The following is a 57,391-nucleotide window of genomic DNA, read 5'->3' on the forward strand; positions in this document are numbered from 1 at the left end:
GCCGCGCGGGCGGTGATATTTGAACGAGCGGCCCACAAGGTGCACGCCATTGGCCAGCAGAACCGAGGCCAGCGTATCGCCCTGATAACCGGAAAAACGGGTGCCATTGAAGGTGACATGGACCGGCTTGCCATAGTCCACGCGCCCCTTGCCGGAAATGCGGTAGTCATTCATGACTGGGCTTCCTTGAGTTCAGCCTCGCCAGGACGGGGAAGGCCGGCCTCGTAAGTCATTACGAATTTGTCGCTGACGGTATCGCGCACGGCATTGAAGAAGCGCCCGCATCCATTGATGTGACGCCAGCGTTCATAATGAAGACCGCGCGTATTGGTGCGGATGAACAGGTGATCGCGCCATTCATCATCCGAAAGCTTTGAGGGATCTTCCGGGCGCACGATATGCGCTTCGCCCGCATAGGCGAATTCAAGTTCCGGGCGCTCGGCCTTGCAGTAGGGGCAACGGATCAGAAGCATGGCATCGTCCCTCAGTGCGCGACAGCGGCGGCGGCCGCCTCGTCGATCAGCCGGCCGGTCTTGAAGCGCTCAAGCGAGAAGGGGGCGTTGATGGGGTGTGGCTCATCGCGCGCGATGGTGTGCGCGAAGACATGGGCCGAACCGGGCGTGGCCTTGAACCCGCCCGTGCCCCAGCCGCAATTCACATACAGCCCCGGCACCGGCGTCTTGCCGATGATCGGCGAACGGTCCGGCGTCACATCGACGATGCCGCCCCATTTGCGCAGCATCCGCATGCGGGTGAAAATGGGGAACACCTCGCAAATGGCCGAAACCGTATGCTCGATGAGCGGCAGCCCGCCACGCTGGCTGTAGGAGGTATACTGGTCCGTGCCGGAGCCGATGACCAGTTCGCCCTTGTCGGACTGGGAAATATAGGCGTGCACGGTGTTCGACATCACCACGCAGGGAAACACCGGCTTCACCGGCTCAGACACAAGTGCCTGAAGCGGATAGCTTTCCAGCGGCAGGCGCACGCCGGCACTGTCCAGAACCACCGATGTGTTTCCGGCCGCCGAGACAGCCACCTTCCTGGCCTTGATAAAGCCCTTCTGGGTCTCCACGCCCATCACCCGGCCATTCGCATCACGGCGGATGGCGGTGACAGCGCAGTTCTGGATGATATCCACCCCGCGGGAGGATGCCCCGCGCGCATATCCCCATGCCACCGCATCATGCCGGGCAACGCCGCCGCGACGCTGAAGCGCCGCGCCCATGACGGGATAGCGCACATTCTTCTCGATATTCAGCGGCGGACAATAGGCCTTGGCCTCTTCCGGAGTCAGCCACTCATTATCCACGCCATTGAGGCGGTTGGAGTGAATATGCCGCTTGAAGCTCTGCACATCGTGCACATTGTGCGCCAGCATCAGCACGCCGCGCTGGGAGAACATCACATTGTAGTTGAGTTCCTGCGACAGGCCTTCCCAAAGCTTCACGGCATGATCGAAAAGCATTGCGCTTTCATCATACAGGTAGTTCGAGCGGATGATTGTGGTATTTCGGCCTGTATTGCCGCCGCCCAGCCAGCCCTTGTCAATCACGGCAACATTGGTGATGCCGTGCTCCCTGGCAAGATAGTAGGCTGCGCCAAGGCCATGCCCGCCAGCACCGACAATGACGACATCATATTCGGCCTTCGGCTCGGAATCGGGCCACTGGGGTGTCCAGTTCTTGTGGCCTGTCAGGGCGTTGGCCAGCAGAGCAGGAAATGAAAAGCGGGTCATGGCTCGCTCGCAACGATTGTAAGTGCAAGGAGTATTGCGGCAACGCCTCAAACCGGACAGGACGTTTGCGTCAAACCGGACGCAGTCTAACGACATCACTGGAAATGTAATAAGCAGAACGATCGCGGACGAGCCTGTTGCGGGCCTGCCATTGTTCTTTCCGGCCACGAAAGACCCACCGAAACCACCTGAGGCATCTCCCGGAATGCTTGGGGCTCACACAGGCCCGCCACCATCCGGCGCGGGCAGATGTGCGACATGCCGCACGATCATCCTGCCCTGACAGTGCGCCCATCCCGGCCGGAGCGCCGAATCCATGCCCTGCACCTGTCACCATGCGCATCACGCGGAGGGGCTGTCTTCTCTATGCGGGGATGATGTCGCATTTGATACAGAATCAGCGCGCCTAACGTGATATTTCGGTCTCCACTTCGGCAGCTGAATCGCGAGACTGTGCCCAAATGTACATCATACGCCTTAAAAATTGTGCTTTCTTCGCCAATCACGGTGTATTCGAGGAAGAGAACAGGCTCGGCCAGCGCTTCTATATTGACCTTGAACTCGATGTTTCCACCAGCGATGCACTGGAGTCGGACGACGTTTCCAGGACTGTCGACTATGGCGAGGTGTTTGCGGAGATACAGGCCATTGTACAAGGCAGCCGCCGCTTTCTGATCGAGACTCTGGCGCTGGATATCGGGAAAAGGCTTTGCTCGCATTTCGATCCGGTGCAGCGGGCGCGGGTTGTTCTGCGCAAGCCGAATGCACCCATACGCGGGGTGCTGGACCATGTGGAAGTTGAAGTCACATGGACCAAGAACCAGGGCATTCTGTAAGCCCAACCAACTGTTTTTGCTGCATGTTCCAGCTTTTGCATCCACGCGTTTCCGCCTCTGGCGAATGAATCCTCATGCCAAGAAATCTACCCCCGCAGGGTTCATCGCCCGATAATTATGCAATTGCTCAATTTATTGGCGCAATTGCCGGAAACCGCACAACACCGCCAGAACAGGCACAGGCCCGTACGCCATCCCTTTTGATGCGAGCCTGGGCAGGATCTGTAACCGCCACGCATCTTCCCCAGCGGAAATATGGACCGGATGCCCATTTATGCAGCATACAAGACAAACAGAAGAGCGGACGGTCATTTCACTCCAGATGTCGCAAACTTACATATGTTGACCAGTATCCATCCAATTTATCCAGATCTATTCACACCGCATATGGCCACAGACTCCCGGATCAGCACACCACTTCCTCACGGTTTGCGACAATTTGACAGTAAATATGCGCCAACACCCCCTCTCCCATCCAGTTTTATCTTCGGGATGCGGGAGAGCTGAATATATCCTCCGAGACAGAAGTACGGACCCAATAACCAATGCAAGCAAAAAGGTCCGTGCCGATTGCAGGAGGCAACAAGGATGGACACCACAAGAAGCGGAAGAATCAACTTCGGCGTCTTCTGGCCAGCACTCACCGTCGGGCTGGGCTTTGTGATATGGGGGGGCGTGGCGCCGGACAGTCTGAGCATGGTTGCGACGGCTGTACTGGCGTGGATCATCAGGGTCTTTGGCTGGGGCTTTGTTGTTTCAACCGCTTTTTTTCTGGCCTTTTCCGTATTTCTGGCCTTCAGCCGCTTCGGCAAGATCCGCCTCGGCCATGATGACGAGAAGCCGGAATTCACAACGGTTTCATGGATCTGCATGATGTTTGCCGTGGGCATGGGCATTGGCCTCATGTTCTGGGGCATTGCAGAACCTGTCAGCCATTTCGCATCCCCGCCCCATGGCCTGGCAGTGCCCAAGACCCGTGAGGCCGCACTGCTGGCGATGAAGTATTCCTACTTCCACTGGGCGTTCCACCCCTGGGCGATCTATGCGGTGACCGGGCTGGCCATGGCCTATTTCAGCTATCGCCGGAATTTGCCAACCCTGGTTTCAAGCGCCTTCCACCCCTTGCTGGGTGATCGCATCCACGGCCCCATCGGGCGCCTGATCGATGCGCTGGCGGTGATCGCGACCCTGTTCGGCACCGCGACCTCTCTTGGCCTTGGCGCGCAGCAGATCAACAGTGGCATGCACTATCTGTGGGGCACGGGCCAGAGTTCCACCATCGTGGTGGCGATCATCGCCGTGCTGACCGCCCTGTTCATCCTGTCCGCCGTTTCGGGGGTGGGCAAGGGCATCCAGTTTCTCGCAAACATGAATATGGTGATTGCCATCACCCTGCTGCTGTTTCTCGTGGCGCTCGGCCCAACCGTGTTCTTCATGGACACGATGATCGAGGCGCTCGGTTACTATCTCAGCGATATCGTCACCATGTCCTTCCGCACATCCGCCTTCAGCGACAGCACCTGGCTCTCGAAATGGACCATCTTCTACTGGGCGTGGTGGATTTCCTGGGCGCCGTTCGTGGGCGTGTTCATTGCCCGCATCTCGCGCGGGCGCACCATCCGGGAATTCGTGGCCGGCGTGCTGCTCATTCCCAGCGCCGTCACCTTCATCTGGTTCGCCATTCTGGGCGGCAGCGCGCTCTATTCCGAACTGAACGGCCCCGGCGGACTGGTCGAGGCGGTGGCCCAGCATGGTGAAGCCATCTCCCTGTTCATCCTGCTGGAGCAATATCCGCTGGCCACCGTGACCTCGACAGTCGCGATCTTTCTGGTCGCCATCTTCTTTGTCTCCGGTGCGGATGCCGCATCCGTGGTGATGGGCATGCTCTCATCCTACGGGTCACAGAAGCCGCCGGCGGGTCTGGTTGTCATGTGGGGGCTGCTGGCCAGCTGCTCCGCCACCGTGCTGCTCATCATGGGCGGGCTGAACGGATTGCAGACCGCCTCGATCATCGCCGCGGCCCCCTTCCTGCTGGTGATGCTCGGCCTGTGCACCTCGCTCTGGAAGGGACTGATGGATGACATCGAGATCCACGGCCATTTCGAGCTGCTGGATACGGAAACAGGCGATATCAAGCATCATGCGCATTTCGAGCTTGTGGAGGATGAGCCGGAGACCGTGAAACCGGGCTGAGACAAAAGCTTACACAAAAGCTCAGACACGGGCGGGTCGCTGGCAGGGCCGGAACAGCGGCCTGCCCTTCCCGCCCCCGGAAAGGCTGGCCCGCGCGGGTCGGCCTTTCCGGCTGTCTGAGCCAGATGCCCTTGTGGCGACGCGCGATGGTTTCAGCTGTGCAGAACATATGGCCGGAAGTTTGCATTCACGGGATCAGCCCATCATGATCAGCCCTGTCCTTCAGATCGGTCCCCGCCTGTGTTGAGCCTTGAAATTCCCCATGCCGACCCGCTGGCCCTGTGCGCCCTTCTGGCCGATGCGCCATGGCTCGCCTTTCTGGACAGCAGCGCGGCCGGGGATCCGCGTTCACAATGGTCCTATCTGGCGGTCGATCCGTTCCGCATCCTCCTTGCCGAAGGCGATGGCGTGCATGTGGATGGCGTTCCGGTTGCCGGCTCTCCGCTGGATGTGCTCGAACGTGAACTGGCCGCCTGCGCCATGGATCGGCCAGAAGAGCATGCGGTTCCATCGCCCTTCATTGGCGGGGCCATCGGTTTTCTGGGCTATGAGCTTGGCCGGCATCTGGAAAGGCTGCCAGCCCCCCGGCCCACACATGCCCCCGTGCCGGATATGGCCATGGGCCTTTATGATACGGTGATCGCGTTCGATCATCTCCACAAGCGCAGTTTCATCCTGTCAACCGGCGCGCCGGAGAGGGACCCGGCCACCCGCGCCAGACGCGCGGCCGAGCGCGCCTGTGCCCTTCAGGCGCGCCTTGCCGCCCTGCCGCCAGCGCAGCCTGATGCCGACTGGAGCATCCGCGCCAGCTTCCAGCCTGACCAGAGCCGGGCGGAGGTCGAGGCAGGCATTGCGCGGGTCATCGAATATATTCGCGCGGGCGATATCTTTCAGGCCAATCTCACCCAGCAGATGAGCGCCCGCATGCCGGACGGGCTCAGCGATCTTGCGCTCTATCATCGCCTGCGCAGCCTCAGCCCGGCGCCTTTTTCCGCCTTTTTGCGGTGCGGCGCGGATGTGTCGGTGATGAGTGCCTCGCCTGAACGCTTTCTGCGGCTGACCCGCGAGGGGATGGTCGAGACCCGCCCCATCAAGGGCACGCGCCCGCGCGGGCAGAATGGCGAGCAGGATGAGGCCCTGGCCCGTGAACTGCTCGATTCCGCCAAGGACCGCGCCGAAAACCTGATGATCGTGGACCTGATGCGCAATGATCTCAGCCGCGTCTCCCAGCTTGGAAGCGTGCGTGTGCCGGTGCTCAATGGTCTGGAGCGTTTTGCGAGCGTGCATCACCTCGTCTCGGTGGTGGAAAGCCGGCTGAAGGCGGGGCTCGGGCCTGTCGACCTGCTGCGCGCCACGTTTCCGGGCGGCTCCATTACCGGCGCGCCCAAGATCCGCGCGCAGGAAATCATCCATGAGCTGGAGCCCTTTCCGCGCGGGGCCTATTGCGGCTCCATCGCCTGGATCGGCCTTGACGGGGCCATGGATTCCTCCATCATCATCCGCACCATCACCCGCTCCGGGCACACGCTGCTGACCCATGCGGGGGGCGGCATCGTTGCCGATTCCAACCCGGCCGCCGAATTCGAGGAAAGCATGGTGAAGCTTGCCCCCATGCTGCGCGCCCTTTCAGGCATGGCCCCCTGAGGCCTCAGCCCCTGTCTCCGGCCACCGCAATCCACAGCACATCTTCTATGCTGCGCGCACCGCTGGCCAGCATCACCAGCCGGTCCAGCCCCAGAGCGCAGCCACTGGCGGCCGGCATGACGGAAAGAGCGGCGAGGAAGTCCTCATCCAGCGGATAACGCTCTCCATACAGGCGCGCCTTCTCCTCCATATCCAGCTCGAAGCGGCGGCGCTGCTCCACCGGATCTGTCAGTTCGCCGAACGCATTGGCCAGCTCCACGCCACAGGCATAGAGCTCGAACCGTTCGGAAAAGCGCGGATCGGAAGGCTTGGGGCGTGCGAGCGCGGCCTCGCTCACCGGATATTCGCATAAAATCGTGGGCCGCCCCATGCCCAGATGCGGTTCCACATGCGTCACCAGCACCTTTGAAAACAGGTCCGACCAGCCATCATCGTCCGCCACATGCACACCACTCTGCGCCACCGCGGCGGCAAAGGCGGGAACAAGAGAGGCGGCATTCCCGCCCGGCTCCGGCAAGAACCGCTCCAGATCAAGCCCCGCATGGCGGGTGAACGCCTCCTTCAGCGTCAGCCGCTCGGGTTCGGCAAAGGGATCGCAGACATGGCCGCGCCAGCTGAAGGCGGCTTGCCCGCCCACCTGTGCCGCAAGCGCCAGCAGGGCCGCGCAATCCTCCATCAGCCGCTCATAAGGTGCACCCGCGCGATACCACTCCAGCATGGTGAATTCAGGATGATGCGTGCGCCCGCGCTCCCTGTTGCGAAACACCCGCGCGAGTTCGAAAATTTGCGTCTCACCGGCCGCCAGCAGCTTCTTGGCGGAGAATTCCGGCGATGTGCGCAGATAGAGATGATCCACCACCGCGCCATCCGGCCCCAGCAGACAGGTGCCGAAGGCATGCAGATGCGCCTCATTGCCGGGCGAGCGCTGGAGCACGGGTGTCTCCACCTCCATAAACGCCTCCTGCGCAAACCAGTTGCGCACCGCCGCGGTGATGCGCCCGCGCGCCAGCAGAAAGGGCCGGCGATCCGCATGGCGCGCCTTCTCCCACCAGGGGCTGGTGTGCGGGAGCGGGGTGGAAGAAGAGCCAGACACCTTTTTCACGCAGGAAAATCCTTCTACCCGCACCGGAAATGCACAAAGGCACCGCACAAGGCTGGCGCTCGGCGCGAAGATGGTTATGGTGCCGCCCATAATATATGGATAAGGCGGCCCGCCGCCGCATACAGTTCAAGGAAGACGCGACGTGGTCAAGGTTATCGCCAGCTCTCTGCGCAAGGGCAATGTTGTCGAGATTGATGACAAGCTCTATGTGATCATTACCGCCGAAAACATTCATCCCGGCAAGGGCACCCCGGTGACCCAGCTCGACATGCGCCGCATCTCTGATGGCGTGAAGATCTCCGAGCGCTACCGCACCACCGAGCAGGTGGAGCGCGCCTTCGTGGAAGACCGTCCGCACACCTTCCTCTATGAGGATTCCGACGGTTACACCTTCATGAACCCGGAGACCTATGACCAGCTCATCGTCACCAAGGATGTGATGGGTGATCTGGCGGTGTATCTGCAGGAAGGCATGGAGTGCATGCTCTCCGTTCACAACGGCACCCCCATTGCGGTGGAGCTGCCCGCCCGCGTGGTGCTGGAAGTGACCGAGACCGAGCCGACCGTGAAGGGGCAGACCGCCTCCTCCTCCTACAAGCCGGCCATTCTTTCCAATGGCGTGCGCACCAGCGTGCCGCCCCACATCGCCACCGGCACCCGCATCGTGGTGATGACCGAGGACGCCTCCTATGTGGAACGCGCCAAGGACTGATGCCTGATGCGCTGATGCCGGAAGGGCCTGCCTTCCGGTGAAGGCCCCTGTTTCAAACCCCGTGGAGCCCGGCTTCACGGGGTTTTTTCATGTGCCTGAAAAGCGGGACGCGCCACCATCGCCCGGCTGCAGAACTCCGGCAGGCGAACGGATGAAACAGGAGCGACAAGGGGGAAAGCGCCCCGCGGAGGGCCATGACAGGAAAAAGCCCGGCACAAGGGCCGGGCTTCATTCACATATACGGGCTTGACCGGAACGGCCGCCCCTCACTCATTCACGGCAACCTGCGGTTCGGCCTCGGCATTGCTCTCCGAGCCCGCTTCCTCACCCGTATCCAGCCGCGAGCGATAGCGGCGACGACGGCGGCCGGCGCGCGGTTCGCCCGTATCCTCAAGCCCGTCCTCCGCCTCATCGGCAATGGCGGGAGCAGCGGCGGCCTTCGCCGCGCGGGTCTCGCGGGCAACGACAGGCGCCCCCGTGATGAAGGACGGCAGGCCAAGCTGGTCCTCGCCCTCTGCCCGCGGTTCCGCGCGCGGGGTGCGGGGCTGGCGCGGCGCGCGGGTGCGCGCAGGGGCCGGCGCAGCAGCGGCAGGCACCGGCACCGGGGCAATCACCTCGGCCACCTCATCCTCACCGGCCGGTTCATGCACCTGCGGGGCGCTGTCCTCTTCCGTGCGCGGGGCACGGCGCGGCTGGCTCTGGCGGGGCTCGCGCTCCCGATAGTCGCGGTCCCGGTTGTCCCGGTCGCGATTTTCACGGAAATCCCGGTTGCGGCTATTCTCGCGGGGCTCGCGCGGTTCACGTGGCTCGCGGGCCTCGCGAGGTTCACGCGCCTCGCGGCTCTGTTCGCGCATATAGGGCTGGGGCGCATCGAGGCCGGAAACGTCTTCCTGCACCTCTTCCTCGTCGCCTTCCTCATCACGGCCATAAGCGGCCTGCGGGGCGAACTGGCCCTGCAGGGATGCAATCAGGCGCAGATAATGCTCGGCATGCTGGAAGTAGTTTTCCGCCGCGACCGGATCACCGGAAGACTGGGCGTCTCGCGCAAGCTGCTGATACTTTTCGGCGATGTGATGCGCCGTGCCGCGCACCTTCACATCAGGACCGTTGGATTCATACACCCGGGTCAGGGGGTTGGAGCCGCGACGGTTATTGTTGCGACCCCGCATGCGCTTTTGCTGCTGACCATTTCTCATCTGGATCGTTCTCTACTCGCGCGGCGTTCCAACCGCCATTGCGTCCGGTACGCTTCGCCGTGGCCTGAGGGATCACCCGCAAACCGCGACACTGAGAAACCCTCGCCCGACGTCATGCAGGACGTGGCTTCGTTCACGCAGCATCTGCCCTTATCGGGCCGCTGCGCAGGTGACACCATGGGGTGTGTGCCAAAGAATAAGGATCAGTCTGCTCATTGAGCTCTGTGCCGCACCATATCAGTGCAGTTGCCTCTTCGCTCCAGAACCGACATGGACCGGAGCATCATCACCACGATGAAAGATCGGCCAGACAAGGGCTTGCCCGAGCGCTGCGACCTCTTGCGCGCCACCAGACACTGCCACTCCCGGGCTGGAAACACCACTGCCATCCAGCACATGCACAGGCCGCCGACCTGTGATCCGGCTTGATTCCTGTAATGACACTAACCAGTTCGCCGGTTCGATCCAAGCATTTTTTGTGCCTTCCCGCCTATTTAGTCATTGCTGGCGGGCCCTGCCGGGGCCTGTCTGCACGAATGGCCCGCGCAATGCCGGAAAGATCAGCGCGTGCAGGACGGCAGACCTGCAACCCGGCCTGCTCCAGCAGATCCGCGACATCCCCTTCCTGGCCGATGCCCAGCTCCAGCACCGCAACAGCACCCGGCTTCAGAAGGCGCGGCAGATCGGCGGATATGGCGCGATAGGCATCCAGCCCGTCATCCCCGCCATCCAGCGCCAGTTCGGGGTCATATGCGCGCACTTCCCAGGGCAGCACAGGCAGATCCGAGCGCTGGATATAGGGCGGATTGGACACCACCAGATCGAATCCGCCGGTCAGGCACTGCGCCCAGCTGCCCACCACCAGCGCGACGCGATCAGTCACCCCGGCCAGCCCGAGATTGTGGCGCGCCATCCTTGCCGCCCCCTCGGCCAGATCCACGCCAATGCCGGTTGCACGCGGCCGCTCCACCAGCAGCGCCGCCAGAATGGCGCCGGAACCTGTCCCCAGATCAAGGATCCGCAAGGGGGCCTCCCGGTCAGGGAAAGCCTCCAGCGCAAGCTCCACCACCGTTTCCGTATCCGGGCGCGGCACCAGCGTATCAGGCGAGAGGTTGAAATCGAGGCTCCAGAACTCCCTGTGGCCGAGGATCCGCGCCACCGGCTCGCCGGAAATGCGGCGGACCAGAAGGGCCATGGCCTGGCTGAAAACATCCGGCTCCACCGGGCTCTCATCATGCAGGATGATCTCGCCGGGCGCACAGCCCAGCACATGCGCCAGCAGCACGCGGCCATCCAGCTCGGGCGTCTGGATGCCGGAGACCGTCAGCTCCGCCACCATCTGACGACGCAGCGCCCGGATGTCCTGTGCATCCTGCATCATGCCCGCCCCCTGTCCCGACTGGCCCGGATCAGCCATTGTCCTGAGCCGCCAGCAATGCGGCCTGATGTTCTGTCAGCAGCGCGTCGATGATCTCATCCAGCGCGGTGCCGGCCATCACCTCCTCCAGCTTGTAGAGGGTGAGGTTGATGCGGTGGTCACTCACCCGGCCCTGCGGGAAATTATAGGTGCGGATGCGCTCGGAGCGGTCGCCCGAACCCACCTGCCCCTTGCGTTCCGCCGCACGCCCGGCCTCCGCCCTGGAGCGTTCCTCATCCAGCAGGCGGGCGCGCAGAAGATCCATGGCGCGGGCACGGTTGCGGTGCTGGGAGCGGTCATCCTGCACGGCCACCACCGTGCCCGTGGGCAGATGGGTGATGCGCACGGCGCTCTCGGTCTTGTTCACATGCTGCCCGCCGGCGCCCTGCGCGCGGAACACATCGATGCGCAGCTCGCTTTCATTGATCTCGAAATCCACCGCCTCGGCTTCCGGCAGCACCGCCACCGTGGCGGCAGAGGTGTGGATGCGCCCGCCGCTCTCCGTTTCCGGCACGCGCTGCACCCGGTGCACGCCGCTCTCGAACTTCAGCCGTGCATAAGCGCCACGGCCCTTCACGGCCGCGATGATTTCCTTGTAGCCACCCATGGTGCCCTCGCTTTCGGAGAGCACCTCCACGCTCCAGCCATGTTCGGCCGCATAGCGCACATACATGCGGTAGAGATCCCCCGCGAAAAGGGCCGCCTCATCGCCCCCCGTGCCGGCGCGCACTTCCAGAATGACCCCGCGATCATCCATCGCGTCCTTCGGCAGCAGAGCGAGCCGCACGGCATGGGCCTCATGCCCGATCTGCTCCTCAAGCCGCGCCACCTCGGCCCCGGCAAGGGCGCGCATCTCCGGGTCGGATTCGGAATCGGCCAGAAGCTCGCGCGCATCCTCAAGGTCGCGCAAGGCGGTTTTCAGCGCCTGAACCTGCTCCACCAGCGGGGAGAGATCTGAAAACTCGCGGCCCAGCCGCACATATTCATCACCCTCCGCCCCATGGGCGAGCGCGGCCTCGATTTCGGCATGGCGGGCCACGAGCTGGTCGAGCTTGGCAAAAGGCAGGTCCATTGTCATCGCTGTGTTGCCGGGCAGAAGCCGCTCAAAGGGGCAATCCTTCGGCCTGGGCGAAAGATCGCAGGGCGGCACGGATATTCACCTTGCCGCTATTGTCATCCAGCAGCGGCATCAGCACCCTGCGTGCGGCCGCCACATCCAGCTCCAGCAGGGTGGACTTGATCGGCCCGAGCGAGGCCGGCGACACCGAGAGCAGGCGATAGCCCAGAGCCGCCAGCGCGATCGCCTCCAGCGGACGCGAGGCCAGCTCGCCGCACAGGGTGATCGGCTTGTTATGCCGCTCCCCCGCCTCCGCCACCATGCGGAAAGCCCGCAGGGCCGTCGGCAGCAGCGGATCGAACCGGTCCGAAACCCGCACATTCGAGCGGTCCGCGGCGAACAGGAACTGCATCAGGTCATTCGAGCCGACGGAGAGGAAGTCCACCCGTGTCAGGATTTCATCAAGCTGGAACAGCAGCGAGGGCACTTCCAGCATGGCGCCCACGAAAACCCGCTCCGGCAGGGCATGGCCATGCTTGCGCAGATGGGTCAGCTCGCGTTCCAGAATCGCGCGTCCGGCATCGAACTCCGCCGTGGTCGCCACCATGGGGAACATCAGCCGCAGTTCACGCCCCGCACCCGCCCGCAACAGGGCGCGCACCTGGGAGCGCAACAGGCCCGGACGGTCGAGCCCGAGGCGGATGGCGCGCCAGCCCAGGGCCGGGTTCTCTTCCTCCACCGCCCGCATATAGGGCAGCACCTTGTCGCCGCCGATATCGAGCGTGCGGAAGGTCACCGGCCGCTCGCCCGCGGCATCCAGCACGGCGCGATACAGGTTGAGCTGCTCGGAAATGCGCGGAAAGGCCGAGGCGATCATGAACTGCAATTCGGTGCGGAACAGGCCAATGCCCGCAGCCCCGGTCTCATCCATGTGAGGCAGGTCCACCAGCAGGCCGGCATTCAGCAGCAGCTTGATATGGGTACCATCCTTCGTCACCGAGGGACGGGTGCGCAGCGCGGCATATTGCGCCTGCCGGCGGGCCCGGAAGCGCACCTTCTCGGCATAGGCGGCCTCGACATCCCCCGGCGGACGCAGATGCACCTCACCCGCCTGCCCGTCGACGATCACCGGGTCACCGGAATCGGCAAGGCTGGTGGCATTGTCCACCTGCCCCACCGCCGCAAGCCCCAGCGCACGGGCGACAATGGTGACATGGCTGGTGGTGCCGCCCTCTTCCAGCACGAGGCCGCGCACACGGGTGCGGTCATAATCCAGCAGAGCCGCCGGGCTCATGTTGCGGGCAACGATGATGGCGTTCTCGGGCAGCTCCGCCCGCTCCATCACCTTGTCCCGCCCCATCAGAGCGCGCAGCAGGCGGTTGGCGAGATCATCCAGATCGTGCAGGCGCTCACGCAGATAGGGGTCGGAGGCGCGCATCATGCGGGCGCGGGTGTCCGACTGCACACGCTCCACGGCCCCTTCCGCCGTCAGGCCGGAGAGCACCGCCTCGCGCATTTTCTGCAGCCAGCCGCGGTCATGGGCGAACATGCGATAGGCTTCGAGAATCTCGCGGTGCTCGCCGGGCGAGCCGAGCCCATCCTCTTCCAGCAGCATGTCGATGGAGTGGCGCAGCTTGTGGATGGCGGCATCCAGCCGGGCGGTTTCATGCGGCACGTCATCGGCGATGACATTGGTCACCGTCACGCGCGGCTCATGCAGCACCACATGGCCAAGGCCCAGCCCATCGGCCAGCGCGACACCATTGAGATGGAGCGGACGGCGCACCGCCGGTTCCGCGCCGGGCGGGGCAAGGGCGGTCAGCTCACCGGAGGCGATCATCTCGGCCAGAACCATGGAGGTGGTCTGGAGCGCCTCGATTTCCTCATCCGTATAGGTGCGGTGGGCGCGGTTCTGCACCACCAGAACACCGAGCGTATCACCCGCCCGCAGAATCGGCACGCCAAGGAAGGAGTTGTAGATTTCCTCGCCCGTCTCCGGGCGATAGGCAAATTCCGGGTGCCCCTGCGCATCGGAGAGCGCCAGCGGGCGCGCCTCACGCGCGACATAGCCCACAAGGCCCTCGTTCACACGCATCACCGTGCGGTGAACGGCATCGGCCTTCAGGCCCTCGGTGGCATAGAGTTCGAGCACCGCATCAACGCGCAGCACATAGACCGAACAGACTTCCGCCACCATATTGGCAGCGATCAGCACAACGATCTTGTCGAGGCGTTCCTGCGCATGAATCGGCTCGGCCATCACCTCACGGAGACGACGAAGCAGCACACGCGGACCGCCGAGCGTGCCACGCATCGGCCGCATCCTTCATTCAGCAGCGAAGGCCAGACCCGCCGGGCGCCTGTTCCAAACAGGCTTCCGGTCGGGTCATTTCATTCCGGGATGGCCCGGCCCAACCTCAGCTGTCCAGCCCGTATAGCGAATGCAGAGTCCGGACTGCAAGCTCGGTATATTCCGAGTCGATCAGGAAGGAGACCTTGATCTCCGATGTGGTGATCGCGCGGATGTTGATGCCCTTGGCCGCCAGCGCGCCAAATGCCCGCGATGCCACGCCCGCGTGAGAGCGCATGCCGATGCCGATGACCGACACCTTGGTCACCTCGGTATCGCCCTGCAGCTCGCGGAACTTGATGGTCTCGCGCAGCTTTTCGAGCACGGCCTTGGCGCGCTCGAAATCAGCGGTGGGCAGGGTGAAGGTGATGTCCGTGAACCCGTCCGCGGAGGTGGTCTGGACAATCATGTCCACATTGATGTGCGCATCCGCCAGCGGAATGAAGACAGAGGCGGCGATGCCGGGCTTGTCCTCAACGCCGCGGATGGAAATCTGGGCTTCGTCCTTGGCGAAGGCGATGCCGGTCACCACCTGGGATTCCATCTGGCTGGCCATGATCTCTTCCTCATCACAAATCAGCGTACCGGCCTTTTCCACCACATGCGCCTCGGGCGCGTCCGGGTCGATGAGGCTGGAGCGCACGAAGGTGCGCACATTATGCACCATGGCGAGTTCCACCGAGCGCACCTGAAGCACCTTCGCACCCAGCGAGGCCATCTCCAGCATTTCCTCGAAGGCCACCTTCTCCAGACGACGCGCCTTGGACACGACGCGCGGATCGGTGGTGTAGACCCCGTCCACATCGGTATAGATATCGCAGCGCTCGGCCTTCAGGGCCGCCGCCACCGCCACCGCGCTGGTATCCGAGCCACCCCGGCCCAGCGTGGTGATGCGTCCGCTTTCCTCATGGATGCCCTGGAAGCCGGCGAGCACCGCCACCTGCCCGGAATCAAGCGCCGCGCCGAGGCGCGCGCCATCCACATCCAGAATGCGGGCGGCGCCATGGGCGTCATCGGTGCGGATCGGCACCTGCCAGCCCTGCCAGGAGCGGGCGGGAATGCCGATCTCGTTCAGGGCCACGGCCAGAAGGCCGGAGGTCACCTGCTCACCGGAGGCCACAACGGCATCATATTCGGCCGGATCATAGAGCGGCGAGGCTTCCTTGCACCAGCCCACCAGCTCGTTGGTCTTGCCGGACATGGCGGAAACCACCACAGCCACCTGATGGCCGGCCTCCACCTCGCGCTTCACATGGCGCGCCACATTGCGGATACGTTCGATATTGGCGACCGAGGTGCCGCCGAACTTCATCACCAGCCGAGCCATCGCTCGTGCCTTTCCTGAAAGGAGGGGTTTGCGGGCGGATACTGATGGGCGACACCGGGCGCTGAGCTCCGGCGCGCCGCATGAGCGGGCGTCATTTTCGCCGGCGCTGCGCTCCGGGGCGCATCTGCGCGCGCGGCATGAAGCGTTTGGACGTGAAGATGCGGAACATCCCGATGAACCCTTGCACCCCGTTGAACACGCGCGCTGGACTTGCCCTTGCGGGGCACGCCTGCGCGGCATTGAAAAAAGCGCGCGAAATACTGGTGCGCCTGCATAGCGGCAACCGGCCCCCGGGGCAACAGGCTGCCAGGGCGGCAAGGCCATATTTCATGCCTTCCAATCCGGATCCGCACACAAACCGGCCTGCGGCCTTCCGTGCGCATGGCGCGCGGGCGCAGATCGTGCTCTATGCCGCTCATGACGTCGAAACGCTCCACACCTCCCCGTTCGCAGCCGCCGCGAGGCGGCGCTTCCCGCCAGCCGCCGCGACAGGGTGCCCGCCCCCCTGCCGGACTGCCCGCCCGCGCCGCCGCCGTGGAGGCGCTGGATCGCATTCTCCAGCATGGCGCCGGGCTGGATGAGGCCCTTGAGGGCCTGAGCGACCAGCTGGAACCGCGGGACCGCGCGCTCGCCTTCCACATCCTTGCCACGGCGCTGCGCCGAATCGGCACCCTGCGCGCCCTTCTGGGCCGCCTGCTGGAACGTGGCATCCCCAAGGGCAGCCCGCGCCTTGAAGCCGTCCTTCTGGTGGGCGCGACACAGATCCTGTTCATGGATGTGCCGGACCATGCCGCCGTGGGCCTGAGCGTGGATGTGGCCCGGCAGGACCGCTCCACTGCCGGCTTCGCCGGGCTGGTCAACGCCGTGCTGCGCCGCCTGACCCGCGAGAAGGACACCCTGCTGGACGGCATTGATTCCCTCACCAGCGACACACCGGAGTGGCTGCGCGCCCGCTGGACCCGCGCCTGGGGCGAAGATGTCGCCCGCGCCATCAGCGCCATGCACAAGGTGGAGCCGCCGCTCGACATCACGGTGAAGAGCGACCCGGAGAAATGGGCACAGACCCTGTCCGGCACGGTGATGCCCACCGGCACGGTGCGGCTTGTGCATGCCGGCGCCATACGCGCCTTGCCCGGTTTCGCGGAGGGTGAATGGTGGGTGCAGGATGCAGCCGCCGCCTTGCCCGCCCGCCTGCTCGGCGATGTGAAGGGGCTGGATGTGGCAGACCTGTGCGCCGCGCCCGGCGGCAAGACCGCCCAGCTTGTGGCGGCCGGGGCGCGGGTCACGGCGATTGACCGTTCCGCCGCGCGCCTGCGTCGCCTCACCGAGAATCTGAACCGGCTCCATTTGTCGGCCCGTGTGCTGGAGGCCGATGCCGGCAGCTATGTCGGCGGGCCGTTCGATGCAATCTTGCTGGATGCTCCCTGCACCGCTACCGGCACGCTGCGCCGCCATCCCGATATCGCCCTCACCAAGCGGCCCGGCGATATCGCCACCCTTGCCGCCCTGCAGGCCCGCCTGCTCAACCATGCCGCCGATCTGCTCAAGCCGGGCGGTATTCTGGTCTATTCCACCTGCTCGCTGGAGCCGGAGGAAGGCGAGGAGCAGATTGCCCATCTGCTGGCGAAAAGGCGGGATCTGCGTCGCCGGCCTGTCCGTGCGGAAGAGCTTTCCCACGGGAATGCGGTGGAAGAGGTGGCCGCGTTCATAACTCCTCAAGGGGATGTGCGCACTCTACCGATTCACTGGATGCAGGATGAGGTGGAGCGCGCGGGGCTGGATGGCTTCTTCGCGGCCCGTCTCGAACGCATTTGATAAGGCTTGCCGCCCCCGGTCCGCAGGGCGCGCAGGCGTTCTCGCGGACCGCAAGACGCATCGGGTCAGGCAGGCCTCAGCCTCTGGCCCATGCGTGCAAGCAAGAGACAGAGCAGAATCATGTGGCATGGACTGGCGGGGCGCTTCCATTCCACCGCGCCCAGATTTTCGCCCGGAACGGGGACCCGCGTGAGCCGAGAGAGCCTTGCCGAGCGCCTGCGACTGGCCCTCCTGCTGGGGAAGGTTGAGGCACGCGCTCTGGCCGGCGGGTTCTCCGGCAATGCCCTGGCTCTGGCCTATGTCTCGGTGCCGGTGCCCGAGCGGCTTCTCATCGCGCCGCAGGATCTGCGCACCGCCGATGCGGAACTGGCGAGCGAAATCTATTCCGGCCGCTTCTCCTTTGCCGGCAAATCCGTTTCCCTGAATGGCAGCAGCGTCTTCGAGCTGGAGCCGCCCTCCGACGAATGGGCGCAGGAGCTGCACGGCTTTGGCTGGCTGCGCCATCTGCGCGCGGCCGGCACCACCATTGCCCGCGCCAATGCCCGCGCTCTGGTGGGGGACTGGATGCGCGGCACCGGTACGGCGCGCGAGATCGCCAGCCAGCCGGATGTGATGGCCCGCCGCGTCATCTCCTGGCTCACCCAGGCCACGTTCATCCTTCAGGATGCGGAGCTGGACTTCTACCGCCGCTTCATCCGCTCGCTCACCCATCAGGTGCGTCAGCTCCGGCACATGCTGAACCGGGTGGAGGATGGCTATCCGCGCCTTCAGGCCCTGATCGCGCTGGTCTATGCGGGCCTGTGCATGTCCGACCAGCCGCGCCTGCTGCGGGCAGCGCAACGGCGGCTGGAAGAAGAGCTGGAACGGCAGATCCTGCCCGATGGCGGCCCCATCACCCGCAATCCCGGCATGCTGATCGATGTGCTGCTGGACCTGCTGCCGCTGCTGCAATCCTACACCGCCCGCAATCTGCCTGCTCCGCCCGCCCTGATGAACGCCATGGACCGGATGATGCCCATGCTGCGCTTCTTCCGGCATGGAGACGGGGCCTTTGCCCTGTTCCACGGCATGGGACTGACGGCGGGCGACCAGCTCGCCACCATATTGTCTTTCGATGATGCCCGTGGCGCACCTGTCTCCAATGCGCCCTATAGCGGCTATCAGCGCCTTGATGCGGCGGGGACGGTTCTCATTGCCGATACCGGCGCCCCGCCGCCCTTCACGGTGAGCCATGAGGCGCATGCCAGCTGCCTGTCCTTCGAGTTTTCCTCCGGGCGCAACCAGCTTGTGGTGAATTGCGGCATGGCGGCGGTGAACCAGGATGTGTGGCGGCAGGTCGCCCGCGCCAGTGCCGCCCATTCCACGCTGGTGGTGGCGGATACCTCCTCCTGCCGCTTCCTGCACGGGCCGCGCCTGAATGCCTGGTTCGGCGCACCGGTCATTGAAGGGCCCGGCCATGTGGAGGTGCAGCGCGGCGCCCGCAATGAAGCCATTCTGCTGCGCGCCAGCCATGATGGCTACAGCGCGGCCTTCGGCACCATTCACCGCCGCTCCTGGCGTCTGGCGCAGGATGGCAGCCGCCTGGATGGCGAGGACATGCTGATCGCCATTGAGGGCAATGCCCGGCCCAGCCCGGATGACCCCTCGATTCCCTATGCCATCCGCTTCCATCTGCACCCCACCGTCTCGGTGGAGCGCTTTGATGATCCTCATACCGTTCTGCTGTGCCTGCCCAATGGCGAGGCCTGGGCTTTCGCCGCGCCCGGCATGCCGGTGATGATCGAGGAAAGCATCTATCTGGCCAGCCCTACCGGCCCGCGCCGCACCTCGCAGCTCGTGCTCGCCGGGGAAGTGCCGGAAACGCGGCGCGTGGTATGGACCTTCATGCGCACGCGGGAAGCGCAGGGCGGGCGGCTGCGATAGTGCCGGCGGCAAGACGGGGGCATGGGCAAGACTGGCACGGGCAAGACGGGCACGGGCAAGACGGGCACGGGCGGGGAAAGGTGAAATCCGCCTCAGGCCCAGTCCCGCGGATGCAGCACCACCGGCGGGCAGCCCAGAAGCTGGGCCATGAAGTGGGAGACGGTGGGCGCGGGGTCTGCGGCACGAAACACGGCCGCGACCTCCGAAAAGATCGGCTCTCCGGCAATGGGGCGGAAAACCACGCCCGGCAGATGCACCACATTGCGGACAATGCTGGGTATGACGGACACACCCGCCCCCACGGAAACCTGCGTCAACACCGCCAGCAGGCTGCCGGGGGAGGAGACGATATGCGGCGCGAACCGCCCGCGCCGCGCCACCTCATAAGTGCCCGCCTGCTGCTCTGGCGAAACGAACCCCTCCTGCGCCAGCAGGCTGGACTGCACCGTGCCGGCCTGCTGCGCCAGTGCATGGGCCGCCGGCACGGCAAGGCAGAAATAATCCCGCAGCAGAATATGCCTGCGCAAGCCTGACGGCAGCGCCATGGGCAGGCGCACGAAGCCGACATCGATCCGTCCATCCTCGATCATGGCCGGAAGATCCTCCATCGGCAGCTCCACCGCGTGCAGATGCACGCCCGGCCACTGATGCGAGAAGCGCTGGATCTGCTGCTGGAGCACACCGGCATAGGCCGCCGAGCCGACATAGCCGATTTCCACCCGCCCGATCTCGCCCCGCCCCGCCCGGCGGCCGGCATTCTGCGCCCGCTCGAACTGCGCCAGAACGGTGCGGGCCTCCTGCAAAAACACCTCTCCTGCCGGCGTGAGGCGCACGGTGCGCTTGTTGCGCGCCAGCAGCTGCGCCCCGAGACGGCGCTCGATTTCCTGAATCTGCACGGTGAGGGTGGAAGGCGCGATGTTCAGCTTTTCCGCCGCCCGCGCAAAGTGCAGCTCCTGCGCCAAGGCCACGAAATATCTCAGATGCCGCAGTTCCACCGGCCTCTCCCATAATTCGGTTCAGACTAATAAAAATGGAAAAAACCACAAATGAATAAAAATACAGGATGGGCTTCAATCCCCTTCCTGCCCCGAACTTGATTGAAGATGCCGTGGACCAGCCTGCCCAGACCCTGCCTATGACCCGCACCCGTTCCACCGCCCCGATGCTCGTGTTGCTGACAGCCTCCACCGGCTGCGCCATGACGGTGCTGGACATCAATATCGTCGCCATGGTGCTGCCCAGCATCGCCCGCGGGTTTGGCGCCTCCTTTGCCGATATCCAATGGGTTGTGAGCGCCTATGTGCTGTTCTTCGCCTCGCTGCTCCTGCCGGCGGGCGCCATCGCGGACCGGTTCGGGCGCAAGCGGACCTTTCTTGCCGGGATCGGGGTCTTCACGCTGGCCTCCCTGCTGTGCGGCCTCGCGGTTTCGCCGCAGACACTTTATATGGCGCGCGCCCTGCAGGGGGCGGGCACGGCCTTCCTGCTGTCATCCGCCCTCGCCATCATCGGCCACACCTTTCATGATGTGGCCGAGCGCAACCGGGCATGGGCCATCTGGGGCGGCATCATGGGGCTGACCATGGTGCTTGCCCCCGTGATGGGCGGGCTGATCGACCAGTATCTCGGCTGGCGCTGGGCCTTTTTCGTGAATGTGCCCATCTGCCTCACACTGGGGCTGGCGGTGATCTGCTGGATCGAGGAATCCCATGGCGATACCACCCGGCGGCTGGACCCGGCCGGCATCGCGCTGTTCACCTGCGCCATGTTCGGCCTCACCTGGGGGCTGGTGCAGGGGCAGGCACAGGGTTGGACGACCCCCGTCGCCCTTGCCGGCTTTGCCGCCGGCCTGTGCGCCCTCATCGCCTTCATCGCCGTGGAGCGGGCGCTGAAGAACCCCATGCTGGATGTCCACATGTTCACCAACCCTCGGCTGGTGGGCGGCGTATGGGCGATGTTTGCCTATGCTGCCTGCGCGCAGGTGATGGCCTCCCTGCTGCCCCTGCTGCTGCTGAACGGGCTGGGCCGCCCCGCGCTGGTGGCCGGCTTCTCCATGCTGCCCTTCGCGCTGGCCATGCTGGCCTTTCCCTATGTCGGGCGCTTTCTGGCGCGCTTTCTCGGCTCCCCGCAGATTCTGGTGCTGGGGCTGTGCATCACCGGCATTGGCAATCTTCTGGCGGGCTTCGGCGCCCAGCTTGGCTCATGGGCCATCATCATGCCCGGCATGGCGCTGATGGGCAGCGGCGGCGGCCTGCTGAACGGGGAAACGCAGAAAGCCATCATGAGCGTGGTCCCGCGTGAGCGGGCCGGCATGGCATCCGGCATCAGCGCCACGGCGCGTTTCTCCGGCATCCTGCTGGGCTTCGCCGTGCTCTCCGGCATTCTGGCCACCATGATCCGGGCCCTGATGATGCAGGGCTGTGCCGACAGGGCGGCCTGCGCCCACAAGCCGGCCATGGCCGATGCGGTGGCGGCGGGAGACTGGCCCCAGCTCCTGTCCACCCTGCCGCAGGGCGACCATGCCGCCGCCTTGCAGCAGGCCCAGATGGTGTTCTCGCAGGGCTTTGCCTATGTGCTCTTCACCGCCGGAACCTTCGGGCTGGTTTCCGCCCTGGCCATCCACCGGCTGATGAAGGCCCGCCCCTGAAACATGAACGCCATGGCGGGCAGGCCGGCCATGGCGTGTTTTCAGAAGGGTCTTTCCATCACCCCTGTCAGGGCCCGAAGATCGCCTTGCCATAGGAGGCGCGGTCCATATCCAGAATCTCGACAGTGATCTGGGTATGAATACCGCTCGACATGAAGGACTTCTTCAGCGCCTCAAGCAGGATTTCCGAAAGCTGCTTTTTCTGTTCCGCCGTGCGTCCGCTCAGAATGCACAGGCGCGCCGCCAGAAAGCCGCGCTCGCCTTCCGCCGTGCCGATGGCGAAAACATCCACCGGCACCGCGCGGCTCTTGATGGCCATTTCCTCGAACTGGCCGGATGTCATCAGGGCGGTGTTCAGGTTGCGCAGCATCTGCGGGGTGCAGGCGTGGCCGATATTGGAACTGTATTCGACAGTCAGATGGGGCATGGGCGTCTCCGGCGGACGGGTTGCGACTGGGCGGCCATTCTAGAGGATGAACCGGCTCAGGTCCGCATTGCGCGCCAGATCGGAGACCCGTGAGCGGACATATTCGGCATCGATCACGACAGTCTCGCCGGAACGGTCCGGGGCGGAGAAGGACAGATCGTCCAGCACCCGCTCGATCACGGTCTGCAAACGCCGCGCGCCGATATTCTCGACATTGGAGTTCACTTCCACCGCCGCATCGGCAATGGCCTCCACGGCATCCTGCGTCACATCCAGCGTCACGCCCTCCGTGCCCATGAGAGCGATGGACTGCTTGACGAGGCTGGCCTCGGTCTCATTGAGAATGCGCACGAAATCGGCCCGTGTCAGCGCCTCCAGCTCCACGCGGATGGGCAGGCGGCCCTGAAGCTCCGGCAGCAGGTCGGAAGGCTTGGACACATGGAACGCGCCGGAGGCGATGAAGAGGATATGATCGGTCTTCACCGGCCCGTGCTTGGTGGAAACGGTGGTGCCCTCGATCAGCGGCAGCAGGTCGCGCTGCACCCCCTCGCGCGAGACATCGGCGCCGGAGCGGTTTTCGCGGCCGGCGATCTTGTCGATCTCGTCAAGGAAGACGATGCCGTGATTCTCCACCGCATGGATCGCATCCTGCACCGTGGCTTCCTGATCGATCAGCTTGTCCGCCTCCTCGGTCAGCAGAAGGGGATGGGCCTCCTTCACGCTCACCTTGCGCGGCTTGGAACGGCCGCCCAGCGCCTTGCCCAGCATGTCGCCCAGCGAGAGGGCGCCCATCTGGCCGCCACCCGGCATGCCGGGAATCTCGAACATGGACAGGCCCGGCGCACCGGCGGAAACCTCGATCTCCACTTCCTTGTCATCCAGCTCGCCGCTGCGCAGGCGCTTGCGGAAGGCATCGCGCGTGGCGGCGGAGGCATTGGCGCCCACCAGCGCATCCAGCACCCGCTCCTCAGCGGCCAGATGCGCTTTTGCCTGCACATCCTTGCGCTTGTTCTCCTTCACGATGCCGATGCCGACCTCGACCAGATCACGGATGATCTGTTCCACATCACGGCCCACATAGCCCACTTCCGTGAACTTGGTCGCCTCCACCTTCAGGAAGGGCGCTCCGGCCAGGCGGGCGAGACGACGGGAGATCTCGGTCTTGCCGACGCCGGTGGGGCCGATCATCAGAATGTTTTTCGGCAGAACCTCCTCGCGCAGCCGGTCGTCGAGCTGCTGGCGGCGCCAGCGATTGCGCAGGGCAATGGCCACGGCGCGCTTGGCGTTCTGCTGGCCTACAATGTGGCGGTCGAGCTCGGAAACGATCTCGCGCGGGGAAAAGTCGCTCATGGCGGAAGGCTTCTCTTGTCTTGATCCTCGGAGCATGTCCCCGTTCCTGACATTTCAGGGAGATGCCCGACCTTTCGGGAAGGTGCATTTTCATCTCGCAAGGGCTGGAACACCCCGCGGAAAATGCGCTGCGCAGGCTCAGGCCGAAATGGCTTCCAGCGTGATGTTGCGGTTGGTGTAGACGCAGATGTCGGCGGCAATTTCCAGGGCGCGACGGGCGATCACTTCCGGATCATCCTCCCTGTCCGCCAGCGCGCGGGCGGCGGCCAGCGCATACATGCCCCCCGAGCCGATGGCGGTGATGCCCTCTTCCGGCTCCAGCACATCGCCCGTGCCGGTGAGCACGAGGGTGATGGTGGCATCGGCCACGATCATCATGGCCTCAAGGCGGCGCAGATAGCGGTCGGTGCGCCAGTCCTTCGCCAGTTCCACGGCGGCGCGCTGAAGCTGGCCGGGATACTGCTCCAGCTTGGCCTCAAGGCGCTCGAACAGGGTGAAGGCATCCGCCGTCGCACCGGCGAATCCGCCAATGACATCGCCCCGGCCAAGACGGCGCACCTTGCGGGCATTGCCCTTCAATATGGTCTGTCCGAGTGTCACCTGCCCGTCGCCGGCGATCGCGACGCGGTTGCCCTTGCGGATGGAGACAATAGTGGTGCCATAAATGGTTTCGGGTGAGGCGTGCATCCAAAGCTCCGCTCGGGCGGTCGGGGCTTCCGGCGGGAAGCGGCCCGGTTCCGGCCGGTTCAGTTTTCACACGGGCACGCCCGGCGCACCCACTGGCCCCTTACTTATGTCTTTCCGCGGCAGGTGCAATGTTCACCGCTCATATCTGCCCACTGAAAATGGGGCAGGAGAGCTGCTTGCGCCCCTCCGGCGCGCGTGCAACCTTTCCCCGCCGCCCGTTCGGGCAGCACGCCACCGCCCATAGCGATTGCCCCACATGCCTGCCGATACCTGCCCGCACACCGTCGCGGACGATCTCCATCCGCCCCTCGCCTATACGCACAATGGCCTGGACCGCGCCGCGCATCTGCGCCCCGACACGCGCGCTTTGCTTGAACAGCCGGAGGCGCGCGGCTGCCTGCTGGGGGGCGAGGCGGTGGCGATCGGTGCAGATGGCGCGGCCTTCCTGCCCGCAACGGCGGCGCGCCTGTGGAGCCGGGGCCGCCCGATTTTTCTGGGGATGCAGGATGACATGCCCCATTTCGCCTTCTCCTTCGATCCGGCGCGTCAGGAGGAGATGGAGGGTGCCGGGCTTCAGGTCAGCACGCTGCGCGCCATCGCGGCCGAGGGACTTGCGCCATCCGGCGTGCTGGGCGCGCTGGCCAGCGCCAAGGCCCTTCTGGCCTGGCATGGGCGACACCGCTACTGCTCCAATTGCGGCACACGCACGCAAATGACCGATTCCGGCTGGCGGCGCGACTGCCCCTCCTGCGGCGGACAGCACTTTCCGCGCACCGATCCGGCCGTCATCATGCTGGTGATATCGGGAGAGCGCTGCCTGCTGGGGCGCTCGGCCCATTTCCGGCCCAACATGTACAGCTGCCTTGCCGGTTTCGTGGAACCGGGGGAAACGATGGAGGACGCGGTGCGCCGCGAGACTCTGGAAGAGGTGGGCGTGCGCGTCTCCCGCGTGCGCTATATGGATTGCCAGCCCTGGCCTTTTCCCATGTCCCTGATGCTCGGCTGCCTTGCCGAGGCCGCGAGCGGGGAACTCACCCTCGATCCGGCCGAAATCGAGGATGCCCGCTGGTTTTCGCGCGATGAGGTGGAGCAGATGCTGGCGGGCGACCACCCTCAGGAACTGTTCGTTCCGGGGGCGGAGGCCATCGCCCGCCATCTGGTTCTGGCCTTCATGGCCGGAGAGCGGGCCTGACACACGGCGAGCCCCGCCCGGGCGGAAGAGCCCGGCCTATTCCGCCGGAAGGGCCTTCTGGCGGAAGGGGCTGGCCGGATAGACACCGAGAATGCGCACCTCGCGCGAGAAGAAAGCCAGTTCCTCCAGCGCCCGCTTCACCGGCAGATCATCCGGGTGGCCGTCAATATCGGCATAGAACTGGGTGGCGGTGAAGTGCCCGTCGAGCTGATAGGATTCCAGCTTGGTCATGTTCACGCCATTGGTGGCAAAACCGCCCATGGCCTTGTAGAGCGCCGCCGGCACGTTGCGCACGCGGAACACCAGCGTGGTCACCACCGGCCCATTGCCGGCCGGCGCCCACTGCCCATCCCGCGAAAGAATGACAAAGCGCGTGGTGTTGTGCTTCTCGTCCTCGATATTCTCGGACAGGATCTGCAGATCATAGATCTCGGCCGCAAGGCGCGAGGCGATGGCGGCGCGGGTCACATCCCCCGCCTCGGCGATCTCGCGGGCCGAGCCGGCGGTGTCCGCGGCGGTCACCGCGCGCAGGTTCAGCGTGCGGATGGCCTTGCGGCACTGGCCGAGCGCCATCACATGGCTCTGCACGGTTTTCAGCGTGGCAAGGCTTGCCCCCTTCACTCCCAGAAGCTGGTGCGACAGCGGCAGAAAATATTCCCCCACGATCTGCAGGGGGGAACGCGGCATCAGGTGGTGGATATCCGCCACCCGGCCCGCCACCGAATTCTCGATGGGAATCATGGCCAGTTCCACCGTGCCATTTTCCACCGGCGCGAAAGCGTCCTCGAAGGTGGCGCAGGGCACCGCCTCATAATCCGGGAACACATCCCGGCAGGCGATATGGGAATTGGCCCCCGCCTCGCCCTGGAAGGTGATGCGCCGCTTTCTGGACTCGTCTGTCACGTCCCTGCCCTCATGAAATGTGCTGGACCGGCCCCGGCCGGATTTCAGAAACCGTTCTCTTCAGCGAGAATCGCGCGGGCCCGTTCCAGATGGGCCGGCGTATCCACCCCCAGCGGCACGGTGTCGACAATCGCCACATCAATGCGCATGCCCGCCTCCAGCGCCCGCAGCTGCTCCAGCTTCTCGCGCTGCTCCAGCGGCGATGGCGGCAGGCTCACAAAACGCTCCAGCGCCCGGCGGCGATAGGCATAAAGGCCAATATGATGATAGAGCGGGCCATCGCCATAAGGGGCCGTGGCACGGGTGAAATAGAGCGCCCGCAACAGCTGCGGCCCGATGGGCGAGCCCACCACCTTCACCACATTGGGGTCCGTGCGCTCATCCGCCTCGCGGATCTGCGCCGCCAGCGTGGCCATGTCCGCCTGCGCATTCTCCAGCGGCAGCACCGCCCGGCGGATGGCTTCGGGAGCGATGGTGGGCAGGTCGCCCTGCACATTCACCACGATTTCCACCGCGCCGGCCGGATCCAGCACGCCGAGCGCCTCATGGATACGGTCCGAACCGGAGGGATGATCGGCGCGGGTCATCACGGCCTCATAGCCGGCCGCGCGCACGGCATCGGCAATTTCCTGCGTATCGGTGGCCACCGCCACCCGCCCGATGCGGGCTGCGACCGCGCGCCGCGCCACTTCCACGATCATCGGCCGCCCGCCTACATCGGCCAGCGGTTTGCCCGGCAGGCGGGAGGCCGCCATGCGTGCTGGAACAAGAACAAGTGTAGAAGTTGGGGACATAAGCGTGTTCCGGCCTGATCCTGTAGTGACCACGCCATTGCGATAGCACAGCCCGCGCAATGGGCGCGAGCGGGGCGGATCAACAAAGATGACGCGTCTTAATACGGGTTGCGCCGCTTCAATCAAAGTGCTTAGTGTCGTTCCAACTTGCGCAGGCGTGCCTGCGCGCGTGCCATCGACATGCTGTCGCCCTGAGCTGGAACCGGCCGGGCGGTGCTGACTGAGGGGTCCGAGGGGCGAAACGCCGATGAACGTTTTTCGATTTCTGATCAAGCTTGGGGTTGGATTTGCCTGCGCGCTGGTGCTCGCATTCGGCCTTGGATACACCTCCGGCATCCTCTTCACGCCCGAGGCCCCGGCCCGGCCCGGCTATGACATTGTCGTGCTGCCGCCCGGAGCGGAGGCTGAAAAGCCGCGTGAGGTCTCGATCCAGGAGCTGTTCGCCGAGGCGGACATCTCCAAGGGTGAAAAGGTCGCCAAGAAGTGCGCCGCCTGCCACAACTTCAAGGAAGGCGCGGGCAACAAGGTTGGCCCCGAACTCTATGGTGTCGTGGGCCGTGACACGGCGACCTTCCCCGGCTTCAGCTATTCGCAGGCCATGAAGGACCATGGCGGCAAGTGGGATCCGCTGATGCTGAACACCTATCTCACCAATCCCAAGGCTGAGGTTCCCGGCACCAGCATGGCCTTTGCCGGCCTGCCCAAGGCCGAGGATCGCGCCAACCTGATCGCCTATCTCAACTCCCTGTCGGCCGATCCCAAGCCGCTGCCCACCGTGGCCGCCGCCCCGGCGGAGGAAGCCCCGGCCGCAGACGCGCCGGCGGAACAGCCGGCCCCCGAGGCACCCGCCGAGGCCCCGGCACAGGAAGAGCCCGCTCAGGCGAACTGATTCCCTGCCCCTCCGGCACCCGGATGCAGGATGAACTGACCCCAGAGGCCGCGCCCCGCAAGGAGCGCGGCCTTTGCATATGAGAAAGCCACCACACACTCTGGCGAGCCGCGCGCATTAGTGGTAGGCGAGCGGGCAGTGCCCGGGCTTCCTTGCCAAGAGGAAACGCGCGGCCCCCTTTCAAGATGCCCCTTCCGCACCTTCCGGGCTTATGCCGGATGCGGCCATATTGCTGGAGCCTGACCATGACCGCCGATATCCGTCCCGTGACCCGCGCCCTCATCTCGGTGTCCGACAAGACGGGTCTCGTGCCCTTCGCCACCGCGCTGGTGGAAAGCGGCGTGGAACTGGTTTCCACCGGCGGCACCTGCAAGGCGCTGGCCGATGCCGGCCTGCCGGTGCGCGATGTTTCCGAACTCACCGGTTTTCCGGAAATGATGGATGGCCGGGTCAAGACCCTGCATCCCAAGGTGCATGGCGGCATTCTCGCCATCCGCTCCGATGCCGGCCATCAGGCCTCCCTCGCCGAGCATGACATCGCCCCCATCGACCTTGTGGTGGTGAATCTCTATCCGTTCGAGGAAACGGTTGCCCGCAAGGCCGGCTTCGATGAAACCATCGAGAATATCGACATTGGCGGCCCCTCCATGATCCGTGGCGCGGCCAAGAATCACGCCGATGTCGCTGTTGTGGTGGATGGGGTGGACTATGAGGCCGTGCTGGCGGAAATCCGCGCCCATGGCGGCACGACGCTGACCCTGCGCCGTCGCCTCGCCCAGAAGGCCTATGCGCGCACCGCCGCCTATGATGCCGCCATCTCCAACTGGTTCGCGCGCGAGCTGAAGGACAGCGCCCCGGCCTATCGCGCGGTGGGCGGCAAGCTGATCGAGGCGCTGCGCTATGGCGAGAACCCGCACCAGAATGCGGCCTTCTATGCCACGGACGAGCTCCGCCCCGGCGTCGCCACCGCCCGGCAGGTGCAGGGCAAGCAGCTCTCCTACAACAATATCAATGACACCGACGCCGCCTTCGAGGCGGTGGCCGAATTCCACCCCGCCCGCACCGCCGCCGTGGTGATTGTCAAGCATGCCAATCCCTGCGGCGTGGCCGAAGGTGCCAGCCTTGAGGAAGCCTATCGCAAGGCGCTGGCCTGTGATCCGGTTTCGGCCTTTGGCGGCATCATCGCCGTGAACCGCACGCTGGATGCCGATGCTGCCCGCGCCATGGCCGACATCTTCACCGAGGTGATCGTCGCTCCCGAGGCCACGGAAGAAGCCATCGCGATTGTTGGCGCGAAGAAGAATCTGCGCCTGCTGCTCACCGGCGCCCTGCCCGACCCGCGCGCCCCCGGCCTGCTGGTGAAGACGGTTGCCGGCGGCCTGCTGGTGCAGAACCGCGACAATATCAGCGCCGATGATCTCGACCTGAAGGTGGTGACCAAGCGCGCCCCGACCGAGCGGGAGCTTGCGGACCTGCGCTTCGCCTTCCGCGTGGCCAAGCATGTGAAGTCCAACACCATCATCTATGCGAAGGACGGTGCGACGGTGGGCATTGGCGCCGGCCAGATGAGCCGCGTTGATTCGGCCCGCATCGCCGCCCGCAAGGCCATTGATGCCGCCGAGGCCGCCGGCCTTGCCACGCCCCTCACCAAGGGTTCGGTCGTGGCATCCGATGCCTTCTTCCCCTTTGCCGATGGCCTGCTGGCCGCGGTGGAGGCGGGCGCAACCGCTGTCATCCAGCCCGGCGGCTCCATGCGGGATGCAGAGGTGATTGCAGCGGCGGATGAAGCGGGCCTTGCCATGGTCTTCACCGGCGTGCGCCACTTCCGCCACTGAGCACCCGAAGGGCATTTTCAGGTGATGGAACCGTCACCTGAAAATGCCGCCGGTGTCGGCCTTGGCGCCCTTTGACGAGCGGATTTCCCCGAATCGAAAGCGGGAGAATGCGCAGGGCCATGCCAGCCTCTCCGCGTGCATTTCAGGGAATTGAGAAAAGGTGCGCGGTCATGGTCACGCGCCGTGCGGGCCCTGACAACGGAAGCGTGTAACGGCAATGCCCGGCAGGATCCGTTCTGAAGATTGCAGGGCCGGGATGATCACAGGCCGGCGCTTTATCCGGGCTTCCCGAGCCCGGCATCAACAGCTTTCAGGTCGCAACCTCGAAGCGGCCACCCTCAACGACATAGACCGCCCCCTGGCGGATCGGCAGATGGGCGGCCTCCTGCCCGGGCATGCCGGCCAGAATGCTGAGCGCGGTGCGAATCACGCCACCATGGGTGACGATGATCGCATCCTGCTGCACGTCCTCCAGCGCGGCGCCAAGGCGGACCTTGAGGTCATTGTAGCTCTCCCCGCCAGGAGGCGCGAAATGCCAGGGGTCTTCATCGCGCTTGCGCACCTCGACCAGATCACTGCGGCGCAGCTGCGGCCAGGTCTTGCCCTCCCACTCCCCGAAGGACAGCTCGGCAAGACGGATGTCCGTGGCGAAATCATTCACCGGCAGGTCCAGCGTGGTCCGCAGGATACGCATGGTTTCCAGCGTGCGGATCATCGGGCTGGAGACAAAATGCAGGCGCTCCACCGGCTCGCCCACAATCCGGGGCAGCAGCTTGCCCACACGGCCGGCCTGCACGCGCCCCAGATCATTCAGGGGCACATCCCGGCGGCCCTGCAGACGACCGGCAAGGTTCCAGTCCGTCTCACCGTGACGCACGAAAAACAGCCGCGTGGCGCGCATCACCCGCCCACCTTCACAATATGCGTGTACCAGGCCCCGAGGGTGGGATAGATGACCCGCAGGGTGACCGTGGAACCCGGCGGGCGCGGCCCCTTGTAGCTCACCACAATGCCCCGCGCCGGCTGGCCGATGCAGCGGGAGAGGCCCTTGTCGATTCCCGTGACGGTAAAGCTGCCGAGCCGGAGCGAAACCTTCCCGCCCGGCGGTGCGGACATCACCTCGATTCGCGGCGCCTGGGTCTGCTGGCAGTTATAATCAACCGTACCGGCCGCGAAGATGTCTCCACGGCGGCTGCCATGGCCGATCACATAAGCGGTGCCGCGCTCATAGGGCTGGGAATAATCGGGAAAAAGCGCCCCTCCGGAACCGAAGATCCGATCCTTCAGGGGGTATTGCTGAAAGTTCGGCGGGCTTTGCGCCGCCGCGCCGGTGATGCCGGCCCCGGCCAGGGCAAGGGCGGCCAGAGGAAAGAGGGTCGCACGTCCAACAGCCCGCATGGTGCTCTCCCGCAGATGTGGCCACCCGGGGCGGCCTGCCCTGTTCCTGCCGTCGCCTCACCGGATGGTGCGGGCGCGCCAGCTCATGCCGCGCCCGGCTTGCAAGGTCAATCGCGCACAAGCGCAAGGTCGGGCGCGTCAGGATGCTTCATGCCCACGATATGATAGCCCGCATCCACATGATGCACCTCGCCGGTAACGCCACGCGACAGATCGGAAAGCATATACACGGCGGTATCGCCCACCTCGTCGGTGGTGACGGTGCGGCGCAGCGGGGAGTTCAGCTCGTTCCATTTCAGGATGTAGCGGAAATCACCGATGCCGGAGGCGGCCAGCGTCTTGATGGGGCCGGCCGAGACCGCATTCACGCGGATGGCCTTGGGGCCGAGATCCGCCGCCAGATAGCGCACGGAAGCCTCCAGCGCGGCCTTGGCGACACCCATCACATTGTAATGGGGCATCCACTTCTCCGCCCCGTAATAGGTCAGGGTGAGCAGCGAGCCGCCATTGGGCATCAGCTTCTCGGCCCGCTGGGCGATGGCGGTGAAGGAATAGCAGGAGATGAACAGGCTCTTGGAGAAATTCTCCGCCGAGGTGTCCACATAACGCCCGTCCAGCTCGTCCTTGTCGGAGAAGGCGATGCAATGGACAACGAAATCGATGGTGCCGAAAATCCGCTCGGCCTCAGCAAACACTGCGTCGATGGTGGCAGGTTCGGTCACATCGCAGTGGCCCACCAAATGCGCGCCCAGCTCCTCCGCCAGCGGGGCAACCCGCTTCTTCAGCGCATCACCCTGCCAGGTCAGGCCGATCTCCGCGCCCTGGGCGCGTGCAGACTTGGCGATGCCATAGGCGATGGAGCGATTGTTGGCGACGCCGAGAACCAGCCCGCGCTTGCCCTTCAGCAGACCGCTCGCGAAACCGTCTGTCGCCATGTGCTCATACTCCACATTGTAAACCCGTTGAATCCACCCTGAACCGGACTGCCGGAACAATAGGACGCCGGCATCCTATGACATGGCCCCTTCCACCGTTCAAGCGACGAGACGCATCATTCCCTCTTGCATTCCCTGACAAGCTCATGTTAAAGGCAGCGCCTCTGGTCACGGAGTATAGCGCAGCCTGGTAGCGCACCACGTTCGGGACGTGGGGGTCGCAGGTTCAAATCCTGCTACTCCGACCAGATATTTCAAAGCCTTATACCGGGCTGAGAATCAGGCAGACAGGCTTGGAAATCCGGCATTTTGCCGTCCGCCCCCTGGTTTTGCTGCCCTCAGGCATTTTCTGATCAGGATCGCGGGCGGTGTTTGCGCATCACAAGCCGTATGCATGCCCTGATTGCTGTCCAATCATCCCCAGATAACTGGCATTTTTCCATATCCACGCACCATATTCCGCACGCGCCTGATGCCGAGCCGCAACATGATTCGCAGCTCCGGGAGCCTCGCCAATGTCTGGAGGCGGCGTCTGATTCGCTGAAGCGGGCCATATGCGCCGGGAAAAATGATTCCGGTTCCGGCTATCACTCGCCTTTCCCCATCAAAAGACAGGTCCTGTCGCAAGGATCACCCCGCGATTCGCTGAAGGTGCGCGCGCACATGACCGCCTGCGCATATGCTGTCACAGGGGCAAATCATCCTGCGCGCCGGAGATATTGCACGACGCGGATGATGGCAGCGCCCATGTGAGCGGACCGTGTCAGATTCTTCCGCTCAGCCCCAGACGAATCTCAAGCGCCGGCCGATGCACGGATGATGGATGGCGGACGCACCCCGGCACATCAGGGATGCATGGATGCCGATTCCGGAGATCTGTTCCCCATCTCATTCTCACCGGTATGCCACTGCCGGCCAGCGCGCCTGATATTGCGGCGGCATGTCATGCTTTGCAGCATCTGACGGATGGGTAGATTTGCCCATCCGCTTGCGGGCGCCCCCCGGGCGGGAAGGTCAGCCACAATCTATACCCGCCCTGCCTCGTCGAGGCTGCGTCTGCCCACCGCAAACGCCATATCCGGCGATCGGCACCGTGGCGGAAGTCGCCAGAGGCTGGCGCCAGCCCCCACCCGGTATGACAGGGCCAGGCACGCAGGCCCGGCCTTCTTCTCCAAAGATCACCACACGCCGACATTCGGCATCGAGATCCACGGCTCCACGGGCGCCAAGGGCTCCCCCTTCTGCAGCAGCTCCACCGAGATCAGGTCCGGCGAGCGCACAAAGGCCATGCGGCCATCGCGCGGGGGACGGTTGATGGTGATGCCGGCCGCCAGAAGCCGCGCACAGGTGGCATGGATGTCATCCACCTCGAACGCCAGATGGCCGAAATTACGGGCGCTGCCGTAATCTTCCTCGGAGCCCCAGTTGTAGGTCAGCTCGATCAGCGGCGCATCGGGAGCCGGCTCCGTCAGATCGGCGGGAGCGGCCAGAAAAATGAGGGTGAAACGGCCTTGCTCCGATTCCACGCGCCGCACTTCCCGAAGGCCCAGATGCGTGCAGAAAAATGTGAGGGCTGCGTCCACGTCGTGCACGCGGATCATGGTGTGCAGGTATCGCATGTGCGGTTCCAATGCTGAAGGTGGAGATCATCCGGCCTGAAGCCGGGCCCAGCCGTGAATAGTTCAGCATTCCACGCAAGAGAACAATGCGGCTGGGGGAACGGCCCCATGCACATGCCGAAAAAAATTCACGGCACCGCTGCCGCGGTGCCGTGAATCATATTGTCAGGCCTTGCCCTTTTCCCCGGAAAGCTTCTGCGGCTCGCTTCCCGGAACGGGCGGGACAACCCCCCTCCTCGCATCATCCTGCGCCTCGAACAGGACGCCGGCGGAAACGGCCACCAGCACCATGAAGCCCGTGCCGAGGAACCAGGACAGATACCAGGGCCCATAGTCTCCCAGAATGATGCCGAGGAGAATGGCGATGACGGCAAGCACCATCGCGATGATGTAACGCCAGAACATGGTGTGCCCCCTCAAAGCGCGTGGTCAGACGACTCGATTTTCTTCACATCCACCTTGCCGCGCATCACCCAGAACGCCCAGCTGGTATATGCGATGATGAGTGGCATGAAGATAAGCGTGAAGCCCAGCATCCAGGCCAGCGTGCGCAGGCTGGAGCCCGAGTTCCACACGGTCAGGCTGTGCGAGGGATGGGTGATGGACGGCATCAGGAACGGGAACATCGAGGCGCCGACAGTTCCCATCACACCGATCCAGGCCAGCACCCCGAACCACCATGCCACCAGCGGATGGCGCGTGGCCAGCGAGACCAGTCCGATCAGAAGCCCCGCATAGGCCAGCCCCGGAAACACCCACAGGATGGGATGTGCCGTATAATTGGCGAGCAGGGCGCCGGGCACATAGGCCACCTCCTGGTGCAGCGGGGTCTGTGCCGCATCCGCCGGCGGACCGGAGACGAGCTGGTAGCCGCTCAGATTGGCCACCCAGAACCCACCGATGGTGAACAGGACCAGCGCCGCAATGGCGGCGGCCATGCCGGCCGTGCGCGCGCGCTGGCCAACAGGCTCACCGGCCGCCCGGCCCAGAATGCTGCCGCCCATATAGACCGCCAGCGACACCGACATCAGCCCGCACAGAATGGCGAACGGGTTGAACAGCTCGATGAAGCTGCCGGTATAGAAGGAGCGCAGGCGCCAGTCGAAATTGAACGGCACCCCCTGCAGCACATTGCCGATGGCCGCGCCGAAGACCAGCATGGGCAGGAAGCCGGAGATGAACAGCGTGCCATCCCATGCCGCGCGCCAGCGATCCGAAGGCATCTTGGAGCGGTATTCAAAGCCCAGCGGCCGCACGATCATGCTCCACAGCAGCAGCAGCATGACAATGTAGAAGCCGGAGAAGGCCGTGGCATAGACCAGTGGCCAGGCGGCGAAGATCGCGCCGCCGCCGAGGATGAACCACACCTGGTTGCCATCCCAGTGCGGGCCGATGACATTGATCGCCACCCGGCGCTCGGCATCGGTACGGCCCACATAACGCAGGATCGTGCCGACACCCATGTCCATGCCCACCATCACGCCGATGCCTGTGAGCAGAACCCCGAGAAGCACCCACCACACCACCTTGAGGACGGCATAGGCCTCGAAAGCAAAGCCTTCCATATCAGTAGCCTCCCGCCAGCTGGGCCGCGCCATGCGCACCGGGCTCATCCGGCCCCTTGCGGATGAAGTGCAGCATGAGGAACACCTCGATAATCGCAAAGATGGTGTAGAGCAGCACGAAGCCGGTGATCGAGAAGATCATGTAGCTTTCGCTGTGGGTCGAGGCCGAAAGCCAGGTCGGCAGCATCTCGTAGACGGTCCAGGGCTGTCGGCCAACCTCCGCAACCAGCCAGCCCATCTCGCAGGCGAGGAAGGGCACAGGGATCATCAGCACACCGGCCCACAGGAACCAGCGCCGCTTCTCGATCTGGTTGGTCAGGGAGATCAGCATGGCGAACACCATATAGGCCAGCATCAGCAGGCCGAATGCCACCATGAAGCGGAAGGCCCAGAAGACGATCCACACCTCGGGAATGGTATCACGGGCAGCCTGCGCCACCTGTTCGTCGGTGATCTGCGTCAGGTCCGGCGCATAGCGCTGGGCCAGAAGGGCATAGCCGACATCGGCCTTGTGAGCCGCGAACTGCACCAGAGCCTCCTCATCCTTCGGATTGGAGCTCAGCTTCTCCATCGCCAGAACGGCGGGAATGCCGTTGCGGATGCGCTCGCGGGCCTCGGCCTCCAGCGTATCCACGCCCGGCAATGTGCCGGTGAGCGAATGCGTCACCAGAATGGAGAGCACCGCCGGAATCTGGATGGCGAAGTCATTGCGCTGCTCCGCCTGATTGGGGAAGGCAATGGCGTTGAACGCCATCGGCGCGGGCTCGGTCTCCCAGAGCGCTTCCATCGCCACCAGCTTGGAGGGCTGCACATGCGCGCCCACATAGCCCAGCGCGTCACCCAGCGTGATCACGCCACCCGCACCCAGAACACCGAACACCGAGGCCACGCGGAAGGAGCGCTTGGCGAACTCGAGGCTCCGGCCACGCAGCAGGTAATAGGAGCTGATGCCGCACACGAAGATGGCCGCGGTCACATAGCCCGCCAGCACGGTGTGCACGAACTTGGCCTGCGCATCCGGGTTGAAGAAGAGCGAGCCGAAGCTTTCCAGCTCCATGCGCATGGTCACGGGGTTGAACTCCGCACCGGCCGGATGCTGCATGAAGCTGTTCGCCACCAGAATCCAGAGCGCGGAGAAGTTGGAGCCCAGCGCCACCAGATAGGTGACGACAAGATGCTGCCCCCTGGAGAGCCTGTCCCAGCCGAACACCATCAGGCCGATGAAGGTGGACTCCATGAAGAAGGCCATCAGCCCCTCAATGGCCAGCGGCGCGCCGAAGGTGTCGCCGACAAAGCTGGAATAGAAGGACCAGTTGGTTCCGAACTCGAACTCCATGGTGAGGCCGGTGGCCACACCCAGAGCAAAGTTGATCAGCAGCAGCTTGCCCCAGAACTGGGCCATCTGCTTGTAGATATCGCGTCCTGTCGTGACATAAATGGTTTCCATCGCAGCCAGAATGACTGTGAGACCAAGAGTCAGCGGAACGAAAAGAAAATGGTAGAGCGCTGTAGCCGCGAATTGCAGCCGTGAGAGATCCACGACCAGATCATTCACCATCCCCAAGCCCCCTGTTCATATGCTGTCCATTCACAATTCGGGCACGCGCATGGTACATCCTCCGCGCGTACGGATAGTCGAGACACACCATGAATACGTTCTTTCCATTTCGTCAACAGGCTGAAATGATCCTAAGGTGTGACAAAGTTCCCATGCCGCTCACAGCAGCCGCCTGCCCGGGAAAGACTTTCGCTGCGACATAATTGCCCCGCAGCATTGTTAAGCCGAAACATATTGTCTGCATTGAAGAGCCCGCACGATATCTGCGAACATCTCTCAAATCGTGGATATATAAAGGTTCTCAAGAGCTGGCGCACAGTCTGGAAAGCGCTGTTCCCGGCATCCCGGCTTCGGCGCGGGATCTGCGGCAAGGCAGCATGAAACCAGTTTAAAACTGTGACAAATAGCGGCAGATATCAAAAAGGCCGCAGAAGAAAAAAGCGTGCCCTATCCCCATCTTCGGCAGGAAAAGGTGCAGGGCGCACCCGCACGCCGGAAGAGGGACCATACGAAAGCACAAGGCCCTTCCCGTGCCCGAAGGCGGGAAGGGCCCTGTAGCGGCTCATCAATAGCGGTGCGGCACATACAGATGGGCAGGCAGGGTGCGCCGCTCATAATCGGGATCGAAGACCCGTTCCGGCAGCGTGATTTCCTCATGCGGCACGTCTTCATAGGGAATCTTCGAGAGCAGGTGCGAGATGACATTGAGGCGCGCGCGCTTCTTGTCATTGCCCTCCACGATATGCCAGGGCGCCTCGGCAATGGAGGTGCGCTCGAACATCTCCTCTTTCGCCTTGGTATACTGCTCCCACCGCACGCGGGACTGCAGATCCATCGGCGAAAGCTTCCACTGCTTGATGGGATCATGGATCCGCATGAGGAAGCGCAGCTGCTGCTCCTCATCGGTGATGGAGAACCAGTATTTCACCAGAATGATGCCGGAGCGCACCAGCATGCGCTCAAACTCCGGCACGTCGCGGAAGAAGTCCTCGACCTGCTGCTCATCGGCAAAGCCCATGACACGCTCGACACCGGCGCGGTTATACCAGCTGCGGTCGAACAGCACGATCTCGCCGGCGGCCGGCAGGTGCGGCACATAGCGCTGGAAATACCACTGGGTCTTCTCGCGATCGGACGGCGCGGGAAGGGCCACCACGCGGCAGGTGCGCGGATTGACCCGCTGGGTGATGCGCTTGATCGCCCCGCCCTTGCCGGCGCTGTCGCGCCCCTCGAACAGCACCACAAGTTTCAGGCCCTTGTGACGGATCCAGTCCTGCATCTTCACCAGTTCGGCCTGCAGGCGCAGCAGTTCGCTGAAATAGGTCTGGCGGTCGATGGTCGTTTTCTTGCGCTGCTCCAGAAGGGCGCGCAGCTCGGGCGGAACGCGGGCATCATCGACAGCCTGTTCCAGCTCCTCATCCATGTCGTCTTCCAGCTCGATCTCAAGCCAGCTGCGGGTCTCGGCGTCCTGCATGGGGTCCGTCATTGCTCCAAGCCTCCTGTTGTTCCGTCGACTACCCTGAAGTTGATGCGGTTTGGTGACAATGCCCCCTCCTCCCCCTCGTGCCCCGGGGGGAAGATCTGCACGACAAGGGTATGTCGGCACCCATGGGGTAACATGATTGCGGGCGGAGCACATGGTGCCCCGCCCGGCAATGTCATCCTCTCATGGCGGTGCGCAACCACGCGCCGCCACCCTGTATCCGGGCGGCCCTATTGGGGATTGGCCGGCTCCGCCAGCACCAGAGCCCAGTAGACCTTGTATTTGGAGCGCGGCGCATAGGCCGTGGCAATGCCCATGCGGGTCATGCCCGGAGCCAGCATGTTCTTGTTGTGGGAGGGCGAGTCCCGCCAGCCGGAGAAGGCTTCCGCGAGGGTCTGGTAACCTGCGCCGACATTCTCCACCGCCGCGCGGGCATCATAGCCGGATGCCTTCATGCGGGTGATGAAATTGCGTCCGCCAACCTCGTGGGAGAGCTTGTCCGCGCGCGCCATGGCATTGGCCTGTTCCTGCGCAAGGCGGGTCAGCTCCGGGTCCAGCGTCACGGTCGACTGGCCGCGGGAGATCCGGTACTCCGACAGCATGGTGGTGGCGGCAGCCGCATCAACCGGCGTGTTGGCCTGGGCGAGATTGGTATAGAAAGAGGGCTGCTCACCCAGATTGTCCGAGGAACTGCACGCCCCCAGAAACAGGGCGAGAGCAAGGCTGGCCGGGCCAAGAACGGAAAGGCGCAGGGGTGGGCGGCGCATGGCGGCTCCAGAAGAGCTGTGGGAACACGGACGCGCCCCTCCCCAACCGTTTCAACCGGCGCGGAAGATGGCAACGCTCACGCGCATCCTGCCCCACCCCGGTTGAAATCACGTTAATATCTCCTCACCCCGCCCCTGACGGGCGCCGAGCTGGAGCCGGCTCCTGGCTTTCCCCATCCGGGCGGGGCTCCCCCTCTCCGGCTCCCGGTGCCTGTTCCGGTGCGGCTTCCGGCTCCGCATTTGCCGGGCCGGGCTCCGGCACCAGCGCGACCGGGGCGCGGCCCAGCGCAGCCCAGGGCTGGGAGGGAAAGCCGATCCCGGCCTCGCGGAAGCGCTCCAGAACCTTGAAATGCAGGTCCGAACGCACCGTGGTGCCATAATCCACATTGGCGACCACACAGCGCAGCTCGAAGCCCATGCCGATATCGGTGAACTTGAGCAGGAACACGCGCGGCGGCGGATTGCGCAGCACCTGCGGATGGTCATAGGCACAGCCCACCAGCAGATCGCGCACCAGCTCCGGATCCGCATCATAGGGCGCATTCACGGCGATGATGATGCGGCCGGTGGTATTGGCATGGGTGAAATTCTTCACCATGCCGGTGATGAGGTCGGAATTCGGCACGATGACGCTCGCGCGGTCCGCCGTCTCGATCTCGGTCGAGCGCACGGAAATGCGACGCACCGAGCCCTCTTCCCCCTTCACATTGATGGTATCGCCCACTCGAATGGGCCGCTCCGCCAGCAGGATGATGCCCGAGACGAAATTGTTGACGATCGACTGGAGGCCGAAACCGATACCCACGGAGAGGGCGCCGGCCACCAGCGCCACATTCTCGAGGCTCAGCCCCAGTTCGCTCATCGCCACCATCACCGCGGCGATGACGCCGATATAGCCGACAATGGTGGAGATGGAGGACTGGAGCGAGGTCTCCAGCCCGGTGCGCGGCAACAGGCTGACCGTCATCCAGCGCTGGATGGCGCGCGCAATACCGATGCCGACCAGCAGCAGCGTCAGCGCCGTGAGCACCCCCCAGGGGCTGATCGCGACATTGCCGATCTGCAGGCTGAAGGAGAAGTCGCGCGTCATGTCCATCATGTCGCCGGCGCTCGCGCCCCAGTTCTCCACCAGCAGCAGGGCTGTCAGCAGCAGCAGCAGGAACTTGAGCAGGCCGGAGATGATGACCCCCACCAGCTCCACCGTCATGGTGGACAGGCCCAGCACGCGCGCGGCCACGCGCACACGCTGCGAACCGTGCATCTGCTTCTCGTCGAAGACCGAGTCCACCAGCACGTAAAGCAGATAGATGATCCCCAGAATGATGCAGGCCACCACGAGGCGGCGGGCCACAAGGGCCGCGAAACTCACATAGCCGCCCACAAGGGCGACGGTCATGAGCGCCACCAGAATCCACACCAGAAAGCGGATCCATTGCGGGCTCTGCCGGGTGCCTTCCTCGCCCTCGGCGGTCCCCTCCGTCCCCTCGCCGGCATCCTTGCGCGACAGATAGACCAGAAAGCGCGCCAGAAAGCCGGCGATCAGCATTGCCATCAGTGCGCTGGTCACCACTGTCAGCGCCAGCGGGGCGAACAGGGTGCGCTGGAAGAACAGCAGGAACAGTGCGATGGCCAGCGTCCACACCGCGGAGGAGAAATATTTGAAGGCGACCTGCGCATCATGATCGGACATGGACAGCAGGCGACGCCAGGGCTCCACCGGCGCCAGAACAGCCCGCGCCGTGGCAGTGCCCAACGCCTTGAACAGAACCGCAAGGAGGAACGCCAGGGTGAGAGCGTCCACCCGCGCCGGGATCACGTCCATCACCGACATGAAAGCCCCGCCGGCGCTGACCGCCAGAGGCGCGACAATGGTTTCCAGCAGCAGGACCTTCAGGGCCTCAAGCGCCGAGCGGGAGCGGGAGAAGATCACATCATCCGGCGGCGGCGGCGTGCGCAGCCATCCACGCACCAGTCGCCCGCCAAACACCACGAGCGCAATGATGGCGAGCGTGCCGGCCAGAATCCCCAATGCCCCGGAACGGCCATGCTTGTTATCGGCATAGGCCGCCCAGTCGATCACCAGCAGCTGGATGGCGCGGACCTCACTTTTGATGCCGGTGATCGCCTCTCCCCACAGGCCGGGGGACAGAACCGAGGCGCTGCGCTCGAACATCTGCTCGGTAAACAGGGCACGGCGACGGGTGCTGATCCGGTCGGCGATGGTGTCGGCCCGGTCGGTCAGCGCCCGGATGGGGGCGAGCACGCCTTCAAAGGCGCTCACCTGTGTCTTGATCGCCGAGCGGTCCGCCGTCAGAACCGGATCCTCCGGCGTGCCGTCGGTCGGGGCGGGCGGGAAGGAGGCGAGCTGCGAGCGCAGCCCGGTGAGATGCTCTGAGAGCACCTCCGACTGCGCCACCAGATCCTTGCGGACAGGCGAGATGCGGTTGCGCAGCTCTTCCAGATCGGCCGCCCGCAACCCCTCCACCGCCAGCGCGCTTTCAATGCTGGAGAGAGAGGCCCGGGCCTCATCAATCTTGGCGCGGGCAGCCACGATGAGCGGGTCTGGCGGCAAGGCGGCAGGCTTTGGCGGCTCGGCCGGAGCGGATGCGGGGGCTTCGGCGGGGGATGCGGCAGGCGCGTCACCCTCGGCCTGGGCGGCAGCGGGCGTCGCGGCGGATACCGCCGGCGGCGGGGCCTCCGCAAGGGATGGCGCAACCGCCAGCACCATGAACAGCAGGGCCAGAAGCGCGACCCAGCCACCGCCATGGCGGCCTGCGGCCTGCTTCCCTCCACTTTCACGCCCCATCAATGTGCGGCACGCGAAGCCCGGAAGCCCAAAAGCCATTCTTCATCACTCCATATGGAGACGCCGGTTCCCGCAGGCGGGAGCGTCTTGCATGCGCCTCAAATTATCCGCTCTGTGCGCCATCGAACAGGAGGCTTGAGCCTCATGCACATGCAGATGCGCACATTTTTCCGTGTGCCCTGCCGCCGGCCCTGGATTGGCATGGCGAAATGGCGCCGGCCCGGACGGGCGCAGGCCACCCGCCCCTCCTGCCCGCCCGGCGGGACTGAAGGTCTTGAGGCCGTGTATTTTTCTTTGTCGGCCCGGTGCCCGGACCTGCCGAATATGCTTAAAGCATGGACATGTTTCATGGCAGCATCAGGATGCCCGGCATCTGCCTGCCCGCGCCGCACCGTCCTTCCGGCCCCTGGTCTGGCGCGCCATTCCCCGTGACCCAGGACACCGTGATGACCGACGCCACCCGCTCCCCTCTCGACCCCACCGATCCGGTCGCGCTCGCCAGCGCCCTCATCCGCGCCCCCTCCGTCACGCCGGATTCGGCCGATGCGCTGGAAATGGTGGCGCGCATGCTGGAGGAACATGGCTACAGGGTGGAGCGACTGGCCTTTGACAGCGATGGCATTCCCATTCCCAATTTCTATGCCCGCATTGGCACACAAGGCCCCAATCTGTGCTTTGCCGGCCATGTGGATGTGGTGCCGGCGGGTGAGGAAAGCGCATGGTCGCACCCTCCTTTCTCCGGTGCGGTGGAAGGCGGCCTGCTGTTCGGACGCGGCGCGGTGGACATGAAGGGCGCGGTTGCCGCCTTCATGGCCGCCGCCCTGCGCCTTGGCCCGCCCGAAAAGGGCTCCATCTCCTTCCTGATCACGGGCGATGAGGAAGGCCCGGCGCTGGACGGCACGGTGAAGGTGGTGGAATGGCTGCGCGAGAAGGGCGAGCGGATCGACCACTGCATCGTGGGCGAACCGACCAACCCGGCAGCGCTGGGGGATGCCTTCAAGATCGGCCGGCGGGGAAGCCTTTCCGGCATCATCACGGTGAAGGGCGTGCAGGGGCATGTCGCCTATCCGCATCTGGCCAACAATCCCGTTCCGCGCATGGTGCGCCTGCTTTCGGCCCTGATGTCCGCGCCGCTGGATGAGGGGACGCCCTTCTTCCCGCCCTCCAATCTGGAGGTGATCTCGGTGGATGTGGGCAACAGCGCCTCGAATGTCATTCCCGCCCAGATCGAGGCCCGCTTCAATGTGCGCTTCAACGACCTCTTCACGATCGACACGCTGCAGGCCGAGATTCGCCGCCGTCTCGACACGGCCGGGGAGAGCTATGAGCTGGCTTTCGTTCCGGGAGCGAGCCAGAGCTTCATCACCGCGCCCGGCCCATTCGTGGACATCGTCTCCGGCGCGGTGGAGGAGGTGACCGGCCGCACGCCCGAGGCCTCCACATCCGGCGGCACATCGGATGCCCGCTTCATCAAGGATCTGTGCCCGGTGGTGGAATTCGGCCTTGTGGGCCAGACCATGCACAAGGTGGATGAAGCCACCCCGGTGCGCGACCTCACCGACCTGACCCGCATCTATGAGCGGATCATCACCCGCTATTTCACCCATTTCGCCTGAACAGGAGGGCGCACATCATGACCGCACCGGCCCCTGAAAGCCTGACCCATCTGGATGTGGAGGGGCGCAGCATTGCCGTGAAGCGCCTGCCGGCCGCGCAAGGCTCCTCCGGCCCCGGCCTGTTCTGGCTTGGCGGCTTCATGTCGGACATGGCCGGCTCCAAGGCCGAACATCTGGCAACCCTTGCCGCGACGCACGGGCTGGCCAATGTGCGATTCGACTATTCCGGCCACGGCATTTCCGGCGGCGCCTTCGATGAAGGCACCATCTCGCGCTGGCTGGGTGAGGCGCTGGCCGTGTTCGAGGCCACGACACAGGGGCCGCAGATTGTCATCGGCTCATCCATGGGCGGCTGGCTGGCTCTGCTGCTGGCCCGCGAACTGCAAAGGCGCGGACAGGGCGCGCGCCTCAGGGCGCTGGTGCTGATTGCGCCCGCCCCCGATTTCACCGAGGACCTGATGTGGGCGCTCTTCCCCGAAGAGGTGCGCCAGGTGATTCTGGAGCAGGGCCGCTTCCTGAAGCCGAGCGCATATGGCGAAACGCCCTACACCATCACCCGTGCACTCATTGAGGATGGCCGCACGAACCTGTTGCTGAACGCCCCGCTTTCTGTCGGCTGCCCGGTGCGCATCCTTCAGGGCGGGGCTGATGAGGATGTGCCATGGCAGCACGCATTGCGCCTTGTGACCTGCCTTGCCGAGGATGATGTGGTGTTCTCCCTCATCAAGGATGGGGACCATCGTCTCTCCCGCCCGCAGGATCTGGAACGGCTGGGCGTGGCTGTGGCCGAATTTGTGTGAAAGCGCGCGATGGCGGGGGCCATGCTCTCCCGCCATCCGGCCAGCCGGGCTGGGGGAGCACCTGAATAGCAAAAGGCCGCGAACGTCACCGTTCGCGGCCTTTTGAAGCTGTATTCGGAAACCTGAAGATCAGGCTGCGGCGGCCTCAGCCGGAGCAGCAGTCGCCTTGACGACCTGGCGCTTCAGCTCCAGGGCGCGGGGAGACAGTTCCTCGTCGCGGGCCTTCTTGAGGAAGGCATCGAGACCACCACGATGGTCAACGCTCTTCAGCGCGTTGGCGCTGATGCGCAGACGCACGGAACGGTTGAGCACATCGCTCTGGAGGGTCACATTGCACAGGTTCGGCAGGAACCGGCGCTTGGTCTTGCGGTTTGAATGGCTCACAAGGTGGCCGGTCAGCACCGCCTTACCGGTCAGATCACACCGCCGGGACATGGCAGAAGTCCTTCTTCGCGTCAGATGATGCAGGGAACGCAGGACAGGACAAGTCGCCCTGTGCGCAGCTCACCCGCTGTATCGGGAGCGGCCCGTATAAGGGTCGAATGGGGCGGCGTCAAGGTCACACATGCGGCCGGGGCCTGCCTGCATGAAGATAATGTGTCCCGCAACGGGGCGGAATTGCCACAACCGCTTGCCACGGCGGCACACGCGCCTATAGTCCGCCCAACTTTCCCCGAACGCATCCGAGAGACGAGATGGCGCGTGACGTGAAGAAGGTGGTGCTGGCCTATTCTGGCGGGCTCGACACCTCTGTGATTCTGAAGTGGCTCCAGGCAACCTATAACTGCGAGGTCGTGACCTTCACGGCGGATCTCGGCCAGGGCGAGGAGCTGGAGCCGGCCCGCAAGAAGGCGCAACTGCTCGGCATCAAGGACGAGAACATCTTCATTGAGGATGTGCGCGAGGAGTTCGTGCGGGATTATGTGTTCCCCATGTTCCGCGCCAATGCGGTCTATGAGGGGCTCTATCTGCTCGGCACCTCCATCGCCCGGCCGCTGATCTCGAAGAAGCAGATCGAGATCGCCCGCAAGGTCGGCGCCGATGCGGTTTCCCATGGCGCCACCGGCAAGGGCAATGATCAGGTGCGCTTCGAGCTGGCCTATTACGCGCTCGATCCCGACATCACCGTCATCGCCCCCTGGCGCGAATGGGACCTGACCTCCCGCACCCGCCTGCTGGAGTTCGCCGAACAGCACCAGATTCCGATCGCCAAGGACAAGCGCGGCGAGGCCCCCTTCTCGGTGGACGCGAATCTCCTGCACTCCTCCTCCGAGGGCAAGGTGCTGGAAGACCCGGCCGAGGACGCGCCGGAATATGTCTATCAGCGCACCATTTCGCCCGAGGATGCACCCGATGAGGCCACCCTCATCACCATCGCCTTCGAGCGCGGTGATGCGGTGGCCATCAATGGCGAGGCCCTCTCCCCGGCCAGCCTGCTGACCCGCCTGAACGAGCTGGGCAAGGCCAATGGCATCGGCCGGCTCGATCTGGTGGAAAACCGCTTCGTCGGCATGAAGAGCCGCGGCGTCTACGAGACCCCCGGCGGCACCATCCTGCTTGCCGCCCACCGCGGCATGGAAAGCATCACCCTGGATCGCGGCGCGGCCCATCTCAAGGATGAGCTGATGCCCCGCTATGCGGAGCTGATCTATAACGGCTTCTGGTTCTCGCCCGAGCGCGAGATGCTGCAGGCCGCGATCGACCACACCCAGACCTATGTGACCGGCGAGGTCACCGTGAAGCTCTACAAGGGCAATGCCACGGTGGTGGGCCGCGTGAGCCCCTATTCGCTCTACAATCAGGAACTGGTGACCTTCGAGGAAGGCGCCGTGGCCTATGACCACCGCGATGCCGCCGGCTTCATCAAGCTGAACGCGCTGCGCCTGCGCACGCTGGGCAGCCGCGCCCGCAAGATCTCTGAGTGATCTTCAGGCGGACATGACACATGCCGTGGCGGGCCACACCGCCACGGCATCATCTGAAAATGTCAGGGGCCTACCGATGAAGATCTTCGTTCTCACCGGAGCAGGCATTTCCGCGGAAAGCGGCATGGGGACCTTTCGCGACAAGGATGGCGCCTGGGCCCGCTTCGACCCCATGAAACTGGCCTCTCCGGAAGGCTTCGAGGCGGACCCGGATCTGGTCCACGCCTTTTATAATGCCCGTCGCCAGAAGCTGCTCACAGCCTCTCCCAACCCCGCCCATGCGGCGCTGGCCCGCCTTGAGGATGGCCTGGGCGCACGCGGCGGCGAGCTGTTCCTGTGCACGCAGAATATCGACGACCTGCATGAGCGCGCCGGCTCGCGCCATGTGCTGCACATGCATGGCGAGCTGCGCAAGGCCCGCTGCATGGTCTGCGCCAGGGTCATGCCATGGGATGATGATCTGGGACGGGACGAGACATGCCCGGCCTGCCACAGCCATGGCACGCTGCGTCCGCACATCGTCTGGTTCGGCGAGGTGCCGCTCTATATGGACGATATCCAGCATGCGCTGGAGGATTCGGACCTGTTCGTATCCATCGGCACGTCCGGCTCGGTCTATCCGGCCGCCGGCTTCGTGAATGAGGCCCGCTATCTGGGCCTGCGCACCTGCGAGATCAATCTCGAACCTTCTGAAAACGCCCCGGCCTTCGAGGAGCGCTATTACGGACCGGCAAGCACGGCCGTTCCGGAATGGGTGGATGGGGTGCTGAAGGTGCTGGCCGCACGCGGCTGACGCGTCCCACACCCCGCACGGGGCCGGCTCCCTGCCCCTCTCGGCCTGAAAAGCCGCGGAGAAGCATACGCCATGCCCGGCGCGCAATGGGCATGCCTCAAAGCGGGCATGACGATTCTTTCATCCGGCACCGTATTGTCTGCACCGGAGCATATGGCCGTTCCGGCATTCATCCCCCTGAAAGAAAAAGGCTCCCTTCCGGCAGCGGAAGGGAGCCTTTTGATGTGAGGCCGGAAGCAGAATGTTTCCCGTGAAACACTCTGTTAACCATGACGCCGGATTTTCCGCCCGGCAGGGGCCGATCAGTCGCGCAGCAGATCGTTGATCGAGGTCTTGGCGCGGGTCTGCGCATCCACCCGCTTGACGATGACAGCGCAGGAGAGCGAGGGGCCGGGCGTGCCATCCGGCAGCGCCTTGCCGGGCAGGCTGCCGGGCACCACCACCGAAAAAGCCGGCACTTCGCCGATGAAGATTTCGCCGGTGTTGCGGTCGATGATCTTGGTGGTGGCGGAGATGAACACGCCCATGGAGAGCACCGCCCCCTCACGCACGATCACGCCTTCCACCACTTCCGAACGCGCGCCGATGAAGCAGTTGTCCTCGATGATGACAGGGCCGGCCTGAAGCGGCTCCAGCACACCGCCAATGCCGACGCCGCCGGAAAGATGCACATTCCTGCCGATCTGCGCGCAGGAGCCTACCGTTGCCCATGTATCCACCATGGTGCCCTCGGCCACATGCGCGCCGAGATTCACGAAGGACGGCATCAGCACCACATTCGGCGCGATATAGGCCGAGCGGCGCACCACGGCACCCGGCACGGCGCGGAAGCCCGCGGCGCGGAACTCGGCCTCGCCCCAGCCCTCGAACTTGGAGGGCACCTTGTCCCACCAGTTGGCGCCGCCGGGGCCGCCGGGAATCACCGCCATGTCGTTGAGGCGGAAGGACAGCAGAACCGCCTTCTTCAGCCACTGGTTCACCTTCCAGTTGCCATCGGCGCCCTTTTCGGCGACGCGCGCCTTGCCGGAATCCAGCAGGTTCAGCGCGGTGTTCACGGCATCGCGCACTTCACCCTGCGTGGAGAAGCCGATCTCGGCGCGGTTTTCAAAAGCGGCGTCAATGATGGTCGAAAGCTGTGCTGTGTCGGACATGGGTTTCCTCCGTCCGGCCGATGCATGCGGCCATATGAATAGGGAAAAGAGAGGCAGGGGCGCTCAGGCGCGCTCTTTCACGGCCACGAATTTCAGTTTCGGCCATTCCTCGATGGCGCGATCCAGCACCCACTGGCTGCGGGCGAGATAGACCGGCGCCTCGTCACGATCACGCCCGGTGGAGGACCGGTTGCCCTCCATGAAGCGCTCCACCTCATCCTTGTCGCCGACAATCCAGCGGGCGGTGACATAGGAGGTGGTCTCGTAGCGAATCGGCACGCCATATTCCTTTTCGAGGCGCGCGGAGAGCACATCGAGCTGGAGCATGCCCACCACGCCGACAATGGGGGCGGGATCGAAGAAGGGCTTGATGACCTGCGTCACCCCCTCCTCGGCCATGTCCTGCAAGGCCTTCTGGAGCTGCTTGGCCTTCATCGGGTCTGACAGCAGCACGCGCCGCAGGATTTCGGGCGCGAAGTCCGGCAGGCCCTCAAAGCGGATGCTTTCGCCTTCGGAGAGCGTATCGCCCACCCGCAGCATGCCGTGGTTGGGAATGCCGATAATGTCGCCGGCGACAGCCTCATCCACTGTCTCGCGGTCCTGCGCGAAGAAGAAGATGGGGTTGGCGATGGCCATGTTGCGCTTTTCGCGCGGGTTGAACAGCTTCATGCCGCGCTTGAAGATGCCGGAGCACAGGCGCACAAAGGCCACGCGGTCACGATGGTTCGGGTCCATATTGGCCTGAACCTTGAACACGAAGCCGGAGACCATCTTCTCTCCCGGCTCCACCTCGCGCCCCCTGGCGGCACGCGGCACCGGGCAGGGGCCAAGCCTGCTCAGGCCCGCCAGCAGCGGGGCAACACCGGTTTCCTTCAGCGCACTGCCGAAATAGACCGGCGAGAGATGCCCCTCGCGGAAGGATGCCAGATCGAAGGGCGGCAGCACGCCGAGCGCAAGGGTGAGCCCCTCCACCGCCTCGGCCATGATGTTTTCCTCGACACCATCGAGACCCAGCAGCTCCTCCGGCTCATTGAAGGGGACTTCACGGGTGAGCGGGCCGCCGCGCGTGGTGGCGAGCAAGGCCTTCCTGTTGGGAATGTCGATCAGCCCGCGGAAATCCACCCCGAGGCCGATGGGCCAGGACATGGGGGTGAGATCGAGCGCCAGCGATGCGGAGATGTCGTCCATCAGCGAGAGCGGGTCCTGCCCCTCGCGGTCCACCTTGTTGATGAAGGTGAAAATCGGAATATCACGCAGGCGGCAGACCTCGAACAGCTTGCGGGTCTGGCTCTCGATGCCCTTGGCGACGTCGATCACCATCACCGCCGCATCCACGGCCGAAAGGGTGCGATAGGTATCTTCCGAGAAGTCCGAGTGGCCGGGCGTGTCGAGCAGGTTGAAGACGATGCCGTCCTGCTCGAATGTCATCACCGAGGAGGTGACGGAAATACCGCGCTGCTGCTCGATCTCCATCCAGTCCGAGCGGGTGCGGCGGCGTTCGCCGCGCGCCTTCACATGGCCCGCAAGACGGATGGCGCCGGAGGCGTGGAGGAGCTTTTCCGTGAGCGTGGTCTTACCCGCGTCCGGATGGGCGATGATGGCAAAGGTGCGACGACGGGCATAATCGGGCAGGCTTGCCGTCCGGTCCGCCCCGGTTTCGGTGTGTTCGAGCATGGCGGCCATATAGTCCAAAATGCCGTGTCTTGGAACGGCAAAGGCCGCGCCCGGCCTGAAATACTGGGGCATTGCGCGCAAGCCCCCACCCCGCGCGCGGAGTGCGCCTGCGCGACAGGCAGCATGTTCCCCGCCTCACGCGAACGGGGAACATGTCAGCATGAGTGCGAAGAAGCCTAGTCGCCTTCACCGGGGTTGGGAGAGAGCTTCTCTTCCTTGCCCGGCTTGCCGTCCCATTCCTCATAACCCGGCATCGGATCCTTCTTGAGGGTGATGTTGGGCCACACCTTTGCATATTCGGCATTCACCGAGAGCCACTTCTCCATGCCCGGTTCCGAATCGGGCTTGATGGCCTCGGCCGGGCATTCCGGCTCGCAGACGCCGCAATCGATGCATTCATCCGGGTGAATGACCAGGAAATTCTCGCCTTCGTAGAAACAGTCCACCGGGCACACGGCAACACAGTCCGTATATTTGCAGAGGATGCAGTTCTCGGTGACGACGTAGGCCATTGGAGTCTTCCTTGTCGCGCTTACCTGCGCCACCGGATATCCGGGGCGGGAAAAGCCGCGCTCTCCTTATTTAACTTCATTAATCTGTGATTTCATCGAAAAGCACAGATACCGATGTAGCATCCCCGCGCCGTTCAGCAAAGCCGACAATGCGCAACAAACGGGTGCGACTATCCAGAGATATAGTAAGCACCTGCCCTTTTCGCACCATCTGGGCAGGGCTTGTGACCCGTGCGCCATCCAGTCGCACATGCCCTGCGCGAATCAATGCGGCGGCGCTCGCACGGGTGCGTACCACCCGTGCATGCCAGATCCAGCGGTCCAGCCTCTGCCGTTCGGCAGGTGCGTCCACCGCTCAGTTCCCCTTTTTCTCCGTATCCATGCGCGCCTTGAGAGCGGCAAGCGCGGCGAAGGGGCTGTCCGGGTCCGCCTGCTTGTTTTCGCGGCGGCGATCCTGATGAGCGGGACGCTCATGGCGCTGGTCGCCCTTCGGGCCACGACCCTCATGACGCGGCGCGCGGGGACCACGCTCGCCCTCCCCTTCGGGACGCTCGCGGCGGCGCGGGCCACTGCCCTCACCGGAGCGCTTCTCGAAACGGCGATTGCCAAAGCGTTCAGCCGCCTTGCTGCTGCCTTCGCGACGCTCACCCTGCCCGGCACCCTCACCGCCCTGCTCGCCACCACGCGGAGCATTGCGGCCATGACGCTCACGGCGCGGCGCTCCGGGCGGACGACCCGGACGCCAGACCTCGATCATCTCCGGCTCGGCCGGCGTCTCGGCGGCTTCCGCGCCAGATTCGGCATCGGCAGCTTCCGCCACGGCTTCCACCGGCTCGGAAACGGCTTCTTCCGCAACCGCCACCGCGTCAGCCCCAGCGGCGTCGGCATCCAGCGTGATCTCGGCAACCACCTCAGCCTGCGGAGCCTCCTCCGCAACGCCCTCGGCAGGAGCGGGAGCAGCCTCGGCCACCTCTTCCGCGACCTCAGCCGGGGCATCGATCAGCAGATCGGCCTCGATCGCGCCCTCAGGCACGGGGGCGAGCTCCGCCGCAGGTGCGGCCTCGGCTTCCGGCGGCGGGGCCGGACGGCGCTCCATGCGATAGCCCAGCGACTTCAGGATGGAGGAGAAATCCTCGCCCGCGCAGCCGGCCAGCGATGTCATCGCCACGGTCACGGTAAAGCCGCGCCCGTCCACCGCGCCCGCGGGCTTGGGGCCGGGAGAGGCCGGGCGCCAGTCCAGTGCCGGACGGATCAGGTCTGCCAGACGTTCCAGAATATCGACACGCACGGCCCGCTCGCCGCACACCCGGAAGCCGACGGCACGATACAGTCCCTTCTGGATCTCGTGATCCACGGGAATGGATGTGCGCCCGGAAGCGGCCAGATGCGGCAGCTCGTCCAGCCCCTTCTGGGCCAGACCGCCATGCTTGAGCGCATAGAGCTGAAGCGCCAGCGCACGCGGCGCGGGCTTGAGCAGCAGCGGCATGTAGATGTGATGGGCGCCAAAGCGCACGCCATAGCCGCGCAGGGTGGCGCGGGCGGTCTGGTCGAGGCTCTTCATCTCCTCGGCCACGCGCGCGCGCTCCAGCACGCCCAGTGATTCGACCAGCTGGAAGGCGATGCCCCGGGCAATGCCGGTGACATCCTCGGCGGTGGCCAGCTTGTCCAGCGCGCCAAGCAGCTTCTCGATATGGGCCGAGATCCACAGCGCCAGGCGGGCATCCACCTGATCGCGCGCGGGGCCCGTGAGATGCTCGTCGGCGATGATCTTGAAGCGCGGCTTGAGCACTTCATCACCGGGAATGAGCTTGGCCACGGCTTCGCCGGTCCAGCGAATGGTGCCATCGGCGGTCAGCACGAAGGCTTCATCCACCGCCTGGGAGAGGCGCTGGGCGCGGGCTTCGATCTCGCCCGCCAGCGCCTTCTGGGCGGCGGCGCGCAGCGCCTTGGCCTCCTCGCCGCCCGCTGTCGGGTCGGCTGCGAACTGGAAGCCATGGATCTGGCCGATGATATGTCCTTCGACGGTAACGTCGCCGGTCTTGCTGATTTCAGTTTCGAGCATCTTGTTCTCTCGCAGGCGCCGTATGAGCACGCTGGTCCGCCGGTCCACGAAACGCTGAGCCAGCCTTTCGTGCAAAGCATCGGAAAGTTTGTCTTCGACTCCTCTGGTGACGCCTTGCCAGTGCTCCGGATCCTTGAGCCAATCAGGCCGGTTTGCAACGAAGGTGAGTGTCCTCACCTGCGCAATCCGACGCGACAAGGTGTCGATGTCGCCTTCCGCGCGATCGGTCAAGGCGATTTGACGTTTAAACCACTCGTCGGGGATATGTCCGCCCCCCTCCAGATGGCCGAAAAGGTGCGACACGAGCTCGGCATGAGCCCCCGGAGACACCTTGCGGTAATCTGGAACCTGACACACATCCCAAAGTTGTGCCACCCGTTCCGGGCTTGAGGCCTTCCGGCCTACCTCATTGTCACGGCTCAGGAATTCGAGAACCGAGACATCATCCGCGGTCGGTGCGCGGGTCAGCCCCTGCTCTTTTGGAGGGCGTGAGAGGGAGGCCAGAAGCGCCGGGATGGAACGATAGTCCAGCACAGCGTTGCGCCATTGCAACACCTTTGCATTGTCGAACGCATGCTCCTCCAGCCGGAGCACGAGTTCCTCCTCAAAAGGTGGACAACCGCCCGTGGTGCCGAATGTGCCATCGCGCATGGCCCGGCCCGCACGTCCGGCGATCTGGGCCATTTCGCCCGGATTGAGTCGGCGGAACTGCCAGCCATCGAACTTGCTGTCCGCGGCGAAGGCCACATGGTCCACATCCAGATTGAGGCCCATGCCGATGGCATCGGTGGCGACCAGATAATCCACATCGCCGCGCTGGTAGAGCTCCACCTGCGCATTGCGGGTGCGGGGGGAAAGCGCCCCCATCACCACCGCCGCGCCCCCGCGCTGGCGACGGATGAACTCGGCAATGGCGTAGACCTCATCGGCCGAGAAGGCGACAATGGCGCTGCGCGGCGGCAGGCGGGAAATCTTGCGCTCGCCGGCAAAGGTCAGCTGGGACAGGCGCGGACGCTCCACCACCTTCAGGCCGGGAATCAGCTGTTCCAGCAGCGGGCGCATGCTGGCGGAACCCAGCAGCATGGTCTCATGCCGCCCGCGCCGGTTCAGCACCCGCTCGGTAAACACATGGCCGCGATCGAAATCGGTGGCGAGCTGGACCTCGTCGATGGCGACGAACGCCACATCCAGATCGCGCGGCATGGCCTCGACCGTGGAAATCCAGTAGCGGGCCTTTTTCGGTTTGATCTTTTCCTCGCCGGTGACAAGGGCGACGACATCCGCCCCCACCTTCTCCACCACACGCTGATAGACCTCGCGCGCCAGCAGGCGCAGCGGCAGGCCGATGAGGCCGCTCTCATGCGCCAGCATGCGTTCGATGGCGAGATGGGTCTTGCCGGTGTTGGTGGGCCCCAGAACCGCGCTTACACCGCGCGCACGCAGCATGCGCGGCAACTCGGCCCACCGGGTGATGTCATCCATCGGCTGTGTCGGGTCCCCATGTCACCCCCGCAGGCCGGGCCGGCGGAGATGCTCCGGTTCGTTGCCCTGCACGGCTTCAGGCGGGACGGGCCCGCTTTTCCTGAAACCGTTCAAGATCGTGGTTCGCTTCTAGCATATCGGGCGGCACAGACCAGATGAAAGGCGCACATGCCGCGGACAGCAGGCGAATCACCCCACCCGCCGGGAACCGGCGGGCGGAGAGGGCGGGCCTTCAGCCGGCGGCTGTCAGCGCGTCCTTCACCCACTGCGAGGCCTTGCCGAAATCGAGCGCGCCGGCATGGCGCTCCTTCAGCAGCGCCATGGTGCGACCCATGTCCTTGATGCCGCTCGCGCCGATCTCGGCGATGATGGCGGCAATGGCAGCGCGGGTCTCCTCCTCCCCGAGCTGCTGGGGCATGAAAGCCTTGATATAGATGATTTCCCCGCGCTCCTGATCGGCCAGATCCGGGCGGCCTCCCTCATCATAAAGGCGGGCGCTTTCTTCGCGCTGCTTCACCATCTTGGCCAGCAGGGCCAGCACTTCGTCATCGGTGAGCGGGTCCTTGCCCTGCCCACGCTGCTCGATGTCGCGGTCCTTGATGGCGGCGTTGATGAGACGCAGGGTCGAGGTACGACGCTTTTCCTGGGCCTTCAGCGCCTCTTTCAGCGCGGCATTGATGTCGTCACGAAGCACGGAGCACGTTCCTTACAAGATTCAACTGTTCGCGAGAAACCGGCGCCACCCATTATGCGCCGGGCTCATGGCACCCATGCCATGCCTCCTCCCGAAGCGCTGGCAGATGCCGCCGAATATCACGACCAAAAGCCTTTGCCGCTTCCGGGAACCAGATTTTCCAACATCTGGCCGGGTGCATTCCGCATCTGCCGCCATCTGCGATGCGCCCCTTTTCATGGCTTGCACACAGACCTGAAATGAGCGACGACGAAAGCACGCACCCGTTCGCTGGGTATCAGCATATTATTTCGCGCGCGGACGCTGGAAACGCGACGCGCAAGCCTCTATCTAGGCCATCCATGACAAACGAACAAGATCAGCCCCAGAATGGCTCCTCCAAAGCGGACAGCTGGAGTGAGCCCACCCCCACGGCCCTGCTCGTGCTTGCGGACGGCACGGTGCTGGAGGGCTTCGGCATTGGCGCGGAAGGGCGTCATGTCGGCGAAGTCTGCTTCAACACCGCCATGACCGGCTATGAGGAGGTGCTCACGGACCCCTCCTATAACGGGCAGATCATCACCTTCACCTTCCCGCATATCGGCAATGTGGGCACCAATGACGAGGACATCGAGACGGTGTCCGCCGCAGCTGTTTCCGGCGTGCGGGGCGTGGTGCTGCGCACGGCGGTGACGGACCCGTCCAACTACCGCGCCAGCCAGCACCTGCATGAGTGGCTGAAGGCCCGCGGCATTCCCGGCATCACCGGCATCGACACGCGCGCCCTCACCGCCCTCATCCGCGAGAAGGGCATGCCAAATGCCGTCATCGCCCATTCGGCCGATGGCAAGTTCGACATTGACGCCCTCATTGCCGAGGCGAAGGCCTGGCCGGGCCTGGAGGGCATGGACCTTGCCCCCGCCGTCACCACCGCCCAGCGCGTGGACTGGACGCAGACCCCCTGGCAGTGGCCGGATGGCTATGGCCAGCTGGAGGAGCCCCGCTACCATGTGGTGGCGCTGGACTATGGCGTGAAGCGCGCCATTCTGCGCCTGCTGGCCGCGGCCGGCTGCAAGGTCACGGTGGTGCCTGCCGACACCAGCGCCGCGGATGTTCTGGCGCTGAAGCCCGATGGCATCTTCCTCTCGAATGGCCCCGGCGACCCGGCGGCCACCGGCGAATATGCCGTGCCCGTCATCCGCGAGCTGATCGAGACCGGCATTCCGGTCTTCGGCATCTGCCTCGGCCACCAGATGCTGGGCATCGCGCTGGGTGCAAAGACGCTGAAGATGCATCAGGGCCATCACGGGGCGAATCACCCGGTGAAGGACCTGTCCACCGGCAAGGTGGAAATCACCTCCATGAACCACGGTTTCGCCGTGGACCGGGAGACCCTGCCGGCCCATGTGAAGGAAACCCATGTCTCCCTGTTCGATGGCTCCAATGCGGGGCTGGAACTGGTGGGCAAGCCGGTCTTCTCCGTGCAGTATCACCCCGAGGCGAGCCCCGGCCCGCAGGACAGCCACTATCTGTTCAAGCGGTTCGTGAAGCTGATCGAGGAGCGCAAGGCGGCCTGAAAGGCCCGCTGACCCGCCCCTCTGCCACACCATTTGCGCCGTCGCCTGTTTTGCAGGCGGCGGCGCAAGCGATTCTGCCGCCCCTCCGGACGATGACAAGGGCTGCAATCCGGCCTTGAAATCAGCCGGGGACAGATATAAACATATCTTTATGTCCGAAGATGCCTCGCACCTCCTGCCCTTCACCCTCCTGCTCGACGCCCTGAAGGCGGCGGGGGAGGATACGCGCCTGCGCCTCATCGCGGTGCTGGCCGAGGCGGAGCTGACGGTCTCGGACCTGACCGAAATTCTGGGCCAGTCCCAGCCCCGCATCTCGCGCCATCTCAAGCTGCTGGCGGAAGCCGGTCTGGTGGAGCGCCATCGCGAGGCGAGCTGGATCTTCTACCGCCGGGCGCATGAGGGCCCGGGCGGGCAGGTTGTCTCCCGCCTGCTGGAGCTTCTGGACCGGACCGATCCTGTACTGGCGCGCGACCGGGAGCGGCTGGATGCGGTGCGCAATGCCCGGGCGGTGGCGGCGCAGGCCTATTTCTCCAGCCATGCGCGCGAATGGGATGAAATCCGCAAGCTGCATGTGCCGGAAGAGGCGGTGGAAGCCGCCATGCGCGAGATTCTGGCCGACAGGCCGATCCGCACCCTTCTCGACCTTGGCACCGGCACCGGCCGCATGCTGGAGGTGTTCGCGCCGGATATCGAGCGCGGTCTGGGGCTGGACCTTTCGCCCGACATGCTGGCCGTGGCCCGCACCCATCTCGACCATGCCGGTATCCGCAACTGCCAGCTGCGCCAGAGCGATATCTACGCCATTCCCGCCCCGCGCGATTCCTTTGATGCGGTGATCATCCATCAGGTGCTGCATTTTCTGGAAGATGCCAGCCGCGCCATTGCCGAGGCGGCGCGCGTGCTGCGCCCGGGCGGGCGGCTGCTGGTGGTGGATTTTGCCCCGCATGATCTGGAATTCCTGCGC

At 64.6% G+C, this 57,391-nt stretch carries 49 protein-coding genes and 1 tRNA gene (2 of these 50 cut by a window edge); 18 read left to right on the forward strand and 32 right to left on the reverse strand.

All coding sequences use genetic code 11. The features are described 5' to 3' along the window. The 3 genes in view from ACT6QG_RS04015 to ACT6QG_RS04025 are tightly spaced (at most 11 nt apart) and all read right to left on the reverse strand, a layout consistent with a single transcriptional unit that may run on beyond the window. A protein-coding gene (locus ACT6QG_RS04015) for a sarcosine oxidase subunit alpha (protein ID WP_444976319.1) crosses the window boundary here: on the reverse strand, window positions 1-174 show its beginning. The gene continues 2,820 nt to the left of window position 1, outside the view; 174 of the gene's 2,994 nt are visible here — the first part of the coding sequence; it begins with the start codon at window positions 172-174; its stop codon lies beyond the left edge, outside the window. Beyond that, window positions 171-473 (reverse strand): sarcosine oxidase subunit delta, encoded by a 303-nt coding sequence (locus ACT6QG_RS04020; RefSeq protein ID WP_444976320.1) that lies wholly within the window; start codon window positions 471-473, stop codon window positions 171-173. The genes ACT6QG_RS04015 and ACT6QG_RS04020 overlap by 4 nt, the downstream gene beginning before the upstream one ends. A gap of 11 nt (window positions 474-484) precedes the next feature. After that, the gene (locus ACT6QG_RS04025; protein WP_444976321.1) at window positions 485-1,738 is read right to left on the reverse strand and encodes a sarcosine oxidase subunit beta family protein; all 1,254 of its coding nucleotides are present in this window, start codon (window positions 1,736-1,738) and stop codon (window positions 485-487) included. Window positions 1,739-2,199: 461 nt separating this feature from the next. Between ACT6QG_RS04025 and folB the strand changes: the two genes are divergently transcribed. The 3 genes from folB to pabB all read left to right on the forward strand — a co-directional run bounded on the left by folB (window position 2,200) and on the right by pabB (window position 6,411). Beyond that, a complete protein-coding gene (gene folB, locus ACT6QG_RS04030) occupies window positions 2,200-2,574 on the forward strand; it encodes a dihydroneopterin aldolase (RefSeq protein WP_444976322.1) in 375 nt (124 codons plus the stop codon). 588 nt (window positions 2,575-3,162) lie between these two features. Next, a complete protein-coding gene (locus ACT6QG_RS04035; RefSeq protein WP_444976323.1) occupies window positions 3,163-4,767 on the forward strand; it encodes a BCCT family transporter in 1,605 nt (534 codons plus the stop codon). A 240-nt stretch (window positions 4,768-5,007) separates the two neighbouring features. Continuing rightward, window positions 5,008-6,411 carry an aminodeoxychorismate synthase component I gene (gene pabB, locus ACT6QG_RS04040; RefSeq protein WP_444976324.1) on the forward strand — a complete coding sequence of 468 codons (1,404 nt, stop codon included), beginning with the start codon at window positions 5,008-5,010 and terminating at the stop codon, window positions 6,409-6,411. A 4-nt stretch (window positions 6,412-6,415) separates the two neighbouring features. On the opposite strand, the gene epmA is transcribed toward pabB, so the two are convergent. Beyond that, window positions 6,416-7,513: an EF-P lysine aminoacylase EpmA gene (gene epmA, locus ACT6QG_RS04045; protein WP_444976325.1), complete on the reverse strand. Its 1,098-nt coding sequence runs from the start codon at window positions 7,511-7,513 to the stop codon at window positions 6,416-6,418. Window positions 7,514-7,655: 142 nt separating this feature from the next. Here epmA and efp point away from each other — a divergent pair, with 142 nt between their 5' ends. Then, window positions 7,656-8,225: an elongation factor P gene (gene efp, locus ACT6QG_RS04050; RefSeq protein WP_444976326.1), complete on the forward strand. Its 570-nt coding sequence runs from the start codon at window positions 7,656-7,658 to the stop codon at window positions 8,223-8,225. A gap of 266 nt (window positions 8,226-8,491) precedes the next feature. Here efp and ACT6QG_RS04055 read toward each other — a convergent pair whose 3' ends face one another. From ACT6QG_RS04055 to ACT6QG_RS04075, 5 genes are all read right to left on the reverse strand, one after another. Continuing rightward, window positions 8,492-9,394, reverse strand: coding sequence for a DUF4167 domain-containing protein (locus tag ACT6QG_RS04055; protein ID WP_444976327.1), 903 nt, complete (start codon window positions 9,392-9,394; stop codon window positions 8,492-8,494). A 517-nt stretch (window positions 9,395-9,911) separates the two neighbouring features. Continuing rightward, window positions 9,912-10,799 (reverse strand): peptide chain release factor N(5)-glutamine methyltransferase, encoded by an 888-nt coding sequence (prmC, locus tag ACT6QG_RS04060; protein WP_444976382.1) that lies wholly within the window; start codon window positions 10,797-10,799, stop codon window positions 9,912-9,914. Window positions 10,800-10,830: 31 nt separating this feature from the next. Next, on the reverse strand, window positions 10,831-11,910 hold the full coding sequence (gene prfA, locus ACT6QG_RS04065) for a peptide chain release factor 1 (protein WP_444976383.1): 1,080 nt from the start codon (window positions 11,908-11,910) through the stop codon (window positions 10,831-10,833). Between the two features lie 31 nt (window positions 11,911-11,941). After that, window positions 11,942-14,209: a phosphoenolpyruvate--protein phosphotransferase gene (gene ptsP / locus ACT6QG_RS04070; RefSeq protein WP_444976328.1), complete on the reverse strand. Its 2,268-nt coding sequence runs from the start codon at window positions 14,207-14,209 to the stop codon at window positions 11,942-11,944. Window positions 14,210-14,312: 103 nt separating this feature from the next. Beyond that, the gene (locus ACT6QG_RS04075; RefSeq protein ID WP_444976329.1) at window positions 14,313-15,572 is read right to left on the reverse strand and encodes an aspartate kinase; all 1,260 of its coding nucleotides are present in this window, start codon (window positions 15,570-15,572) and stop codon (window positions 14,313-14,315) included. A 417-nt stretch (window positions 15,573-15,989) separates the two neighbouring features. On the opposite strand from ACT6QG_RS04075, the gene rsmB reads away from it, so the two are divergent. Both rsmB and ACT6QG_RS04085 read left to right on the forward strand, forming a co-directional pair. Continuing rightward, entirely contained in the window at window positions 15,990-17,387 is a 1,398-nt protein-coding gene (gene rsmB / locus ACT6QG_RS04080) for a 16S rRNA (cytosine(967)-C(5))-methyltransferase RsmB (protein ID WP_444976330.1), read from the forward strand. Between the two features lie 189 nt (window positions 17,388-17,576). Then, window positions 17,577-19,310, forward strand: coding sequence for a heparinase II/III family protein (locus ACT6QG_RS04085; protein WP_444976331.1), 1,734 nt, complete (start codon window positions 17,577-17,579; stop codon window positions 19,308-19,310). Between the two features lie 92 nt (window positions 19,311-19,402). Here ACT6QG_RS04085 and ACT6QG_RS04090 read toward each other — a convergent pair whose 3' ends face one another. After that, on the reverse strand, window positions 19,403-20,305 hold the full coding sequence (locus ACT6QG_RS04090; RefSeq protein WP_444976332.1) for a LysR family transcriptional regulator: 903 nt from the start codon (window positions 20,303-20,305) through the stop codon (window positions 19,403-19,405). A gap of 113 nt (window positions 20,306-20,418) precedes the next feature. Between ACT6QG_RS04090 and ACT6QG_RS04095 the strand changes: the two genes are divergently transcribed. Next, window positions 20,419-21,954: an MFS transporter gene (locus ACT6QG_RS04095; protein WP_444976333.1), complete on the forward strand. Its 1,536-nt coding sequence runs from the start codon at window positions 20,419-20,421 to the stop codon at window positions 21,952-21,954. A 67-nt stretch (window positions 21,955-22,021) separates the two neighbouring features. On the opposite strand, the gene ACT6QG_RS04100 is transcribed toward ACT6QG_RS04095, so the two are convergent. From ACT6QG_RS04100 to hslV, 3 genes are all read right to left on the reverse strand, one after another. After that, window positions 22,022-22,381 (reverse strand): 5-carboxymethyl-2-hydroxymuconate Delta-isomerase, encoded by a 360-nt coding sequence (locus ACT6QG_RS04100; RefSeq protein WP_444976334.1) that lies wholly within the window; start codon window positions 22,379-22,381, stop codon window positions 22,022-22,024. Between the two features lie 39 nt (window positions 22,382-22,420). Next, window positions 22,421-23,731, reverse strand: coding sequence for an ATP-dependent protease ATPase subunit HslU (gene hslU, locus ACT6QG_RS04105; protein WP_444976335.1), 1,311 nt, complete (start codon window positions 23,729-23,731; stop codon window positions 22,421-22,423). A gap of 138 nt (window positions 23,732-23,869) precedes the next feature. Next, window positions 23,870-24,418 carry an ATP-dependent protease subunit HslV gene (gene hslV / locus ACT6QG_RS04110; protein ID WP_444976336.1) on the reverse strand — a complete coding sequence of 183 codons (549 nt, stop codon included), beginning with the start codon at window positions 24,416-24,418 and terminating at the stop codon, window positions 23,870-23,872. 256 nt (window positions 24,419-24,674) lie between these two features. On the opposite strand from hslV, the gene nudC reads away from it, so the two are divergent. Beyond that, window positions 24,675-25,610: an NAD(+) diphosphatase gene (gene nudC, locus ACT6QG_RS04115; RefSeq protein ID WP_444976337.1), complete on the forward strand. Its 936-nt coding sequence runs from the start codon at window positions 24,675-24,677 to the stop codon at window positions 25,608-25,610. Window positions 25,611-25,646: 36 nt separating this feature from the next. On the opposite strand, the gene ACT6QG_RS04120 is transcribed toward nudC, so the two are convergent. After that, window positions 25,647-26,513: a prephenate dehydratase gene (locus ACT6QG_RS04120; RefSeq protein WP_444976338.1), complete on the reverse strand. Its 867-nt coding sequence runs from the start codon at window positions 26,511-26,513 to the stop codon at window positions 25,647-25,649. A gap of 44 nt (window positions 26,514-26,557) precedes the next feature. Further along, window positions 26,558-27,307, reverse strand: coding sequence for a 3-deoxy-manno-octulosonate cytidylyltransferase (locus ACT6QG_RS04125; protein WP_444976339.1), 750 nt, complete (start codon window positions 27,305-27,307; stop codon window positions 26,558-26,560). Between the two features lie 247 nt (window positions 27,308-27,554). Here ACT6QG_RS04125 and ACT6QG_RS04130 point away from each other — a divergent pair, with 247 nt between their 5' ends. Together ACT6QG_RS04130 and purH are read left to right on the forward strand one after the other, a co-directional pair. Further along, the gene (locus tag ACT6QG_RS04130; RefSeq protein WP_444976340.1) at window positions 27,555-28,196 is read left to right on the forward strand and encodes a c-type cytochrome; all 642 of its coding nucleotides are present in this window, start codon (window positions 27,555-27,557) and stop codon (window positions 28,194-28,196) included. 245 nt (window positions 28,197-28,441) lie between these two features. Next, window positions 28,442-30,031, forward strand: coding sequence for a bifunctional phosphoribosylaminoimidazolecarboxamide formyltransferase/IMP cyclohydrolase (purH, locus tag ACT6QG_RS04135; protein WP_444976341.1), 1,590 nt, complete (start codon window positions 28,442-28,444; stop codon window positions 30,029-30,031). 310 nt (window positions 30,032-30,341) lie between these two features. Here purH and ACT6QG_RS04140 read toward each other — a convergent pair whose 3' ends face one another. The 3 genes from ACT6QG_RS04140 to fabI all read right to left on the reverse strand — a co-directional run bounded on the left by ACT6QG_RS04140 (window position 30,342) and on the right by fabI (window position 32,364). After that, window positions 30,342-30,932 carry a histidine phosphatase family protein gene (locus tag ACT6QG_RS04140; protein ID WP_444976342.1) on the reverse strand — a complete coding sequence of 197 codons (591 nt, stop codon included), beginning with the start codon at window positions 30,930-30,932 and terminating at the stop codon, window positions 30,342-30,344. Further along, window positions 30,932-31,429, reverse strand: coding sequence for a hypothetical protein (locus ACT6QG_RS04145; RefSeq protein WP_444976343.1), 498 nt, complete (start codon window positions 31,427-31,429; stop codon window positions 30,932-30,934). The genes ACT6QG_RS04140 and ACT6QG_RS04145 overlap by 1 nt, the downstream gene beginning before the upstream one ends. Before the next feature lie 107 nt (window positions 31,430-31,536). After that, window positions 31,537-32,364 carry an enoyl-ACP reductase FabI gene (gene fabI / locus ACT6QG_RS04150; protein WP_444976344.1) on the reverse strand — a complete coding sequence of 276 codons (828 nt, stop codon included), beginning with the start codon at window positions 32,362-32,364 and terminating at the stop codon, window positions 31,537-31,539. 171 nt (window positions 32,365-32,535) lie between these two features. Between fabI and ACT6QG_RS04155 the strand changes: the two genes are divergently transcribed. Then, window positions 32,536-32,612 (forward strand) — tRNA-Pro (locus ACT6QG_RS04155). Window positions 32,613-33,542: 930 nt separating this feature from the next. On the opposite strand, the gene ACT6QG_RS04160 is transcribed toward ACT6QG_RS04155, so the two are convergent. The 7 genes from ACT6QG_RS04160 to ACT6QG_RS04190 form a co-directional block, all read right to left on the reverse strand. Continuing rightward, the gene (locus ACT6QG_RS04160) at window positions 33,543-33,983 is read right to left on the reverse strand and encodes a VOC family protein (RefSeq protein ID WP_444976345.1); all 441 of its coding nucleotides are present in this window, start codon (window positions 33,981-33,983) and stop codon (window positions 33,543-33,545) included. Window positions 33,984-34,148: 165 nt separating this feature from the next. Continuing rightward, on the reverse strand, window positions 34,149-34,388 hold the full coding sequence (locus tag ACT6QG_RS04165; protein ID WP_444976346.1) for a hypothetical protein: 240 nt from the start codon (window positions 34,386-34,388) through the stop codon (window positions 34,149-34,151). An 11-nt stretch (window positions 34,389-34,399) separates the two neighbouring features. Beyond that, on the reverse strand, window positions 34,400-35,548 hold the full coding sequence (gene cydB / locus ACT6QG_RS04170; RefSeq protein ID WP_444976347.1) for a cytochrome d ubiquinol oxidase subunit II: 1,149 nt from the start codon (window positions 35,546-35,548) through the stop codon (window positions 34,400-34,402). A 1-nt stretch (window position 35,549) separates the two neighbouring features. Beyond that, window positions 35,550-37,106: a cytochrome ubiquinol oxidase subunit I gene (locus ACT6QG_RS04175; protein WP_444976348.1), complete on the reverse strand. Its 1,557-nt coding sequence runs from the start codon at window positions 37,104-37,106 to the stop codon at window positions 35,550-35,552. 565 nt (window positions 37,107-37,671) lie between these two features. Then, a complete protein-coding gene (gene ppk2 / locus ACT6QG_RS04180; protein WP_444976349.1) occupies window positions 37,672-38,592 on the reverse strand; it encodes a polyphosphate kinase 2 in 921 nt (306 codons plus the stop codon). A gap of 227 nt (window positions 38,593-38,819) precedes the next feature. After that, window positions 38,820-39,356, reverse strand: coding sequence for a CAP domain-containing protein (locus tag ACT6QG_RS04185; RefSeq protein WP_444976350.1), 537 nt, complete (start codon window positions 39,354-39,356; stop codon window positions 38,820-38,822). Window positions 39,357-39,480: 124 nt separating this feature from the next. Continuing rightward, window positions 39,481-42,201, reverse strand: coding sequence for a DUF3772 domain-containing protein (locus ACT6QG_RS04190; RefSeq protein ID WP_444976351.1), 2,721 nt, complete (start codon window positions 42,199-42,201; stop codon window positions 39,481-39,483). A gap of 407 nt (window positions 42,202-42,608) precedes the next feature. Here ACT6QG_RS04190 and dapE point away from each other — a divergent pair, with 407 nt between their 5' ends. Beyond that, entirely contained in the window at window positions 42,609-43,778 is a 1,170-nt protein-coding gene (gene dapE / locus ACT6QG_RS04195) for a succinyl-diaminopimelate desuccinylase (protein ID WP_444976352.1), read from the forward strand. Between the two features lie 17 nt (window positions 43,779-43,795). Then, window positions 43,796-44,578 carry an alpha/beta hydrolase gene (locus tag ACT6QG_RS04200; RefSeq protein WP_444976353.1) on the forward strand — a complete coding sequence of 261 codons (783 nt, stop codon included), beginning with the start codon at window positions 43,796-43,798 and terminating at the stop codon, window positions 44,576-44,578. 129 nt (window positions 44,579-44,707) lie between these two features. On the opposite strand, the gene rpmB is transcribed toward ACT6QG_RS04200, so the two are convergent. Next, window positions 44,708-45,013, reverse strand: a complete 306-nt coding sequence (gene rpmB, locus ACT6QG_RS04205; protein WP_444976354.1) for a 50S ribosomal protein L28 — start codon at window positions 45,011-45,013, stop codon at window positions 44,708-44,710. 260 nt (window positions 45,014-45,273) lie between these two features. Between rpmB and ACT6QG_RS04210 the strand changes: the two genes are divergently transcribed. From ACT6QG_RS04210 to ACT6QG_RS04220, 3 genes are all read left to right on the forward strand, one after another. Then, the gene (locus ACT6QG_RS04210; RefSeq protein ID WP_444976355.1) at window positions 45,274-46,503 is read left to right on the forward strand and encodes an argininosuccinate synthase; all 1,230 of its coding nucleotides are present in this window, start codon (window positions 45,274-45,276) and stop codon (window positions 46,501-46,503) included. Window positions 46,504-46,579: 76 nt separating this feature from the next. Further along, window positions 46,580-47,296: an NAD-dependent deacylase gene (locus tag ACT6QG_RS04215; protein ID WP_444976356.1), complete on the forward strand. Its 717-nt coding sequence runs from the start codon at window positions 46,580-46,582 to the stop codon at window positions 47,294-47,296. A 72-nt stretch (window positions 47,297-47,368) separates the two neighbouring features. Then, the gene (locus ACT6QG_RS04220; RefSeq protein WP_444976357.1) at window positions 47,369-47,524 is read left to right on the forward strand and encodes a hypothetical protein; all 156 of its coding nucleotides are present in this window, start codon (window positions 47,369-47,371) and stop codon (window positions 47,522-47,524) included. A gap of 74 nt (window positions 47,525-47,598) precedes the next feature. Here the strand turns inward: ACT6QG_RS04220 and dapD are convergent, their stop codons facing one another. The 6 genes from dapD to ACT6QG_RS04250 all read right to left on the reverse strand — a co-directional run bounded on the left by dapD (window position 47,599) and on the right by ACT6QG_RS04250 (window position 54,871). Next, window positions 47,599-48,447: a 2,3,4,5-tetrahydropyridine-2,6-dicarboxylate N-succinyltransferase gene (gene dapD / locus ACT6QG_RS04225; RefSeq protein ID WP_444976358.1), complete on the reverse strand. Its 849-nt coding sequence runs from the start codon at window positions 48,445-48,447 to the stop codon at window positions 47,599-47,601. 63 nt (window positions 48,448-48,510) lie between these two features. Further along, window positions 48,511-50,121: a peptide chain release factor 3 gene (locus ACT6QG_RS04230; RefSeq protein ID WP_444976359.1), complete on the reverse strand. Its 1,611-nt coding sequence runs from the start codon at window positions 50,119-50,121 to the stop codon at window positions 48,511-48,513. A 176-nt stretch (window positions 50,122-50,297) separates the two neighbouring features. Then, window positions 50,298-50,633 (reverse strand): ferredoxin FdxA, encoded by a 336-nt coding sequence (fdxA, locus tag ACT6QG_RS04235; protein WP_444976360.1) that lies wholly within the window; start codon window positions 50,631-50,633, stop codon window positions 50,298-50,300. A gap of 79 nt (window positions 50,634-50,712) precedes the next feature. Further along, window positions 50,713-50,985, reverse strand: a complete 273-nt coding sequence (locus ACT6QG_RS04240; protein ID WP_444976361.1) for a S4 domain-containing protein — start codon at window positions 50,983-50,985, stop codon at window positions 50,713-50,715. 3 nt (window positions 50,986-50,988) lie between these two features. Beyond that, window positions 50,989-54,177: a helicase-related protein gene (locus tag ACT6QG_RS04245; protein WP_444976362.1), complete on the reverse strand. Its 3,189-nt coding sequence runs from the start codon at window positions 54,175-54,177 to the stop codon at window positions 50,989-50,991. A gap of 232 nt (window positions 54,178-54,409) precedes the next feature. Continuing rightward, a complete protein-coding gene (locus ACT6QG_RS04250) occupies window positions 54,410-54,871 on the reverse strand; it encodes a GatB/YqeY domain-containing protein (protein ID WP_444976363.1) in 462 nt (153 codons plus the stop codon). A gap of 341 nt (window positions 54,872-55,212) precedes the next feature. Here ACT6QG_RS04250 and carA point away from each other — a divergent pair, with 341 nt between their 5' ends. Then, a complete protein-coding gene (carA, locus tag ACT6QG_RS04255; protein WP_444976364.1) occupies window positions 55,213-56,427 on the forward strand; it encodes a glutamine-hydrolyzing carbamoyl-phosphate synthase small subunit in 1,215 nt (404 codons plus the stop codon). A gap of 151 nt (window positions 56,428-56,578) precedes the next feature. Further along, window positions 56,579-57,391, forward strand: partial view of an ArsR/SmtB family transcription factor gene (locus ACT6QG_RS04260; RefSeq protein ID WP_444976365.1) — the 5' portion only. It continues 228 nt past the right edge of the window; the window shows 813 of its 1,041 coding nt (coding positions 1-813); its start codon is at window positions 56,579-56,581; the stop codon falls past the right edge of the window.

It is taken from the genome of Haloleucobacter ellipsoideus (assembly GCF_052491725.1).

Bases quoted from the DNA above. Each gene is read 5' to 3' on its own strand.
- ACT6QG_RS04020 (WP_444976320.1), bottom strand. From the start codon at position 473: ATGCTTCTGATCCGTTGCCCCTACTGCAAGGCCGAGCGCCCGGAACTT.
- ACT6QG_RS04025 (WP_444976321.1), bottom strand. From the start codon at position 1,738: ATGACCCGCTTTTCATTTCCTGCTCTGCTGGCCAACGCCCTGACAGGC.
- folB (WP_444976322.1), top strand. From the start codon at position 2,200: ATGTACATCATACGCCTTAAAAATTGTGCTTTCTTCGCCAATCACGGT.
- ACT6QG_RS04035 (WP_444976323.1), top strand. From the start codon at position 3,163: ATGGACACCACAAGAAGCGGAAGAATCAACTTCGGCGTCTTCTGGCCA.
- ACT6QG_RS04055 (WP_444976327.1), bottom strand. From the start codon at position 9,394: ATGCGGGGTCGCAACAATAACCGTCGCGGCTCCAACCCCCTGACCCGG.
- prmC (WP_444976382.1), bottom strand. From the start codon at position 10,799: ATGCAGGATGCACAGGACATCCGGGCGCTGCGTCGTCAGATGGTGGCG.
- prfA (WP_444976383.1), bottom strand. From the start codon at position 11,910: ATGGACCTGCCTTTTGCCAAGCTCGACCAGCTCGTGGCCCGCCATGCC.
- ptsP (WP_444976328.1), bottom strand. From the start codon at position 14,209: ATGCGTGGCACGCTCGGCGGTCCGCGTGTGCTGCTTCGTCGTCTCCGT.
- ACT6QG_RS04075 (WP_444976329.1), bottom strand. From the start codon at position 15,572: ATGGCTCGGCTGGTGATGAAGTTCGGCGGCACCTCGGTCGCCAATATC.
- rsmB (WP_444976330.1), top strand. From the start codon at position 15,990: ATGACGTCGAAACGCTCCACACCTCCCCGTTCGCAGCCGCCGCGAGGC.
- ACT6QG_RS04100 (WP_444976334.1), bottom strand. From the start codon at position 22,381: ATGCCCCATCTGACTGTCGAATACAGTTCCAATATCGGCCACGCCTGC.
- hslU (WP_444976335.1), bottom strand. From the start codon at position 23,731: ATGAGCGACTTTTCCCCGCGCGAGATCGTTTCCGAGCTCGACCGCCAC.
- hslV (WP_444976336.1), bottom strand. From the start codon at position 24,418: ATGCACGCCTCACCCGAAACCATTTATGGCACCACTATTGTCTCCATC.
- nudC (WP_444976337.1), top strand. From the start codon at position 24,675: ATGCCTGCCGATACCTGCCCGCACACCGTCGCGGACGATCTCCATCCG.
- ACT6QG_RS04125 (WP_444976339.1), bottom strand. From the start codon at position 27,307: ATGTCCCCAACTTCTACACTTGTTCTTGTTCCAGCACGCATGGCGGCC.
- ACT6QG_RS04130 (WP_444976340.1), top strand. From the start codon at position 27,555: ATGAACGTTTTTCGATTTCTGATCAAGCTTGGGGTTGGATTTGCCTGC.
- purH (WP_444976341.1), top strand. From the start codon at position 28,442: ATGACCGCCGATATCCGTCCCGTGACCCGCGCCCTCATCTCGGTGTCC.
- ACT6QG_RS04140 (WP_444976342.1), bottom strand. From the start codon at position 30,932: ATGCGCGCCACGCGGCTGTTTTTCGTGCGTCACGGTGAGACGGACTGG.
- ACT6QG_RS04145 (WP_444976343.1), bottom strand. From the start codon at position 31,429: ATGCGGGCTGTTGGACGTGCGACCCTCTTTCCTCTGGCCGCCCTTGCC.
- fabI (WP_444976344.1), bottom strand. From the start codon at position 32,364: ATGGCGACAGACGGTTTCGCGAGCGGTCTGCTGAAGGGCAAGCGCGGG.
- ACT6QG_RS04160 (WP_444976345.1), bottom strand. From the start codon at position 33,983: ATGCGATACCTGCACACCATGATCCGCGTGCACGACGTGGACGCAGCC.
- ACT6QG_RS04165 (WP_444976346.1), bottom strand. From the start codon at position 34,388: ATGTTCTGGCGTTACATCATCGCGATGGTGCTTGCCGTCATCGCCATT.
- cydB (WP_444976347.1), bottom strand. From the start codon at position 35,548: ATGGAAGGCTTTGCTTTCGAGGCCTATGCCGTCCTCAAGGTGGTGTGG.
- ACT6QG_RS04175 (WP_444976348.1), bottom strand. From the start codon at position 37,106: ATGGTGAATGATCTGGTCGTGGATCTCTCACGGCTGCAATTCGCGGCT.
- ppk2 (WP_444976349.1), bottom strand. From the start codon at position 38,592: ATGACGGACCCCATGCAGGACGCCGAGACCCGCAGCTGGCTTGAGATC.
- ACT6QG_RS04185 (WP_444976350.1), bottom strand. From the start codon at position 39,356: ATGCGCCGCCCACCCCTGCGCCTTTCCGTTCTTGGCCCGGCCAGCCTT.
- ACT6QG_RS04190 (WP_444976351.1), bottom strand. From the start codon at position 42,201: ATGGCTTTTGGGCTTCCGGGCTTCGCGTGCCGCACATTGATGGGGCGT.
- dapE (WP_444976352.1), top strand. From the start codon at position 42,609: ATGACCGACGCCACCCGCTCCCCTCTCGACCCCACCGATCCGGTCGCG.
- ACT6QG_RS04200 (WP_444976353.1), top strand. From the start codon at position 43,796: ATGACCGCACCGGCCCCTGAAAGCCTGACCCATCTGGATGTGGAGGGG.
- rpmB (WP_444976354.1), bottom strand. From the start codon at position 45,013: ATGTCCCGGCGGTGTGATCTGACCGGTAAGGCGGTGCTGACCGGCCAC.
- ACT6QG_RS04210 (WP_444976355.1), top strand. From the start codon at position 45,274: ATGGCGCGTGACGTGAAGAAGGTGGTGCTGGCCTATTCTGGCGGGCTC.
- ACT6QG_RS04215 (WP_444976356.1), top strand. From the start codon at position 46,580: ATGAAGATCTTCGTTCTCACCGGAGCAGGCATTTCCGCGGAAAGCGGC.
- ACT6QG_RS04220 (WP_444976357.1), top strand. From the start codon at position 47,369: ATGCCCGGCGCGCAATGGGCATGCCTCAAAGCGGGCATGACGATTCTT.
- dapD (WP_444976358.1), bottom strand. From the start codon at position 48,447: ATGTCCGACACAGCACAGCTTTCGACCATCATTGACGCCGCTTTTGAA.
- ACT6QG_RS04230 (WP_444976359.1), bottom strand. From the start codon at position 50,121: ATGCTCGAACACACCGAAACCGGGGCGGACCGGACGGCAAGCCTGCCC.
- fdxA (WP_444976360.1), bottom strand. From the start codon at position 50,633: ATGGCCTACGTCGTCACCGAGAACTGCATCCTCTGCAAATATACGGAC.
- ACT6QG_RS04245 (WP_444976362.1), bottom strand. From the start codon at position 54,177: ATGGATGACATCACCCGGTGGGCCGAGTTGCCGCGCATGCTGCGTGCG.
- carA (WP_444976364.1), top strand. From the start codon at position 55,213: ATGACAAACGAACAAGATCAGCCCCAGAATGGCTCCTCCAAAGCGGAC.